This is a genomic window from Pseudomonas sp. QTF5, from assembly GCF_000512695.2.
GTDB lineage: Bacteria > Pseudomonadota > Gammaproteobacteria > Pseudomonadales > Pseudomonadaceae > Aquipseudomonas.
This window is the reverse complement of sequence record NZ_AZRW02000044.1, coordinates 1-54,655: the sequence shown is the minus strand read 5'-3', so window position 1 is coordinate 54,655 and position 54,655 is coordinate 1. Positions and strand designations below refer to the sequence as shown.

51 protein-coding genes and 2 pseudogenes are annotated in these 54,655 nt (G+C 59.6%); 30 read left to right on the top strand and 23 right to left on the bottom strand.

Annotated elements, in window-relative coordinates; all coding sequences use genetic code 11:
• Nucleotides 1-186: 186 nt before the first annotated feature.
• Complete coding sequence (locus IC37_RS25090; protein WP_030131504.1) at nt 187-627, top strand: carboxymuconolactone decarboxylase family protein; 441 nt, start codon at nt 187-189, stop codon at nt 625-627.
• Between the two features lie 892 nt (nt 628-1,519).
• Here IC37_RS25090 and IC37_RS25075 read toward each other — a convergent pair.
• Together IC37_RS25075 and IC37_RS25070 are read right to left on the bottom strand one after the other, a co-directional pair.
• Complete coding sequence (locus IC37_RS25075; protein ID WP_030131507.1) at nt 1,520-3,112, bottom strand: DHA2 family efflux MFS transporter permease subunit; 1,593 nt, start codon at nt 3,110-3,112, stop codon at nt 1,520-1,522.
• Nucleotides 3,109-4,230: an HlyD family secretion protein gene (locus IC37_RS25070; protein ID WP_030131508.1), complete on the bottom strand. Its 1,122-nt coding sequence runs from the start codon at nt 4,228-4,230 to the stop codon at nt 3,109-3,111. Before IC37_RS25070 ends, IC37_RS25075 begins: the two co-directional genes overlap by 4 nt.
• 350 nt (nt 4,231-4,580) lie before the next feature.
• Between IC37_RS25070 and IC37_RS25060 the strand changes: the two genes are divergently transcribed.
• From IC37_RS25060 to IC37_RS25050, 3 genes are all read left to right on the top strand, one after another.
• Nucleotides 4,581-5,081, top strand: a complete 501-nt coding sequence (locus tag IC37_RS25060) for a sigma-70 family RNA polymerase sigma factor (RefSeq protein WP_030131509.1) — start codon at nt 4,581-4,583, stop codon at nt 5,079-5,081.
• A 56-nt stretch (nt 5,082-5,137) separates the two neighbouring features.
• Nucleotides 5,138-6,112: a FecR family protein gene (locus tag IC37_RS25055; RefSeq protein ID WP_030131510.1), complete on the top strand. Its 975-nt coding sequence runs from the start codon at nt 5,138-5,140 to the stop codon at nt 6,110-6,112.
• A gap of 97 nt (nt 6,113-6,209) precedes the next feature.
• On the top strand, nt 6,210-8,633 hold the full coding sequence (locus IC37_RS25050; protein WP_030131511.1) for a TonB-dependent receptor: 2,424 nt from the start codon (nt 6,210-6,212) through the stop codon (nt 8,631-8,633).
• Nucleotides 8,634-8,882: 249 nt separating this feature from the next.
• On the opposite strand, the gene IC37_RS25045 is transcribed toward IC37_RS25050, so the two are convergent.
• The gene (locus IC37_RS25045; RefSeq protein WP_030131512.1) at nt 8,883-10,034 is read right to left on the bottom strand and encodes an MFS transporter; all 1,152 of its coding nucleotides are present in this window, start codon (nt 10,032-10,034) and stop codon (nt 8,883-8,885) included.
• Nucleotides 10,035-10,203: 169 nt separating this feature from the next.
• On the opposite strand from IC37_RS25045, the gene IC37_RS25040 reads away from it, so the two are divergent.
• Nucleotides 10,204-11,196 carry a DeoR family transcriptional regulator gene (locus tag IC37_RS25040; protein WP_030131513.1) on the top strand — a complete coding sequence of 331 codons (993 nt, stop codon included), beginning with the start codon at nt 10,204-10,206 and terminating at the stop codon, nt 11,194-11,196.
• Between the two features lie 131 nt (nt 11,197-11,327).
• Here IC37_RS25040 and codA read toward each other — a convergent pair whose 3' ends face one another.
• The 5 genes and pseudogenes from codA to IC37_RS31055 form a co-directional block, all read right to left on the bottom strand.
• The gene (gene codA / locus IC37_RS25035) at nt 11,328-12,575 is read right to left on the bottom strand and encodes a cytosine deaminase (protein ID WP_030131514.1); all 1,248 of its coding nucleotides are present in this window, start codon (nt 12,573-12,575) and stop codon (nt 11,328-11,330) included.
• Between the two features lie 13 nt (nt 12,576-12,588).
• Nucleotides 12,589-13,860 (bottom strand): cytosine permease, encoded by a 1,272-nt coding sequence (codB, locus tag IC37_RS25030; RefSeq protein WP_030131515.1) that lies wholly within the window; start codon nt 13,858-13,860, stop codon nt 12,589-12,591.
• Between the two features lie 264 nt (nt 13,861-14,124).
• Nucleotides 14,125-14,955 (bottom strand): alpha/beta fold hydrolase, encoded by an 831-nt coding sequence (locus IC37_RS25025; protein WP_030131516.1) that lies wholly within the window; start codon nt 14,953-14,955, stop codon nt 14,125-14,127.
• Nucleotides 14,956-15,172: 217 nt separating this feature from the next.
• The gene (queD, locus tag IC37_RS25020; RefSeq protein ID WP_017736453.1) at nt 15,173-15,529 is read right to left on the bottom strand and encodes a 6-carboxytetrahydropterin synthase QueD; all 357 of its coding nucleotides are present in this window, start codon (nt 15,527-15,529) and stop codon (nt 15,173-15,175) included.
• A gap of 85 nt (nt 15,530-15,614) precedes the next feature.
• Nucleotides 15,615-15,701, bottom strand: a pseudogene (locus IC37_RS31055) (hypothetical protein); the annotation flags it as partial.
• A 161-nt stretch (nt 15,702-15,862) separates the two neighbouring features.
• On the opposite strand from IC37_RS31055, the gene IC37_RS25015 reads away from it, so the two are divergent.
• From IC37_RS25015 to IC37_RS24980, 8 genes and pseudogenes are all read left to right on the top strand, one after another.
• Nucleotides 15,863-16,171 (top strand): PepSY domain-containing protein, encoded by a 309-nt coding sequence (locus IC37_RS25015; protein WP_030131518.1) that lies wholly within the window; start codon nt 15,863-15,865, stop codon nt 16,169-16,171.
• A complete protein-coding gene (locus IC37_RS25010) occupies nt 16,171-16,491 on the top strand; it encodes a PepSY domain-containing protein (RefSeq protein WP_030131519.1) in 321 nt (106 codons plus the stop codon). The genes IC37_RS25015 and IC37_RS25010 overlap by 1 nt, the downstream gene beginning before the upstream one ends.
• A gap of 3 nt (nt 16,492-16,494) precedes the next feature.
• On the top strand, nt 16,495-17,163 hold the full coding sequence (locus IC37_RS25005) for a response regulator transcription factor (RefSeq protein WP_030131520.1): 669 nt from the start codon (nt 16,495-16,497) through the stop codon (nt 17,161-17,163).
• The gene (locus IC37_RS25000) at nt 17,160-18,473 is read left to right on the top strand and encodes a sensor histidine kinase (protein ID WP_030131521.1); all 1,314 of its coding nucleotides are present in this window, start codon (nt 17,160-17,162) and stop codon (nt 18,471-18,473) included. The genes IC37_RS25005 and IC37_RS25000 overlap by 4 nt, the downstream gene beginning before the upstream one ends.
• Before the next feature lie 394 nt (nt 18,474-18,867).
• Nucleotides 18,868-20,184: a Na+/H+ antiporter family protein gene (locus IC37_RS24990; RefSeq protein ID WP_030131522.1), complete on the top strand. Its 1,317-nt coding sequence runs from the start codon at nt 18,868-18,870 to the stop codon at nt 20,182-20,184.
• A 179-nt stretch (nt 20,185-20,363) separates the two neighbouring features.
• Nucleotides 20,364-21,188 (top strand): annotated as a pseudogene (locus IC37_RS31050) (cache domain-containing protein); the annotation flags it as partial.
• Nucleotides 21,189-21,224: 36 nt separating this feature from the next.
• Nucleotides 21,225-22,046 (top strand): methyl-accepting chemotaxis protein, encoded by an 822-nt coding sequence (locus IC37_RS31045; RefSeq protein ID WP_371916350.1) that lies wholly within the window; start codon nt 21,225-21,227, stop codon nt 22,044-22,046.
• 94 nt (nt 22,047-22,140) lie between these two features.
• Nucleotides 22,141-22,299: a metallothionein gene (locus IC37_RS24980; protein WP_030131524.1), complete on the top strand. Its 159-nt coding sequence runs from the start codon at nt 22,141-22,143 to the stop codon at nt 22,297-22,299.
• Nucleotides 22,300-22,369: 70 nt separating this feature from the next.
• On the opposite strand, the gene IC37_RS24975 is transcribed toward IC37_RS24980, so the two are convergent.
• From IC37_RS24975 to IC37_RS24965, 3 genes are all read right to left on the bottom strand, one after another.
• A complete protein-coding gene (locus IC37_RS24975) occupies nt 22,370-22,597 on the bottom strand; it encodes a DUF6555 family protein (protein ID WP_030131525.1) in 228 nt (75 codons plus the stop codon).
• A gap of 323 nt (nt 22,598-22,920) precedes the next feature.
• On the bottom strand, nt 22,921-23,955 hold the full coding sequence (locus IC37_RS24970; RefSeq protein WP_030131526.1) for a purine nucleoside permease: 1,035 nt from the start codon (nt 23,953-23,955) through the stop codon (nt 22,921-22,923).
• 24 nt (nt 23,956-23,979) lie between these two features.
• Nucleotides 23,980-24,936, bottom strand: a complete 957-nt coding sequence (locus IC37_RS24965; RefSeq protein WP_030131527.1) for a nucleoside-specific channel-forming protein Tsx — start codon at nt 24,934-24,936, stop codon at nt 23,980-23,982.
• 519 nt (nt 24,937-25,455) lie between these two features.
• Between IC37_RS24965 and selD the strand changes: the two genes are divergently transcribed.
• Together selD and mnmH are read left to right on the top strand one after the other, a co-directional pair.
• Nucleotides 25,456-26,490, top strand: coding sequence for a selenide, water dikinase SelD (gene selD / locus IC37_RS24955; protein WP_030131529.1), 1,035 nt, complete (start codon nt 25,456-25,458; stop codon nt 26,488-26,490).
• On the top strand, nt 26,490-27,593 hold the full coding sequence (mnmH, locus tag IC37_RS24950) for a tRNA 2-selenouridine(34) synthase MnmH (RefSeq protein WP_030131530.1): 1,104 nt from the start codon (nt 26,490-26,492) through the stop codon (nt 27,591-27,593). The genes selD and mnmH overlap by 1 nt, the downstream gene beginning before the upstream one ends.
• A 159-nt stretch (nt 27,594-27,752) precedes the next feature.
• Here the strand turns inward: mnmH and IC37_RS24945 are convergent, their stop codons facing one another.
• Nucleotides 27,753-28,427 carry a hypothetical protein gene (locus IC37_RS24945; RefSeq protein ID WP_030131531.1) on the bottom strand — a complete coding sequence of 225 codons (675 nt, stop codon included), beginning with the start codon at nt 28,425-28,427 and terminating at the stop codon, nt 27,753-27,755.
• Nucleotides 28,428-28,721: 294 nt separating this feature from the next.
• Here IC37_RS24945 and IC37_RS24940 point away from each other — a divergent pair, with 294 nt between their 5' ends.
• The 3 genes from IC37_RS24940 (at nt 28,722) to hemB (ending at nt 31,514) form a co-directional block, all read left to right on the top strand.
• On the top strand, nt 28,722-29,429 hold the full coding sequence (locus tag IC37_RS24940) for a glutathione S-transferase family protein (protein WP_030131532.1): 708 nt from the start codon (nt 28,722-28,724) through the stop codon (nt 29,427-29,429).
• 23 nt (nt 29,430-29,452) lie between these two features.
• Nucleotides 29,453-30,295 carry a PhzF family phenazine biosynthesis protein gene (locus IC37_RS24935; RefSeq protein ID WP_030131533.1) on the top strand — a complete coding sequence of 281 codons (843 nt, stop codon included), beginning with the start codon at nt 29,453-29,455 and terminating at the stop codon, nt 30,293-30,295.
• Nucleotides 30,296-30,539: 244 nt separating this feature from the next.
• Complete coding sequence (gene hemB / locus IC37_RS24930; RefSeq protein ID WP_030131534.1) at nt 30,540-31,514, top strand: porphobilinogen synthase; 975 nt, start codon at nt 30,540-30,542, stop codon at nt 31,512-31,514.
• A 131-nt stretch (nt 31,515-31,645) separates the two neighbouring features.
• Here hemB and IC37_RS24925 read toward each other — a convergent pair whose 3' ends face one another.
• Nucleotides 31,646-33,175, bottom strand: coding sequence for an FAD-dependent monooxygenase (locus IC37_RS24925; protein ID WP_030131535.1), 1,530 nt, complete (start codon nt 33,173-33,175; stop codon nt 31,646-31,648).
• Nucleotides 33,176-33,361: 186 nt separating this feature from the next.
• Here IC37_RS24925 and IC37_RS24920 point away from each other — a divergent pair, with 186 nt between their 5' ends.
• Together IC37_RS24920 and IC37_RS24915 are read left to right on the top strand one after the other, a co-directional pair.
• Nucleotides 33,362-34,456: a DUF1615 domain-containing protein gene (locus IC37_RS24920; protein ID WP_030131536.1), complete on the top strand. Its 1,095-nt coding sequence runs from the start codon at nt 33,362-33,364 to the stop codon at nt 34,454-34,456.
• Nucleotides 34,457-34,675: 219 nt separating this feature from the next.
• Nucleotides 34,676-35,299: a glutathione S-transferase gene (locus IC37_RS24915; protein ID WP_030131537.1), complete on the top strand. Its 624-nt coding sequence runs from the start codon at nt 34,676-34,678 to the stop codon at nt 35,297-35,299.
• 132 nt (nt 35,300-35,431) lie between these two features.
• Here IC37_RS24915 and IC37_RS24910 read toward each other — a convergent pair whose 3' ends face one another.
• Nucleotides 35,432-35,872 carry a CBS domain-containing protein gene (locus IC37_RS24910; RefSeq protein ID WP_030131538.1) on the bottom strand — a complete coding sequence of 147 codons (441 nt, stop codon included), beginning with the start codon at nt 35,870-35,872 and terminating at the stop codon, nt 35,432-35,434.
• 356 nt (nt 35,873-36,228) lie between these two features.
• Between IC37_RS24910 and IC37_RS24905 the strand changes: the two genes are divergently transcribed.
• Entirely contained in the window at nt 36,229-38,589 is a 2,361-nt protein-coding gene (locus tag IC37_RS24905) for a DNA polymerase II (protein ID WP_177409428.1), read from the top strand.
• On the opposite strand, the gene IC37_RS24900 is transcribed toward IC37_RS24905, so the two are convergent.
• The 3 genes from IC37_RS24900 to IC37_RS24890 form a co-directional block, all read right to left on the bottom strand.
• Complete coding sequence (locus tag IC37_RS24900) at nt 38,554-39,024, bottom strand: DUF1810 domain-containing protein (RefSeq protein ID WP_030131540.1); 471 nt, start codon at nt 39,022-39,024, stop codon at nt 38,554-38,556. The two genes, IC37_RS24905 and IC37_RS24900, sit on opposite strands and share 36 nt — an antisense overlap.
• Nucleotides 39,025-39,054: 30 nt before the next feature.
• Nucleotides 39,055-39,876, bottom strand: coding sequence for an aldo/keto reductase (locus IC37_RS24895; protein WP_030131541.1), 822 nt, complete (start codon nt 39,874-39,876; stop codon nt 39,055-39,057).
• Between the two features lie 110 nt (nt 39,877-39,986).
• Complete coding sequence (locus IC37_RS24890; protein ID WP_030131542.1) at nt 39,987-41,135, bottom strand: aldose epimerase family protein; 1,149 nt, start codon at nt 41,133-41,135, stop codon at nt 39,987-39,989.
• Nucleotides 41,136-41,382: 247 nt separating this feature from the next.
• Between IC37_RS24890 and IC37_RS24885 the strand changes: the two genes are divergently transcribed.
• From IC37_RS24885 to IC37_RS24875, 3 genes are all read left to right on the top strand, one after another.
• Nucleotides 41,383-42,132 carry a hypothetical protein gene (locus IC37_RS24885; protein WP_030131543.1) on the top strand — a complete coding sequence of 250 codons (750 nt, stop codon included), beginning with the start codon at nt 41,383-41,385 and terminating at the stop codon, nt 42,130-42,132.
• Between the two features lie 277 nt (nt 42,133-42,409).
• Nucleotides 42,410-43,195 (top strand): sulfite exporter TauE/SafE family protein, encoded by a 786-nt coding sequence (locus IC37_RS24880; RefSeq protein WP_030131544.1) that lies wholly within the window; start codon nt 42,410-42,412, stop codon nt 43,193-43,195.
• Nucleotides 43,196-43,288: 93 nt separating this feature from the next.
• Nucleotides 43,289-44,647 carry an erythromycin esterase family protein gene (locus tag IC37_RS24875; RefSeq protein WP_030131545.1) on the top strand — a complete coding sequence of 453 codons (1,359 nt, stop codon included), beginning with the start codon at nt 43,289-43,291 and terminating at the stop codon, nt 44,645-44,647.
• Nucleotides 44,648-44,665: 18 nt separating this feature from the next.
• Here the strand turns inward: IC37_RS24875 and IC37_RS24870 are convergent, their stop codons facing one another.
• Nucleotides 44,666-45,034 (bottom strand): VOC family protein, encoded by a 369-nt coding sequence (locus tag IC37_RS24870; protein ID WP_030131546.1) that lies wholly within the window; start codon nt 45,032-45,034, stop codon nt 44,666-44,668.
• A gap of 179 nt (nt 45,035-45,213) precedes the next feature.
• Between IC37_RS24870 and IC37_RS24865 the strand changes: the two genes are divergently transcribed.
• The gene (locus IC37_RS24865; RefSeq protein WP_030131547.1) at nt 45,214-45,747 is read left to right on the top strand and encodes a DUF4174 domain-containing protein; all 534 of its coding nucleotides are present in this window, start codon (nt 45,214-45,216) and stop codon (nt 45,745-45,747) included.
• Between the two features lie 315 nt (nt 45,748-46,062).
• On the opposite strand, the gene ampC is transcribed toward IC37_RS24865, so the two are convergent.
• The gene (gene ampC / locus IC37_RS24855) at nt 46,063-47,217 is read right to left on the bottom strand and encodes a class C beta-lactamase (RefSeq protein ID WP_305884335.1); all 1,155 of its coding nucleotides are present in this window, start codon (nt 47,215-47,217) and stop codon (nt 46,063-46,065) included.
• 160 nt (nt 47,218-47,377) lie between these two features.
• On the opposite strand from ampC, the gene IC37_RS24850 reads away from it, so the two are divergent.
• Entirely contained in the window at nt 47,378-48,250 is an 873-nt protein-coding gene (locus IC37_RS24850; protein ID WP_030131549.1) for a LysR family transcriptional regulator, read from the top strand.
• Between the two features lie 404 nt (nt 48,251-48,654).
• The gene (locus IC37_RS24845) at nt 48,655-48,810 is read left to right on the top strand and encodes a hypothetical protein (RefSeq protein WP_256580789.1); all 156 of its coding nucleotides are present in this window, start codon (nt 48,655-48,657) and stop codon (nt 48,808-48,810) included.
• Nucleotides 48,811-48,990: 180 nt separating this feature from the next.
• Here the strand turns inward: IC37_RS24845 and yegQ are convergent, their stop codons facing one another.
• On the bottom strand, nt 48,991-50,316 hold the full coding sequence (gene yegQ / locus IC37_RS24840; RefSeq protein WP_030131551.1) for a tRNA 5-hydroxyuridine modification protein YegQ: 1,326 nt from the start codon (nt 50,314-50,316) through the stop codon (nt 48,991-48,993).
• A gap of 159 nt (nt 50,317-50,475) precedes the next feature.
• Between yegQ and IC37_RS24835 the strand changes: the two genes are divergently transcribed.
• Nucleotides 50,476-51,537 carry an AI-2E family transporter gene (locus IC37_RS24835; protein WP_030131552.1) on the top strand — a complete coding sequence of 354 codons (1,062 nt, stop codon included), beginning with the start codon at nt 50,476-50,478 and terminating at the stop codon, nt 51,535-51,537.
• Here IC37_RS24835 and IC37_RS24830 read toward each other — a convergent pair.
• From IC37_RS24830 to IC37_RS24820, 3 genes are all read right to left on the bottom strand, one after another.
• Complete coding sequence (locus IC37_RS24830) at nt 51,534-51,716, bottom strand: hypothetical protein (protein ID WP_030131553.1); 183 nt, start codon at nt 51,714-51,716, stop codon at nt 51,534-51,536. The two genes, IC37_RS24835 and IC37_RS24830, sit on opposite strands and share 4 nt — an antisense overlap.
• 100 nt (nt 51,717-51,816) lie before the next feature.
• Complete coding sequence (locus IC37_RS24825; protein WP_030131554.1) at nt 51,817-52,011, bottom strand: hypothetical protein; 195 nt, start codon at nt 52,009-52,011, stop codon at nt 51,817-51,819.
• Between the two features lie 193 nt (nt 52,012-52,204).
• Nucleotides 52,205-52,570 carry a hypothetical protein gene (locus tag IC37_RS24820; protein ID WP_030131555.1) on the bottom strand — a complete coding sequence of 122 codons (366 nt, stop codon included), beginning with the start codon at nt 52,568-52,570 and terminating at the stop codon, nt 52,205-52,207.
• Between the two features lie 240 nt (nt 52,571-52,810).
• Between IC37_RS24820 and IC37_RS24815 the strand changes: the two genes are divergently transcribed.
• Together IC37_RS24815 and IC37_RS24810 are read left to right on the top strand one after the other, a co-directional pair.
• Complete coding sequence (locus IC37_RS24815) at nt 52,811-53,629, top strand: shikimate 5-dehydrogenase (RefSeq protein ID WP_030131556.1); 819 nt, start codon at nt 52,811-52,813, stop codon at nt 53,627-53,629.
• 316 nt (nt 53,630-53,945) lie between these two features.
• Nucleotides 53,946-54,464, top strand: a complete 519-nt coding sequence (locus IC37_RS24810) for a cupin domain-containing protein (RefSeq protein WP_030131557.1) — start codon at nt 53,946-53,948, stop codon at nt 54,462-54,464.
• Nucleotides 54,465-54,655 lie beyond the last annotated feature (191 nt).

Below are 54,655 nucleotides of genomic sequence, written 5' to 3'. Positions count from 1 at the left end.
AAAAACAGTATTGCAGAAAAGGGGGTAACCATAGATGTGGGAGCGGGCTTGCTCGCGAAAGCGCCGGCACAGTCACTGAAAATCTTCTGGTCCATTGGCATCCTCAACTTCCCAATAATTGGCTATTTGTTCAACCTCAGGTCGGCATTAACGTAGCGCCAACCCCACCTGTGATTGGAGCTCACCATGCAACCTCGTATCGATTTCTACACCGCCTCCCCAGACGGCCTGAAAGCCATGATCGCCCTGGAAACCGCCGTCTCGAAACTGCCCCTGGAAAAGTCACTGATCGAACTGGTCAAGCTGCGCGCTTCGCAGATCAACGGCTGTGCCTTCTGCATCGACATGCACACTGCCGATGCCATCAAGGACGGGGAAACGCCACGTCGACTGTTCGCCGTGACGGCCTGGCGCGAGGCACCGTTCTTCACCGATCGTGAGCGCGCCGCGCTGGCCTGGACCGAATCCTTGACCCAACTGAGCCTGACCCACGCGCCGGATGAAGACTATGCGCTGCTCAGCGCCGAGTTCAGCCCTAAGGAAATGGTCGACCTGACCGTGGCGATTTCCACCATCAACAGCTGGAATCGCCTGGCGGTAGGCTTCCGTAAAATGCCTCAAGCCTGATCAGTGAGCGTCTGCTGATCATCGGGTACGCTTGAAGTAGGATGAGTGCGTAGGAATGTTTAACCTGGGTTGCGTAGGATTGATCTGGTTTTAATTATTTACTCAAAAGCGCATGCGTTAATTTCAGTTGCAGCGCTCTATATTGAAACTAGATCTGTAAGTGTTGGGAAATATCATTTCATAAAGGATGATTCTAATGCGTGCGTTAACTCAAATGGAAATCGAAGCAATCAGCGGTGCTGTCGGTCCGCCCGGTGCAGTGGCAGGAGCAGTCGTTGGTGTCGCTGGATATATTGGAATGCAAGCAGGAGGTGGGCAGCCAGCCACTTGGACTGGAGCTGCGAGCGCAGGCGTCGCGGGCGGAGTACTCGGATTCTTTACCCCGGCAACGACTGCTCAAGCAGCAGGCACGGCAATGGCGTCTTTCTACGGAGGGCTTGGCGGCGGTTATTTGATGCGATCTAACGGTCCAGATGGTGGTGCGGCGTAACCCCTGACCCAGTCGTTTTGATTTGGAGTCCGCGAACTCCGCCGGGCTTGGGGCGGTGGAGTTCAAGCCAACTCAAGTTGAACTTATATCGCTCTTTTAAGAAGAGGTCCTATGTCGGATTTTCTATTTACTTTTTTATTGGCGATCTCAGTATGGGGGCTGACTCAACTGATCTTTTATTTTGCGGACAAGCTGTTTGATTCCAAATTGTCCAGGCCGGCGAAGGCAGTGCTGTTCATACCTATCGTCGCAATCAATATATTTATCAGTAGTTCGTTTGTGGCGGCTGTACGTGATTTCTTTGCTTAAATCTGTGGCGTTCTGCGCATAGAAGGCTAGTGTGTTGCCGAATTCCACTTTGACTGGCCGATTGTTATTGAGTGACTTACTACCTGACTCCGCTCAATGGGTATTCGCTGACGGCGCGGCCGGTGGTTGCACCTTGCGCATCAAGGGCACCATCGCCGTGGCGAGGATGAAGCAGACCATGATCATCAGGAACGCGTCGCCGTAGGTTTGCGTCTGCGCTTCGCGGTAGGTCAGCAGCCACAGTTGACGCAGGCTGGCGGTGACGCCGATGTCACCGCTCTGGCCGAGGGCGGCGAAGTTATCGCCGACCTGGGATAGCCACTGATTGAGTGCTTCGTTGGTGCTGTTGAGGTTCTCCGCCAACCTGGTGAAGTGCAGGTTGGTGCGGTCATTGAGGATGGTCGCGCAGGCGGCGATGCCCATCGCGCCGCCGAGGTTGCGCATCAGGTTGAACAACCCCGAGGCATGTTTGAGCCGTGCCGGTGCCAACCCGCCGAGAGTCAGGGTTACCGCGGGCGGCACTGCCAGTTGTTGAGCGATTCCGCGCAAGGCTTGTGGCAGCATCAATTCCTTAGCCCCCCAGTCATGGGTAATCGGGCTGAAATCCCACATCGACAGGGCGAACAGCCCAAGACCGGTCATCATGATCCAGCGCAGGTCGATGCGGTTGGCCAGAAAGGCGTACAGCGGAATCGCCAGAATCTGGAACACCCCGGTGGAAAAAACCGCCAGGCCAATGTCCAGCGCGCCGTAACCGCGCACCCGGCCGAGAAACAGCGGCGTCAGGTAAATCGTCGCGAACAGGCCGATCCCCGTGACGAATGAAAAGAAACAGCCGAGGGCGAAGTTGCGGTCTTTCAAGGCACGCAGATCGACGATCGGATTGGCCACGTGCAGGGTGCGACCAATGAACGCCAATCCAGCCAGGCCACTGATCCAGGCGGTGGTCAGAATCGTGCTGTCGCTGAACCAATTCCAGCGCGGGCCTTCTTCGAGGGTGTATTCCAGGCAACCGAGAAATACTGCCATGAACAGCATGCTCAAGTAGTCGGCGCCCTTGAGCAGCGACAATTCCGGCTGGTCGATTTTCACCAGCATCGGCACCGCCACCGCGACGAAAATACCCGGCACCAGGTTGATGTAGAACAGCCAGTGCCAGGACGAAATGTCGGTGATCCAGCCACCGATCACCGGCCCCAGCGTCGGTGCCAGCGAGGCCACGGCGCCGATGGTCGCGGCGGCGATTACCCGTTGTTTACCAGTGAAGAAAAAGAATGCGGTGGTGAATACGAGCGGGATCATCGAGCCGCCAAGAAACCCTTGCAGGGCGCGGAAGGCGATCATGCTCTGGATGTTCCAGGCCGCGCCGCAGAGCAGGCTGGCCAAGGTAAAACCCACCGCCGAAGCGCAGAACAACCAACGGGTCGAGAACACCCGGGACAGCCAGCCCGACAGCGGAATCACGATGATTTCGGCGATCAGGTAACTGGTCTGTACCCACGCAGTTTCGTCGGTGCCGGCGGAGAGCCCGCCGCCAATGTCACGCAGCGACGCCGAGACGATCTGGATATCCAGCAGCGCAATGAACATGCCGATGCACATGGTGGCGAAGGCGAACACTTTGGTCGCCGTCGCCATATTGGCGGCGTCGAACGGCAGCGCGGGGGCGGCGAGGGCGCGACTCATGGTGTGCTGGCCACGGTCGGGGTTTCAGGTTCGGCGCGGGTGTCCACTTCGGCAGTCACCGACAGGCCGGGACGCAGATGACCGAGCACGCCATCGGCCGGATCGAGCAGGATCCGCACCGGTACTCGCTGGACGATTTTGGTGAAGTTGCCGGTGGCGTTTTCCGGTGGCAGCACGCTGAACTGCGAACCGCTGGCCGGCGCGAGGCTGTCCAGATGACCGTGGAACTCACGCCCCTTGAGCACGTCCGCATGAACGATCACGCGCTGGCCTGGCGTCATCCGCGACAGCTGATCTTCTTTGAAATTGGCATCCACCCACAGCCCGCTGGCCGGCACCACCGACAACAGTTGCGAACCGGCTTGGGCATAAGCGCCGACCCGTGCCCGACGATTACCGATCACGCCGTCAACGGGGGCTTTCAACTCGGTGTAACCGACGTTCAACTGCGCCAGATCGCGCTCGGCCCGCGCCTGGATCAACGCGGCGCGCGCTTGCTGTTTCTGGGTTTCGATCACGTTCAACTGACGTTGCGCGGCCAGCAGTTCGGCCTGAGCCCGGGCACTTTGCGCCTGGGCAGTCTTGAAGGTGGCGTCGACCCGTTGTGCGCTTTCCACCGAGACGGCATTGCTGTTCACCAAGCGTTTGTAGCGGGCATTGTCGTCCCGCGAGCGCGCGGTTTCGGCGCCCGCGGCATCGATGCCGGCGCGGGCCTGGCCGATCACCGCGTGTTGCAGTTGTTCGGTGGCGTCGAGGTTGGCGAGCAACGCTTCTTCGGCAGCCACCGCACCTTCGGCCTTGGCCAGATTGGCGCGGTAGTCTCGGGCGTCGAGCCGAATCAGCACATCCCCGGCCTTGACCTTCTGGTTGTCGGTGACCAGCACCTCTTCGATATTCCCCGCAACTTTCGGCCCGATCACCGTGACGTCGCCACCGATGTAGGCATCGTCGGTTTCTTCAATGAAACGGCCGGCAGTCCACCAATGGGCTGCGTACAGCCCGATGAAGACCAGGGCCGCGATGGCCGCCGTCAGCAAGAGCAGCCTTTTAAGCAGGGGAGGCCTGGGTGTGTTCACCGCGACAGCAAGGTCGGGTTCAAGGCTGGGCATGCTGGTCATGGAGAAATACCTGTGGGAAACGATGCTTTATTATAGGTGTAATATGACGTAGGTAATATTTGGTGGCAATGGGTTTCTGCTACCGGTCGTCTGGTGCCGGACGTTTCGACCGCCGGGGAGCCTTGCACATACCCTGTGGGAGCGGGCTTGCTCGCGAAAGCGGTGTATCAGCGGACATTGATGTCGACTGACACACCGCTTTCGCGAGCAAGCCCGCTCCCACATTTTCGATCATCGCTATACACAGATTTTGTGGGGGGACAGGTCCTCTCGTCGACGCTCCGAGGAATGATTTGCCGGGCTTAATAGGAAGCATTACTATTCGCGCCTCCTCCCCACAGCACACCGCAATGACCCCCAAGCTGCCCCGCAGACCCGGCTTTTTCGAGCATTACGAAGAGTTGATCGGCACCTGGACCCGTCGTCTGAGAAATCGTCAGCAGGCCGAGGACCTGGCCCACGACACCTTCGTGCGGGTGCTCGAGTCCGATTCGGCGGGGGTGCAACAACCTCGGGCGTATTTGCACCAGACCGCGCGCAACATTGCGGTGGACGGTTATCGGCGTGAGGATCGGCGGGGCGCCATGGAGTCCGAGGCGATCGATCACAGTGTGTCGTCGTCCGGCGACCCGGAGCATTTCATGCATGCGATCCAGTTGGCGGATTCCATCGAACGGGCGCTCACCGAGCTGCCGGTCAACTGTCGCAAGGTATTTGTCTGGCAGAAGATCGAAGGCCTGACCCAGGCCGAAATCGCCGAACGCCTGGGGCTGTCCAAGAACATGGTGGAAAAGTATATGATCCGCACCCTGCGGCATTTGCGTGATCGCCTGGACGGGTTACAACCATGATTCGCCGCGGCCCCGAAAAGATCGCCGGTCTCATCCCCAGCCAAACAGGACTTTCCATGATGGATACTCGTGATTGTGCGTGCGGGCAAACGACAGTTCGCGACGACGCGGCGCGGTGGTTTGTGCGTTTGCAGGAACCTGTCGTCAACGCCGAAGAACAGCGAGGCTTTGAGATCTGGCTGGACGAACACCCTCAGCATCGCGACGAATATCAAATGCTGCAGAGCCTGTGGGCGGCGGCCGATCTGCTACCTGCCAAGCGTTTGCACGCCTTGTGCGAAACTCCGCCGGCACGCCGCACACGTCATCCGCTGGTGCGTTACGCGGTGGCCGCCAGTGTGTTGTCGGTGGCGCTCGGCCTGGGGTTGTTCAGTGGCTTGAATCATCCGGCGACCTACACGGCTGAATATTCCACGGCCCTTGGCGAACGTCGTCATGTGGCGTTGCCGGACGGTTCGGTGATCGATATGAATAGCCGCAGCCGGGTGCAGGTGCGCTATGAAAAAGATCGTCGCGGCATCGAGTTGACGCAAGGCGAGGCGATGTTCAGCGTGGAGCATGACAGCAGCCGACCGTTTGTGGTCGAGGCGGGCAGCGGCAAGGTCACGGTTACCGGCACCCGTTTCGACGTGCGTCGCGACAGCACTGAAACCCGGGTCGTCGTAGAGCAGGGCACGGTCAAGGTTCAAGGTAACGGCGCCGATTTCGTCAGCCTCACCGCCGGCCTCGGCACTCGCGTCGATGCCTTGGGGAAGGTGGCCGCCGCCTATACGGTCAACCCTGCAGAACTGACCGCGTGGCGCAGCGGCAAACTGGTGTTCAACAACGCCAGCCTCAGCGAAGTGGCCGAAGAAGTGTCGCGCTATCGGGAAAAACCGCTGACGGTCGGCAGCGCCAAAGTGGGCAGTCTGCGCCTGACCAGCGTGTTCAAATCCGACAACACCGACGCACTGCTCAAGGCCTTGCCGAGCATTCTGCCGGTGGCCATTCGGACCCTCGATGACGGCAGTCAGGAAATAATTGCCCGATAGATTCAGGTTTTTTTCGAGTTCTTCGTCTTCTTGTCCAACTGCAACTGGTTTGCATTAACAGCCGCACACTCTTGCGATCCACAGGACAATGTTCGACGTGAAGAAAACCACCGCTAAAAATAACAAAACATCCTGGCTGCCCCTCGCTCTTGCCCTGGCGGTCAGCTCGGCGCTGCCCCAGGCGTTCGCTGCCGATGCCATTCATATTCAGGCGCAACCGCTGGGTCAGGCCTTGAGTCAGCTGGGTCAGCAAACCTCGTTGCAGGTTTTTTTCAGCCCGGAACTGGTGGCCGGCAAACAGGCCCCGGCGGTGGACGGTAATCTCTCCCCGGAACAGGCTTTGCGCCAATTGCTGCAAGGCAGCGGTCTGGAATATCAGATCGACGAAGGCTCGGTGACCCTGATGCCAGCCCCGACTTCCGCCGCCAACGGTCCGCTGGAGTTGGGCGTGACCGACATCAAAGTGGTTGGCGACTGGCTCGGTGATGCCGATGCTGCCGTGGTGCAAAACCATCCTGGCGCGCGCACGGTGATCCGTCGTGAAGCCATGGTGGAGCAGGGCGCCATGAACGTTGGTGACGTGCTGCGTCGTGTACCCGGCGTGCAAGTGCAGGACGCCAACGGCACCGGCGGCAGCGATATTTCCCTGAACGTCGGCGTGCGCGGCCTGACCTCGCGCCTGTCGCCACGCTCCACCGTGCTGATCGACGGTGTGCCGGCCGCCTTCGCCCCTTATGGGCAACCGCAGCTGTCCATGGCACCGATTTCCTCCGGCAACCTCGACAGCATCGACGTGGTGCGTGGCGCCGGTTCCGTGCGTTATGGGCCGCAGAACGTCGGTGGTGTGATCAACTTCGTCACCCGCGCGATTCCGGAGAAAGCCACCGGTGAAATCGGCACCACCCTGGAAACCACCCAGCGCGGTGGCTGGAAACACATCGACACCGCGTTTCTCGGTGGCACCGCCGATAACGGCATGGGCGTGGCGCTGTTGTATTCCGGCGTGAACGGCAACGGTTATCGCAAAAGCAACAACAGCAATGACATCGACGACGTGATCCTCAAGACCCATTGGGCGCCCACCGATCAGGATGATTTCAGCCTCAATTTCCATTACTACGACGCCAGCGCCGACATGCCCGGCGGCCTGACACAGAAGCAGTACGACGCCGATCCGTTCCAGTCCGACCGCGACCATGACAATTTCAGCGGCCGCCGCAAGGACGTGTCCTTCAAATGGATTCGGCAGATCGACGACCGCACCCAGGCCGAAGTGCTGACCTACTATTCCGACAGTTTCCGTGGCAGCACCATCGCCGCTCGCGACCAGAGAACCCTCAGTTCCTATCCGCGTACTTACTACACCTTCGGCATCGAACCACGTGTGTCCCATGTGTTCGATCTGGGCCCGACCACTCAGGAAGCCAGCGTCGGTTATCGCTACCTGAAAGAAGGCATGCATGAAGAGGCGAGCCGTCTGGCGCTGGTGAATAATCAGCCGGTGGTCACCAAAACCTCCGATGGTCATGTGTTCCAGGATCGCACCGGGGGCACCGAAGCCCACGCCATTTACATCGATGACAAGATCGACGTCGGCAACTGGACCGTGACACCCGGCATCCGTTTTGAAAGCATCAGCACCGAGTGGCACGACAGACCGGTTCTCGACACCGCCGGCAAACCTGTGCAGGAAAAACGCCGCAGCATCGACAGCAACGAACCGCTGCCGGCCCTGAGCGTGATGTATCACATGTCCGAGGCCTGGAAGCTGTTCGCCAACTACGAAACCTCGTTCGGCAGTCTGCAATATTTCCAGCTCGGTCAGGGTGGTTCGGGTGACAACACCGCCAATGGCCTGAACCCGGAAAAGGCCAAGACCTACGAAATTGGTACGCGCTATAACGATGACGTGTGGGGCGGGGAAGTGACGCTGTTCTACATCGACTTCGATAAAGAATTGCAATACATCAGTAACGATGTGGGCTGGACCAACCTCGGCGCCACCACGCACCAGGGCCTTGAAGCTTCGGTGCATTACGACATGGCGGCGCTGGACCCACGGCTCGACGGCCTGACCGCCAACGCCGGTTTCACCTACACCCGCGCCGTTTATGAAGGCGAGATTCCAGGCTTCAAGGGCCGTGACTTACCGTTCTACTCGCGTCAGGTGGCGACTGCCGGCCTGCGTTACGACATCAACCGCTGGACCTACAACCTCGATGCCTTTGCCCAGTCCAAACAGCGCTCGCCGGGCACTGCGGTGAACGCCGATGGCAGTTTCAGCGGCAACTACATCACTGAAGGCAGCGCGGACGGCCAGTACGGCGACATCCCGGGTTACGTCACCTGGAACGTGCGTGGCGGTTATGATTTCGGCTCGCAACTGTCGAACCTGAAAGTCGGCGCAGGGGTGAAGAACATTTTCGACAAACAGTACTTCACCCGCTCCAGCGACAACAACTCGGGGATGTACGTCGGCGCACCGCGTACGTTCTTTGTGCAGGCCAGTGTCGGGTTCTGATCGACCGAGGTGGATTCATTCGCGGGCAAGCCTCGCTCCCACATTGGATCTGCGTCGTACACAAATGCTGTGTTCGCTGCAGATCCTTGTGGGAGCGGGCTTGCTCGCGAAGACTGACCTCCAGTCGATAATGCCGTCGCCTGACACCACGCTTTCGCGAGCAAGCCCGCTCCCACATTGGATCTGCGCCGTACACAAATGCTGTGTTCGCTGAAGTTCCTTGTGGGAGCGAGCCTGCTCGCGATGCTTTTAAACTTTCAACACCTTCCCGCCAATCGCCACAGCCACTAGCAACACCGCCATCAACCCAAAGGCAAAACTCAAACTGCTGCCATGGGCGATAAAGCCGATCACCGCAGGCCCGGCGAGAATCCCTGCATAACCCAGGGTGGTAATGGCCGGTACGGCAATGCTCTCCGGCATGACGGTCTGTTTGCCCACGGCGGTATAGAGCACCGGCACGATGTTCGAACAGCCAGCGCCCAGCAGCGCATACCCCACCAGTGCCGCTTCCCAGCTCGGTGCAAACGTCGCCAGCGCCAGGCCCGCCGCGGCCGTCAGGCCACCAAACACAATCACTCGTGTCGCACCGAGGCGCCGGACAATCGCATCGCCGGTCAAACGCCCGACGGTCATGGTCAACGCAAACGCCGCATAACCCAGCCCCGCATACGCCGTGTCGATCCCGCGCTCCTGGGCCAGGAACACCGCGCTCCAGTCGAGCGCCGCGCCTTCGGCCAAAAACACGATGAAACACATCCCGCCGATAAACAGCACGATGCCATGCGGTACGGCAAACGCCGGGCCGGAGCTTTCGCTGCCGTAGGGCAACAGATGCGGCGCGGCCTTGAGCAACGCCACCACCAGTAGCACGATCACCACCAGCATCGCCCCCAGCGGCGACATCCCGAAGCCGAGCAGCGCGCTGACACCCGCCGCGCCTACGATCCCGCCAAGGCTGAACAACCCATGAAACCCCGACATCATGGTCTTGCCACTGGCCCGCTCGACGATCACCGCTTGCAGGTTCACCGTCGAATCCACCGTGCCCAGGCCCGCGCCGAACATGAACAACGCGGCGATCAACGCCGGAATCGAAGACACCGTCGCCAACAGCGGCAGCGCCGCACAGATCAACAAGGTCCCGCCGCTCAACACCCGACGGCAGCCGAAGCGCGTAGCCAGAATCCCGGCCATGGGCATCGCCAGAATCGAACCCACCCCCAGACACAGCAGCAACAGCCCGAGGGTTCCTTCATCCAGCCCGGCCCGCGCCTTGGCGTAAGGCACCAGCGGCGCCCAGGCCGCGATGCCGAAGCCGGCGATGAAAAAGGCGATGCGGGTGGACATCTGCTCCAGACGTCCGGGGACGAAGGAGGCTTGGGTGTTGAGGTTGGTCATATCGATCCTTGGCAAAAAACGTCGCGTCCCCAAGGGACAGTGAACAACCGCAAAGGGTTCGATCACCTCGTCCGGGCGGGTCGCAGTCAGGCAGGGTGACATCCTTGCACAGCCAGCCGCTGTTTCGCGATATCGTCGACGCATCAATTGTTCACAGAGAGGGGGCGCCATGACGCGGATGTACGATGCTCGAGGCAATATCTACGCGGTCGTGACGCCGGACAACGTGCGCGGTAGCGGTATCGAATTGCCTGAACTGGCCGGCCATGCCGCGCAAACCCGTGAGGCCTGGGCGTCGTCGGCCATAGAGACGTTCTGCGGCTGGGCTCCCGGTTCACAACCGCCCGGCAGCAAGGCGCATTGCTGTGATGGTCTGCTGGTGGGGCCGTTTCAATCGTCGCCGCCTTTTGACCTGCTGATCGTCAACACCGACGGCACCCTGGCCGAGCGCAGTGGCAATGGCCTGACGATTTTTTCCCAAGCCCTTAGCGAACAAGGGCTGATGCCGAAGGAAGAGGCCTGTCCGCTGCGGGTTCATCACGACAAGAGCGATGCGGTTTCGCCGGTGGAGACTTCAGTGAAACCCGCTGAAATCGATGGCGTGCAAGGGTTCTGGCTGGACCTTGGACAGCCATCGTTCGGGCCTGAAGCGGTGGGCGCGCAAGGCGTTGAACCCGTGACGTTGAAGGGGCGCGAAGTCAGTCAAGTACGTCCATTGTCGGTGCTCGATCCTGCCTGGAGTCGCAGCCAGTTCGTGCGAATCGGTAATCCCCACTGCGTGACGTTGGTGACCGACGCCGATGCGTTGCCGAGTAACGCGCAGATGCGCGAACCGGGGTTGGCCGACGGATTGACCCGCATCGCTTACGCCATGCCCACCGGGGCAGGGCAGCCGTGTGTGGCAGGGGTGAACCTGCAATGGGCGATGCTTGAATCCGAGGGGCGAATCGTTGCGCGGGTGTTCGAACGCGGCGAAGGGCCGACCGCCTCGTCGGGCACCAGCGCCAGTGCGGTGGCTTGCGCGGCGTGGCGGGTGGGGTGGGTGGCAGCCGGGGAGGTGACGGTGGCCATGCCTGGCGGCACGGCGCCGATTTTGCTGGAAGAATTGGATGGTGAGTTGAGTCGGGTGAGGTTGTTTGGTACGGCGCGGTTGATGGGGTGATTTCCAGATTGCATTCGCGAGCAAGCCCGCTCCCACATTGGATCTTCAGTGGACACACTATTTGTGAGCGACTGCAATCCAATGTGGGAGCGGGCTTGCTCGCGAAGGCGTCAGTCCAAACAACCTGAACCTCAGCTCAGATCGCTGCAAAACTCCACCACCGGCATCTGCCGCTTCATCAACACCTTGCCATCGCGAACCGAATACAGCGGCAACCCCTGGCTGCGAATCACCTCGTAATCGCTGTCCGCCGACAGAATCAGCAGATTCGCCGGTCGCCCCTGTTCCAGCCCATAGCGATCACCCAGGTTCATGGCCTTGGCGCTGTTGTCGGTGACCAAATCCAGCGCACTTTGCAGATTGCGATAACCAAGCATATGGCAGATGTGCAAACCGGCCTCGAGCACCCGCAGGATATTGCCGTTGCCCAACGGATACCACGGATCGACGATCGAATCCTGGCCGAAGCACACATTCATCCCCGCTTCGAGCAACTCATTCACCCGGGTCACGCCACGGCGTTTCGGGAAGTTATCGAAGCGTCCTTGCAGGTGAATGCTTTCGGTCGGGCAGGAGACAAAACTGATCCCCGAATGCCCAAGCAGCCGAAAGAGTTTGGCGCAGTAGGCGTTGTCGTAGGAGCCCATGGCCGTGGTGTGGCTGGCGGTGACGCGTGAACCCATGTCGCGGCTGCGGGCCTCTTCGGCGAGCACTTCAAGGAAGCGTGAATGCGGGTCGTCGGTTTCGTCGCAATGCACGTCCACCAGACAACCGGTGCGCTCGGCCAGGTCCATAAGGAACTTCACCGAGCTCACGCCCTGATCGCGGGTATATTCGAAATGCGGAATGCCCCCGACCACATCGGCGCCCAGGCGGATCGCTTCTTCCATCAGCTCTCGGCCGTTGCGGTACGACTCGATGCCTTCCTGAGGGAACGCGACGATTTGCAGGTCGATCAGATGACGGCTTTCCTCGCGGACTTCAAGCATCGCCTTGAGCGCGGTCAGTTCCGGGTCAGTGACATCGACATGGGTCCGCACATGCTGGATGCCGTGGGCGGCGAGGGTCTGGATGGTCTTCTTGGCGCGGGTCTTGGTGTCTTCCTGGGTGATGGTCGCCTTGCGCTCGCCCCAGCACTCAATGCCTTCGAACAGCGTGCCGCTCATGTTCCAGCGTGGCTCGCCAGCGGTCAGGGTGGCATCGAGGTGAATGTGCGGCTCGACGAAGGGCGGCACCACCAGATTGCCGCCGGCGTCCAGGTCATCAGGCCCCAGTGACGGGGCTTCGGTTTGCCGGGCGATGGTGTGTATCAGGCCGTTTTCCAGGTGCAACTCATGCAGGCCTTCTTGGTTGCGCAGGCGGGCGTTGATGATATGCATCAGGCGAATCCTTTTAGAGATCTTGTAGTGGTGCGTCGGCGGTACGGGCACCCAGTACCCCGGTCAATAACACATACGTTAGCGCGGCTGCGGCAATCCCTACCAGCGGTGCGACCCACGGCGAACTGAATGCCGCGACCGTGCCGACCGCGTAAGCGCTCAGACCCGGCCAGTTGAACGCGGGCAACTGTGTGTCGGCCAGGCGCGGGTAGCGGCCACGATAGCGGAAGAAAAAGTCGGCCATGATCACTCCGCCAATCGGCGGAATCACCGTGCCCAGCAGAATCAGGTAAGGCACCAGCATGTCGTACATGCCCAGCAGCGCCAGCAACGTGCCGATCACCGCGCCAGCCAGGGTCACGGTTTTGCGCCGACCGGTGCGCAGCAGGTTGCAGCCAGCGACGGCGAAGTTGTAGATGGTGTTGTCCTGGGTGCTCCAGATGTTGAGCAGCAACATCGCCATCGCGGCCATGGCGAAGCCTTGCAACAGCAGCACTTCGACCACGTCCGGTTGCTGATAGACGATGGCGCCGTAGGCACCGATCAACACCATCAGACCGTTGCCGACGAAGAAGCCGATCAGGCTCGCCAGCACCGCCACCCGCGCCGAACGGGAAAAGCGTGTCCAGTTGGTTGCTTGCGTCGCACCGCTGACGAACGTGCCGAACACCAGCGTAATAGCGGTCGACCAATCCAGCGTTCCTGTCGGCACCACCGCAAGCAAGCCCTCGAGACCGCCGACCTTTACTGTCGCGACCCACATCGACAGCATCAGCAGCAACATCATGGCTGGCACGGCGATGTACGACAGAATCTCCAGCCCGCGATAGCCGATGTATGCCGTGGCGCAGAAGCCCAGGCCGAACAACACCATCAGGCCCAGAATGATGCCCTCGCTTAGTTCGAAATACTTGCCCAGCACCACAGCTGCAGTCGCGGTGCCCCAGGCATACCAGCCAATCTGGGTGAAACCGAGGATCAGGTCGCTGAGTTTGCTGCCCACTTCACCAAAGCAGAAACGTCCCATCAGCACCGAGTTGAGGCCGCTTTTGAAAGCGATGTAGCCCAGCCCTGCGGCATAGATCCCCAGCAGCAGATTGCCGACGATAATCACCGCCATCATCTCGCCGAAACTGAACGCCACTCCGAGCTTGCCGCCGGCAAACATGGTCGCGGTGAAGAAGGTAAAACCCAGTAGCACCATGGCGGTGGAGGCAAGTCCCTTGCGGGCATGCATCGGGACTTCGCTGAGGGGGTAATCGTTGCCCGAATCGTTCTGCGTCATGTGGCGTTCCTTGCTGGATGGAGACGCGGAGGGTGTTGCAGCGCTCGTGCCAATGGCGCGAGGGTGTTGTTATTTATAGACGAGCAGGCGGATTTGGCCCGGAGAGGGCTCGAAAGCGGTGCACCTGACGGAACACAAGACTCATGTGGGAGCGGGCTTGCTCGCGAAGGCTGTATGTCAGTCGACATCAATGTTGCATGACACACCGCTTTCGCGAGCAAGTCGGATCGCCGCACCGCCGCTCCCACATTAAATGCGGTTTTTTCAGGGGGATTCGTGTTGCGGTAAAAACCGCAATATCGCCGCCACAATCGCCTCCGGCGCATCCTCCTGAACCAGATGCCCGGCTTTGGGGATGGCGTGAAACTGCGACCCGGCAATCATCTGATGCAACATGCGTCCGCGCTCGACGGGAATCCACTGATCGTCCTCCCCCCAAAGAATCTGTACCGGGCAGCGAACCGTCGGGTACAACCCTTCGATCTCGCGGGTAAAACGTTCATCCATCTGCGCGATCTGCCGATAGAACGCCGCTTGCCCCGGATCTCCCAGCCAAGGCTGCACATAGGGCGCCAGTTCATGATCGGGAATCTCACGCTTGATCGCGCCGCGAATATAGGCCGGCACAATCGCCTGTTGAATGTAATCGGGCAGTCCACTGAACGCCGCTTCATGCTGACGCACATGCTGCACGAATGGCGACCCCCAGGGCGACAGCGCCACTGGATCGATCAGCGTCAGGCTGCGGTAATCCTTGCCGTTGAGCAGATGGGCGCGCAATGCGGTGGCGCCGCCGAAATCGTGGGCCACCACGTCTGGCCGTTCCAGACCCCAGTGCTCCAGTAATTGCGCCAACAGTTGGTTTTGTACGCCCAGCGACACATCGCCGTCCGGCTGTGTGGATTGCCCGTAACCCAGCAGATCGAAGTAGTGCACCCGGTGCGTGGTGATGAAGTGCGGCGCAATCCTGTGCCACACATAAGAAGAGAAGGGCGTGCCATGCACGAACACTAGCGGCGGGCCATCGCCACGTACGGCGTAGCGCACGGAGTGCCCGTTGAAGCGATAGGTCTGAGCCAGCGGCCAGTCAGCCATGGGAGCGTCCTCTTGGCGTGTGCGAGCCAAGAAGCATAGGCATAAAAAAACAGCCATTGAAGGCTGTTTCTCTATTCACTGACGAAACGCAGTTCCACCTGTGGGAGCGGGCTTGCTCGCGAAGGCGGCGTGTCAGGCGACATCGATGTTGACTGTGCCGCCGCCTTCGCGAGCAAGCCCGCTCCCACAGGGGATTTTCGTTGTGCTTTAGTTCGGCTTACTCACCGCGATAGATGCAACCGCTGGTGCAGGTTTCATGAATGCGAATCGCGCTGAGTTCCGGCAGCAGGGGTTTCAATTCAGTCCAGATCCACTTGGCCAGCACTTCGCTGGTCGGGTTTTCCAGACCGGGAATGTCGTTCAGGTAGTTGTGGTCGAGGCGCTCGTAGAGTGGCTTGAAGATCGCCTTGATTTCCGAGAAGTCGCGGATCCAGCCCGTATGCGGATCGAGGTCGCCGCTCAAGTGAATCGCCACTTTGAACGAGTGACCGTGCAGGCGACCGCACTTATGGCCGTCCGGCACGTGGGGCAGGCGGTGGGCGGATTCGAAGGTAAATTCTTTGAAGATTTCCACAGTGATGTTCAGCTCTGTCAGGTGGCGATCGCCGCGGCGATGGGGGCAGGTGGCGAGTTTACCAGAGCGCTGGGCAAAACACTGACTAAAGGGTCAGCAAGCGCTCGCCAAGGCGACCGTTGGCGGCCAGTTCAAGGAACTCATCGCCCAGGCGACGGCTTTCCTCCATCGTCGCGGGCCAAAATGGTGAATGTGGCACCGTCATCGCGAGCAGGTTTTGTGTCAGTCTGCGATATCGTGGTGCCATCCCCAATGATGGCAATTCAGTTTCAGTTAAGTTCGAACCACTAAGGTGACTCCGTAGCAACACATAAAAAAATACGGAGACACCCCATGAAAATCCTGACTGCCCTGTTCACCGCCGCCCTCATCGCCATGGCCGCCAGCATCGCCCACGCACGCGACCTCGGCCCCGACGAAGCCCTTGGATTGCGCGACGCTGGTACCATTGTGTCCTTCGAGCAGCTCAACGCCACGGCATTGGCCAAACACCCCGGCGCCAAAATCAGCGAAACAGAGCTCGAAGAAGAGTACGGCAAGTACATCTACCAGGTGGAACTGCGCGACCCGCAGAGCCTTGAGTGGGACCTGGAATTGGACGCCGTCAGCGGGCAGGTTCTCAAGGATCATCAGGATACGTAATGAAGGTGTTTGGTTTAAATCGACGCACCAGCAGTCGAATGGCGCTGGCGCTCCTGGCTTTTTGCTCGGTGGTCATGGCTCGCGACCTGGATCAGGACGAGGCCCTGCGCCTGCGCCAACAAGGTGTGATCCTGCCGCTGGAGCAGCTCTTGCAGCAAGCGCTGGACCTCTATCCCGGGGCCAAGCTGCTGGAAGCCGAGCTTGAGGAAAAGCACGACGTCTACATTTACGAGGTCGAGTTGCTGACCACCGAAGGTGTGGTGCGTGAGCTGGACCTCGACGCCACCACCGGCCATTTACTGAAAGACAAGGAAGATTGACCGATGCGTTTGCTCCTGGTGGAAGACCACGTGCCGCTGGCCGACGAATTGATGGCCGGCCTCAACCGGCAAGGTTACGCCGTGGACTGGCTGGCCGACGGCCGCGATGCGGTGTACCAGGGCAGCAGCGAGCCCTATGACCTGATCATTCTCGACCTCGGCCTGCCGGGTTTGCCGGGGCTCGAGGTGTTGGCGCAATGGCGGGCCGGCGGCTTGGCCACTCCAGTGCTGATCCTCACGGCGCGCGGTTCCTGGGCGGAGCGGATCGAAGGCCTCAAGGCCGGCGCCGACGATTACCTGACCAAGCCGTTTCACCCCGAAGAGCTGCACCTGCGAGTCCAGGCATTGTTGCGCCGCTCCCACGGTCACGCCAATCAGCCGACGCTCAAGGCCGCAGGCTTGCATCTGGATGAAGGTCGCCAGTGCGTGACCCGCGACGGCGCCGACATCCAGCTCACCGCCGCCGAGTTTCGCCTGCTGCGCTATTTCATGCTGCATCCCGAACAGATCCTTTCCAAAAGTCACCTCGCCGAACACCTCTACGACGGTGAAACCGAGCGCGACTCCAACGTGCTGGAAGTTCACGTCAACCACCTGCGCCGCAAACTCGGCCGCAGCGTGATCGAAACCCGTCGCGGCCAGGGTTACCTGTTCGGCGGGCAAGCCCAGTGAGGTCGATCCAGCGTCGCTTGAGCCTGGGTCTGATCAGCGTGATGGTGATTGTCGGCCTGGTGCTGGCGCAAACCAGCCTGTGGCTGTTCGAAATGGGTTTGCAGCGCTACCTCGAAGCCGGGCTGCGCAATGACAGCGAAAACCTGCTGGTGGCGCTGGTGCGTGGTCCGCAGGGATTACAACTGGATGAGCGGCACTTGTCGCCGGTCTATCAGCGACCATTTTCCGGGCATTACTTCCGCATCGATTTTGCTGACAGCCATTGGCGTTCCCGCTCGTTATGGGATCAGGAACTGCCACCGCTCGAACACCCAGGCCTGCACAGCAACCTGCAACTGGGGCCGGAAGGGCAGCAGCTACTGGTGTTGCGTTCGGACTATCGTCGGTTGGGCCAGGCGATTTCCATCAGCGTCGCCCAGGACTACACCCCGGTGCGCGAGAGCTTTCGGCGCATGCAACAGGTTGGCCTCGGGTTGGGGCTGGCGGGGCTGTTGTTGATTTTGCTGTTGCAACGGATCACCGTGCGCCGTGCCTTGCGCCCGCTGGAAAAGGCCCGCGAACAAATCGCCCAGTTGCAGCAGGGTCAGCGCTCGCAACTCGACGAAGAAGTGCCGCTGGAGCTGGAACCGTTGGTGGCGCAGATCAACCATTTGCTGGCCCACACCGAAGACAGCCTCAAGCGTTCGCGCAATGCCTTGGGCAATCTCGGCCATGCCATGAAAACTCCGTTAGCGGTGTTGTTGAGCCTGGCTTCAAGCGAAAGACTCGATGCTCACCCGCAGCTGCGCAAAGTCATGCAGGCGCAACTGGAGCAGGTTCAGCAACGGCTGAATCGCGAACTCAACCGCGCCCGATTGTCCGGCGATGCACTGCCGGGGGCGCTGTTTGATTGCGATGCGGAACTGCCGGGGTTGCTGACCACATTGAACATGATTCACGGCGAACACCTCGACCTGAGCTACCGCGCACCGTCCGGTCTGCAACTGCCGTGGGATCGCGAAGATCTGCTGGAATTGCTCGGCAACCTGCTGGACAACGCCTGCAAATGGGCAGATGCCGAGGTTCGATTAAGCGTGGTCGAAACGGCAGGCAGGTTTGAATTGAGCGTGGAAGACGATGGCCCGGGGATTCCCGAAGACCAGCGCGCTCAAGTGTTCAGTCGTGGCACACGGCTCGATGAACAGACTGATGGGCATGGTTTGGGATTGGGCATCGTGCGCGACATCGTCGACACGTGGGGTGGGGTGTTGAAGTTGCAGGAAAGCGAGTGGGGCGGGTTGAAGGTAATGATCGAATTGCCCACGCGCTGACACCAATCCAAAGAACGCTGCTTAACCTGTGGGAGCGGGCTTGCTCGCGAAAGCGGTGGCACAGTCAATATCAATGTCGTCTGACACAACGCCTTCGCGAGCAAGCCCGCTCCCACACTGGAACTGTGTTGCCTGCAAGTTTTGCGGACAACCACTAACCCTGTGGGAGCGGGCTTTCTTTATGTCGTAAGCCGAAGCTTTGTGACGAGGGATAAACCATGTCCCCGGTCCAAACGGGGTGTTCGCTTTGACAAGGCAGCAGCGGTCCGGCACAGTGCGCGCCCTCTAATAAAACCCTGTTCTCCATCCGCTGGCGACGCTCCTACAGACCGCCGGCCGGACTCATTCCGTTTGGCGGTGATTGCCTCACCGCGCTGCTTTTGAGGTAACAACAATGAATGCAGTAATTGCCGCGGTCGGCATCATGCTGATACTCAGCCTGTCCCGCGTGCATGTGGTAATCGCGCTGATTGTCGGCGCGCTGGTGGGCGGTCTGACCGGTGGCCTGGGCATCGACGCGACGCTGAAAGCTTTCAACAGCGGCCTCGGCGGCGGCGCGACGGTTGCGTTGTCCTACGCCTTGCTCGGCGCATTCGCCGTGGCCATTGCCAAGTCCGGCCTGGCCCATGCACTGGCCGACAAAGCCCTGGCCATGGTCGATCGCCAGCACGCCAACGGTGGCGGAAACGTCAAATGGCTGCTGATCGGTTTGCTGTGGGTGGTGGCCATTGCCTCGCAGAACATTTTGCCGATTCACATCGCCTTTATCCCGTTGCTGGTGCCGCCACTGTTATATGTGCTGACCAAACTGCAACTGGACCGTCGACTGATCGCCTGCGTCATTACGTTCGGCTTGATCACGCCGTACATGTTCCTGCCCGTGGGCTTCGGCAACATCTTCCTCAATGAAATCCTGCTGGCCAACGTCGCCCGTAGTGGCGTGGACATCAGCGGCATCAATGTCACCCATGCCATGGGTATTCCGGCGCTGGGCATGGTGTTTGGCCTGGCGGCAGCGTTTATCAGCTACCGCAAGAAGCGCGTTTACGACCTCGAGAAAATCGAGAAAGTCGAACAGGTCGCGGTGCAGTACAACCCAATGAGCCTGATGATTGCCGGTCTGGCCATTGCCGCCGCGTTCATTGTTCAGTTGCTGCTGGACTCGATGATTATCGGAGCGCTGGTGGGCTTCCTGATCTTCTCGGTGTCGGGCATCGTCAAATGGCGCGACACCGATGACCTGTTCACCGAAGGCATGAAGATGATGGCGATGATCGGCTTCATCATGATCGCCGCGTCCGGGTTTGCCGAAGTGATGAAAGCCACCGGTCATGTGCAGACGCTGGTGGAGTCCTCGGCCTCTTGGATCAACCACAGCAAAGGCATCGGTGCGCTGTTGATGCTGCTGGTCGGATTGTTGGTGACCATGGGCATCGGCTCGTCGTTTTCCACGGTGCCGATTCTGGCGGCGATTTTCGTGCCGTTGTGCGTGCAACTGGGCTTCAGCCCGATCGCCATCGTGTGCATCGTCGGTACCGCCGGCGCGTTGGGCGATGCCGGCTCACCCGCCTCGGACTCGACCCTGGGCCCGACCTCCGGTCTGAACATCGACGGCCAGCATCACCACATCTGGGACACCGTGGTCCCGACCTTCCTGCACTACAACCTGCCGCTGCTGGCGTTCGGCTGGGTAGCGGCGATGGTGTTGTAACCACATTTACCTTGTGGGAGCGTGGCTTGCCCGCGATGAACGATTACGCGGTGTGCCTGATAAACCGCGGCGTCTGAATCGCGGGCAAGCCACGCTCCCACAATGACCGCGTTCAACTTTTGAATTGGCCTGCCGTTAAAGCCTTTAACCACGCCAACAAAATCAAAAGAGTGAACGTCATGCGCATGAGCCTGAAGGCTAAAGTCCTGTCCCTTGCCGTCCTCCCGGTGCTGCTCTTTGCGCTGGTCATCAGCCTGACCACGTTGTTCATTCTGCAGGAGCAGGCCCGCAAGGAAGTCGACGAAACCCGTCAGCGCCTGCTCAGCGATGCCAAGGCGACCCTGCAAAGTTACGTCGCCGTGGCCATGACCACGATCAAACCGCTCTACGACGCGGCCGCCCCCGGCGATGACGCGGCGCGGGCGCAGGTGATCAAGTTGCTGTCGAGCATCACCTATGGCAAGGACGGCTACTTCTTCGGCTACGACTCCAACACCGTGCGCCTGTTCAAGGCCAACAGCCCCGAAGGCGTGGGCCAGAGCTTCAAGGACAACCGCGACCCGAACGGCGTTTACGTCAACCGCGACCTGGTGAAAGTCGCCAAGGACGGGACTCACTACCTGCAATACAGCTCGACGTTGCCCGGCAACGCTCAAGTGCTGGTGCCCAAGCTCGGCTACACCGAATACCTGCCGAAGTGGGACATGGCGGTCGGCACCTCGGTCAACCTTGACGGCATCGAAGCCCAAGTGGCGGTGGTCGAGGCCAAGGTCCAGGAACGCATGCAAGGCGTGGTGCTGAGCATCGTCGGGATTGCCGTGGTGGTGCTGTTGGTGATCGCTGCCGCCGGGATGCTGCTGGCCAACACCATCCTGCGTCCGCTGCACCTGATGAAAGCCAATCTTGACGATATCGCGGCGGGCGAGGGCGACCTGACTCGGCGCCTGACCATCACCAGCCAGGATGAACTCGGCGAATTGGCCGGCTCGTTCAACCGTTTCGTCGACAAAATCCACGGCTTGGTGCGCCAGATCACTGAAATGACCTCGCAACTGACCGGGCTGGTGAATCAGGTCTCCGATCAGGCCCAGCGCTCGGATCAGGCCATGGAACGCCAACGTCACGAGACTGATCAGGTGGCCACGGCGATCAATGAGATGTCGGCGGCGGCTCAGGAAGTCGCCAAGAGTGCGCAAAACGCGGCGGTCGCCGCCCAGCAGACCGACGAAGAAGGCCAGGCCGCCAAGCGTGTGGTGGCCGGTAGCATCGTGAAGATTCATGCGCTGGTGAACGACATTCGTAGCAGCGGCGTGTCCCTCGACAGCCTGCAAAAAGACGTGTCATCGATTGTCAGCGTGCTCGGGGTGATCCGTTCGATTGCCGAGCAGACCAACCTTCTGGCGCTCAACGCCGCCATTGAAGCAGCCCGCGCCGGTGAGGCCGGGCGTGGTTTTGCGGTGGTCGCCGACGAAGTGCGTGCATTGGCCAGTCGCACGCAAATCAGTACCCAGGAAATCCAGAGCATGATCGACCGCTTGCAGGCCGGCACCCAATCGGCAGTCGAAGCCATGCGCCGCTCCAGCGAGGCCGGCGACGGTACGTCGGCCCAGGCCAACGAGGCGGGGGCATCTCTGGACGCCATGGCCCAGTTGATCGGTACCATCAACTCGATGAACGCCCAGATTGCCAGCGCCGCCGAAGAGCAAACCGCCGTGGCCGAAGAAATCAACCGCAGCGTGCATCAGATTGCCGTGGCTGTGGACAACGTCGCCGACGAAACCCAGCTCGGCGCCCAGACCTCTCGCAGCCTGGCCGACCTCGGTCAACGCCTGGGGCAACTGGTCGGGCAGTTCCGCATTTGATGTCGTAAGCGGGCAGGACTGACTCCAACTCCTACACTGGTATTACGGTGCGCACCCATCGCACCCGGACGACCCTAACCACGGAGTCAGACTTATGAATGACGGTACCTGCGACTGCCCGAAATGCAACTGTAAGCTGGGTGAACACCCTATCGTGCGTCACGGCAAGCACTATTGCTGTGAAGCCTGCGCCAAGCACCACGAAAACGGCGAACCCTGCGTCACCAAAGGCTGCAAGTGTGCTCAACACTGACTGTTCAGCCAAAAAAGTGGAGCCATCCAGGCTCCACTTTGGTTTGAATCTTTCCCCTCCTTTTTGACGCTCAACTGGCCGGTCGCCAGGTCACATTCTCGATGCCGAATTTTTCCGCCAACGGTTTGCTGGTCTTTTGCACCCGTTCACGGCCAAAGCGCGGGATCCGGCCGATTCCTGCGTCGCAACTTGCCCAGTGCCAAGCCTCTGCATTGTCCATTTTTTCCAGGCGGATAATGAAAGACTTGGGCTGGCCATGAAGGGTGTATTCAATAACGAAAAGTTTTGCATTGTTCATAAAGCCTGTATTCCTCCCTGTAGTTATAGAGGGATCGCGAGGCGCGGGGAAAATTCAGTCGGTTTGTCGGACGGTGACAGTGACTGGCGACAGCCGGACGCCTCATGATCATGGAGCCTTCCTGACCCCCCAATGATCCTAGTCTATGGCTGCGCCGTCTGATTTGAGCATGCCTGGGATTGTTGCCGTAATCCGATTAAAGTGGGAGCGGGCTTGCTCGCGAAGGCGGCTTCACATTCAACATCAACGTCGACTGTCAGTCCGCCTTCGCGAGCAAGTCGGATCGCCGCACCGCCGCTCCCACATGGAGATGTGTTGGCAGATCAGACCTCAGGCACACCTTTCTCCCACGCCGACCAATTCTGCAAAATCTCCTGCACCAACGGATTCCCCGTGCGGTACAGATTCTCCAGTGCCGGCACAAACCCACCCTGATCGGCGTACTTGAGCAGGTTATCCACCTCACTCTGGCCCGGTGCCGGCCGGTCGAAGTCGGAACCGGCGCGCACCACTGCCAGGCGCCGGACATCCACCAACCCCTCGCGGCTGGCGCGCAATAGTGCTTCATAGGTGGAATTGTCTTCCTGCTGAGTCGTGCAATAGACCCCTTCGTTATTGGTCAGCAGCTTGGTCCAGACTTCCGCCCGTTCACTCAACCGCGTCCCGGAAAACCAGGTATTGCCCGCCAGTGTGTCGCACTGGGTCACCACCGGTGGCTGATTGGCTGGCGCAGACGGATACTTCAAGCGCCATGCCGCCGATTCCTTGCTCTCGCTCAGCTGGACCTTGTGGCTCAGGGCGAATGCCTTGGCCTGCAACTTCGGATTGAGCTCGAAGACTTCGGTCTTGTAGTCCAGCGGTGGCTTTTCGTTCGGGCCTTGGGTGTTGATGCCCAGATAACCGGTCGGCCAGTCTTTCGGCGCGTCCCGGGAGTCCAGCTCCCACTGGGTGCCGAACTCCACCAGATAGTGTGCCCACGCAGTGGTGCCGATGGTGCCGTGGTGTGGGCTGATGCCGGCAATTCCGGCGATCAGGAAGTAACTTTTGCGCAGGTCGAATTTCGGCGACAGCGCCAGGGCCAGGGTAGAAGCCGCGGCATTGGTCTGGCCCATGCCGGTGACCATCAGGCACACCTGTCGGGTGTTGCAGCGAATATTCGGGTACTCGGCGGACAAACCCGGTACGCGGACTTCCTGCTTGAGTTCCAGACGATCGATCCAGTTCTGCGCCTCGGGGGCGAACATGGTGATCAGCATTACTTTCGGCTGGATCGGTGCGTCGCCAGCCCACGCGGCGGAAGAAAGCAGGGTGCTGCAGGCCAGGCCCACGCACAGGGAAAGACGGGTTATTGCTTTCATAAAACCTCCTGATTCAAATGAGCCTTAAAACTGATAACCGACACCGGCGTAGTAGCCCCAGCCGTCGGAACGGGCGCGGAAGTCACCGTCGCCGAAATTCAACTCGCTGCCGTCGTCCCAGTTGCCGCCGTTGTGGAAGTAACGGCCGACCAGGGTGAAACGCAAGTGGGTGAAGGCGTAGAGCAACACGTTGGTGGCCACGGTGGCATTGGCGGTGCGGGCCGGGTTGTCCTTGTGCAGGTCGGAGCCGAAGTCGAAGTTGGTGAAACCGATGTAGGTCAACGACGCGCCGTTGCTGAAACTGCTGATGGGCACGATGTATTTGAGCTGGGCGCGGTAGCCGTCCCACGAATACTCGTTGCTGGCGCCGTAGTTTTCCCATTGGTAGCGGCCGTAGAAGTTGGCCGACAGGTTGACCCGCGAATGGGTGTCGATGTCGGTGCCTAGGCCGCTGTACAGCGTGTTGGCGCGGTTGGCGCTGTTGCTGCCGTGGTCGTAGATCCAGTCGAACGCCACGTACCATTCCTTGAACGGTCCGATGGCCAGGCTGCGGCCGGCCAGGTAGTCGATGGAAATCCGCGGTTCATGCTCCATGAACACCGGCGAGCCGTGGTCCCAGACGCCTTTGTCATGGCTGTTGCCGATGTCGAAGATCTTCGGAATGTCGATGTAGCCGTACAACTCGAACGGCCCCTTGCGGCCGAAGTATTCATATTCAAGGTAGATGTCGTCGGCCGGTTGCGGGCCGAAGCTGATGTCTTTGCTGCCGATCACGGTCAGGTCCTGGTTGAACCAGTCCGACAGGTAGGCGCCTTTTTTCGGCGGGCTGGCTTCAGGGCTGAGGGCTTCGCCCTGGGCGGATTCTTCGGCGGTGGCCGGTTGGGCCAGAACATGGCTGCTGAGTAGTCCTGTAACGCTGGCCAGCAGCAAGGAAACAGCAAAGGTGCGCGAGCAAGTCACGCGGCTGGAGATGCAATGCATTAAAAGTCCCTTTTCGTACGGATCGAAAACCCGGTGGTGCGGGTTTGCGCGGTTAGGTGGCGAACAGGCCGGTACCGGCGACTCGCAAACGTTTGCACAAGACATACCAGTTTTGTTCAATGCTCTGAAAAATAGAGGGAATTGGCATTTTTGCTGTCCTTTTGGTCAAGGATTCCGGGGGGATGATCAAAAGGAGTGAAATTCAGGGCGAAGGGGATCTGGCGGGGGATATGCACCAAAGTGGTGTCGACTGTCAGATCAGTAACCCGATCTATGGCAGGACAGGCAATAGAGCTTTTGTGGCGAGGGAGCTTGCTCCCGCTGGGCTGCGCAGCGGCCCTAAAACCTTTCATGCGGTGACTCAAAATCCCCGTCCGCCAAGTTTTGCGGCTGCTTCGCACCCGAGCGGGAGCAAGCTCCCTCGCCACATGGATCGCTTATTCCTGCGGGTTGTGAAGACGCTGTAGGAATGGTGTTGCTGTAGAATCCTCGGCATTGACTTCACAAGGTGCACCCCCGATGAGCGAGCCGATTCGTCTGACCCAATACAGCCACGGCGCAGGTTGTGGCTGCAAGATTTCGCCCCAGGTGCTGGAGGTGATTCTGGCCGGCAGCGGCGCGCAAAACCTGGACCCGAAACTCTGGGTCGGCAACGCCTCGCGCGATGACGCGGCGGTGTATGCCATCGACGAAGAACGCGGCGTGGTTTCGACTACCGACTTTTTCATGCCGATCGTCGACGATCCGTTCGATTTCGGCCGCATCGCCGCCACCAACGCCATCAGTGACATTTACGCCATGGGCGGCGATCCGTTGATGGCGATTGCGATCCTCGGCTGGCCGGTCAATGTGCTGGCACCGGAGATTGCCCGGGAAGTGATTCGCGGCGGGCGTTCGGTTTGCGATGAAGCGGGAATCCCGTTGGCCGGCGGCCATTCCATCGACGCGCCAGAGCCGATCTTCGGCCTGGCCGTGACCGGGCTGGTGGAAAAGCGCCACATGAAGCGCAATGACACCGCCACCGCCGGTTGCTTGCTGTACCTCACCAAACCCTTGGGCATCGGCATCCTCACCACGGCCGAGAAGAAGGGCAAGTTGCGCAATGCCGACATCGGCCTGGCCCGTGACTGGATGTGCACCCTGAACAAACCTGGCAGCCGTTTCGGCAAACTCGACGGCGTGACCGCAATGACCGACGTCACCGGTTTTGGCCTGATCGGGCATTTGGTGGAGATGGCCGACGGCAGCAACGTGACCGCCCGCATCGAATATGACCGTGTGCCGCGCCTGCCGGGTGTCGAGTATTACCTCGATCAGGGCTGCGTGCCCGGCGGCACGCTGCGCAATTTCGACAGTTACGCCAGCAAGGTCGGCCGGCTCCAGGAGTTGCACAAACGCGTGCTCTGCGACCCGCAAACCAGCGGCGGCCTGCTGATTGCGGTCACGCCTGAGGGCAATGAACAGTTTTTGGTGGTGGCGGCCGAACTCGGTCTGGCCCTTGAGCCGATCGGCGAACTGGTTGAGCGACAGACCAACGCGGTAGAGGTGTTTTGATGTCCATCGACTTCACCGATTACCGCGAGATCTTTCTCAACGACCGGCCGATGATGGATACCCGCGCACCGGTCGAATTCCTCAAGGGCTCATTCCCTGGCGTGGTCAATCTGCCGCTGATGGATGACCTCGAGCGGCAACGGATAGGCACCTGCTACAAGCAGCAAGGTCAGCAAGCGGCCATCACGCTGGGGCATCAATTGGTGGCCGGCGAGATCAAGGCCGAGCGCATCCAGGCCTGGGCCGATTTTGCCCGGGCTCATCCAGATGGTTATTTGTATTGTTTTCGTGGCGGGCTGCGTTCGCAGATCGTTCAGCAATGGCTGAAGGACGAAGCGGGTATCGACTATCCGCGGGTCGGTGGCGGCTACAAGGCCCTGCGCACCTTTTTGCTCGATACGCTCGACCAGTCCATTACCCAGTGTGATTTCATCTTGCTGGGCGGCATGACCGGCACCGGCAAGACCGAGGTACTCACGCAGTTGAGCAACGGGCTGGACCTTGAAGGCCACGCCCATCATCGCGGCTCCAGCTTCGGCAAACGCGCCACCGGGCAACCCTCCAACATCGACTTTGAAAACCGCCTGGCGGTGGACGTGTTGAAAAAGCGCGCCCGTGGTATCGAACAGTTCGTGCTGGAAGACGAGAGCCGCATGGTTGGCAGTTGCGCCTTACCGTTGCCGCTCTATCAGGGCATGCAGCAGTTTCCGATGGTCTGGCTGGAAGACAGCCTGGAAGGGCGGGTCGAGCGAATTCTGCGCGATTACGTAGTGGACTTGTGCGCCGAGTTCATTGAAGTGCATGGCGATAAAGGCTTTGCGCTGTTTTCCGAGCGGATGCTGGCGAGCCTGAACAATGTCCAGAAACGTCTGGGTGGCGAACGCCATCGGCGGATGTTGACCTTGATGGACGACGCACTGGCAGAACAGGCGAACAGCGGTGCGGTGGATTTGCACCGGGGCTGGATCGAAGGGTTGCTGCGTGAGTATTACGATCCGATGTATGCATTTCAGAGGGAGAAGAAGGGTACGCGGATCGAGTTTGTGGGCGAGCAGGGTGCAGTACTTGAGTATCTGCGGGAGCGTGGCAAACAGCTACTTTGATGTTGTTTTTGCCGGCCCAATCGCGGGCAAGCCCGCTCCCACAAGGGGCAGCGTCGATCACAAATCTGTGTTCAACCACAAACCACTGTGGGAGCGGGCTTGCCCGCGATGGGGCCGTGACAGGCACTATAAAACTCGAAGCGCCACCACGATCACAGCTTACGTCGGACAAGTCTCCTGACCGTTATCCAGCCCTTGCTTGTAGCTGTGGCTCTGCAGGGTGGCCTTGCCGTTGTGCCAGGTCAGCGTGAGCACGTACAGCGAGTCGTAGTCGCTGGATGCCCAGTCATCGGTGATGTTCTGTTTCTTGCCGACGGCTTCCCCGGCGACTTTGTTGATCAGTTCGGGCAGGTAGCCGTGGGACCAGGCCGTATAAATGACCGAGTTGTGATACTTGTCCTGGAGCAGTTCATCCGCCAGGTCGCTGGTGTCGTTGGCCGAGAAGTTGATGTTCACCGGCAAGCCGAGTTTGATTGCGCTGGGGCTGATGGTCATCAGGGGGCGGATGTAACTGTAGGAATTATCAAATTCGCCTTCCTCGACATTGCGCGTCGGATTGGCGGCAAACACGTAGTTGGCCTTGCCGAATTTTTCCGGCAACAAGGTGGCCAGGTCGATGGCGCGGTTCAGCCCCTGACAATTGAGCTGACCCAGGCCGCCGGCGGGTTTTTCTGCGTGGCGTAAAAACACCAGCGTCTGGGTGCCGTCCGCCGGTTGGGCGCGGCTTTCGCTGGACTCCAACGACAAAAACACGGCGCAGGCCGCCAACAAGGCAGGCAGGAAGACGTAGGCGCGATGTTTGAAGCGTTGGGCGAATTTCAGTGGATTCATCATCGAATAGGTCATCTTCAGCGTATTCGGTTAAGGCTGACAAACCTTGACCCCGTGAGCTTATGGCTGCGGGTATTTTCCATGTCGTTGACCCGGTCCGTTTCCTATAGAGCAATGCTCAGAGTCCTCTGAAGCCCTTTGGTTCGATCCGAGCGCGGTGCCTGGCACTTTAGCGGCAACCTTGGACGGATTGCGAGAAAGGTTATCGACAGGATGTTGCGGATTTATGGACGCAGTACACATATGCGCCCCGTCCCCATTATGATCTTCACTTCGATTTTCTCGTGGATGCCCCTAATGACCGATTTGTCTGCATTCCCCATCACTCAAAAATGGCCGGCCCAATACCCGGAGTGGATCCAGCTCTATTCCTTGCCAACACCCAATGGCGTCAAGGTTTCGATCATGCTCGAAGAGATCGGGCTGCCCTACGAGCCGCATCGTGTGGGCTTCGACACCAACGATCAGTTGTCCCCCGAATTTCTGTCGCTGAACCCCAACAACAAGATCCCGGCGATTCTCGACCCCCATGGTCCGGGAGACCAGCCGTTGGCACTGTTTGAGTCAGGGGCGATTCTGATTTACCTTGCCGACAAGAGCGGGCAGCTGTTGGCGCAGGAATCGGCGGCGCGTTACGAGACCATTCAATGGCTGATGTTTCAGATGGGCGGTATCGGGCCGATGTTCGGCCAGCTCGGTTTCTTCAACAAATTCGCTGGCAAGGACTACGAAGACAAGCGTCCCCGTGATCGCTACGTCGACGAAAGCAAGCGCTTGCTCAAGGTCCTTGATGGGCGTCTGCAAGGGCGCGACTGGATCATGGGCGAGCGCTACACCATCGCCGACATCGCGACCTTTCCGTGGGTACGCAACCTGATCGGCTTCTATGAGGCCGGTGACCTGGTGGGTATCCGGAATTTCCCCAACGTCACCCGTGTGCTGGAACGTTTTCTGGCAAGGCCGGCGGTGATTCGCGGGCTGGAAATTCCCAAACAACCCCTTTGAATCCCTCATCACCAAGGCCGGCAATGAGCTCATTCGATTTCAAGCAAGTAGATGTCTTCAGCCGCGTCGCGCTCAAGGGCAACCCGTTGGCGGTGGTGTTAGGCGCTGACAGGCTCAGCGATGAGCGCATGGCGGCGTTCGCGTCCTGGACCAACCTCAGCGAAACCACCTTCGTGCTCGAACCCCGGGACCCTCGGGCCGACTATCGAGTACGCATCTTCACCACTCTTCAGGAGTTGCCGTTCGCCGGTCACCCGACGCTTGGTACCTGTCATGCCTGGCTCGAGGCCGGCGGGGTGCCCAAGGGCGAGGAGATTATTCAGGAGTGCGGCGTCGGCCTGGTGCGGGTGCGTCGGCAGGGCGCTGAGCTGGCGTTTCTCGCGCCACCGCTGCTCAGGTCCGGCCCGGTGGACGCCGAACTGGTCGAGCGCGTACGGCGGGGCCTCGGATTGGCGCCAGTTGCGATTGTGCGGGCGCAATGGGTCGACAACGGTGCCGGCTGGCTGGCGGTGATGGTCGAGGATCGTCAGCAGGTACTGGACTTGCAGCCGGATCATTCGCAGCTGCTTGGCCTCGCCGTCGGTGTCATCGCGCCGTGGTGCGTCGAGCGCGATGGCGTCGATGCGCAGTTCGAAGTGCGTGCGTTCATCTCTGGCGACGGCATGCCAGAAGACCCGGCCACCGGCAGCCTGAACGCCGGGATTGCCCAATGGTTGCTCAGCGAAGGGCTGGCGCCGGTGTCTTATGTCGTCAGCCAAGGCTTGACCATGGGCCGCGGCGGTCGGATTCAGGTCGAGCAGGTGGGGGATGAGATCTGGGTTGGCGGTGCGGTGGTGACGTGTATTACAGGAGTACTCGCGATTTAACCTGTGTGCGGGCTTGCTCGCGAAAGCGGTGGGTCAGTCGACATCAATGTTGAATGATAGGCCGCCTTCGCGAGCAAGTCGGATCGCCGCACCGCCGCTCCCACAGGGTTCTGTGCTGGATGCGGGGATTGTTGCCGAACCGGTAACGCTTTGTTCCGCGTCTGAGGTTTGTGCCCCGCGCCTTGCAGGGCATAAGCTTCGCCCCTACGACTTTCGTCTTGTCCGCCGTTTTTCAGGAAGACCCATGCCCAGTCAGTTCCCCGAAGCACGTCCACGCCGTCTGCGCCGCAATGCGAGCCTGCGCAGCCTGTTCCAGGAAACCGAGTTCAGCTTGAACGACCTGGTACTGCCGATTTTCGTCGAGGAAGAAATCGACGATTTCGTGCCGATCAAGAGCATGCCCGGGGTGATGCGCATTCCCGAGTCGAAGCTGGCCGGCGAGATCGAGCGTTACGCTCGGGCCGGGATCAGATCGGTGATGACGTTTGGCGTGTCCCATCATCTGGACAGCAGCGGCAGCGATACCTGGAGCGACAACGGCCTGGTGTCACGCATGTCGCGCATCGCCAAAGACGCCGTGCCGGAAATGATCGTGATGTCCGACACCTGTTTCTGCGAGTACACCGACCACGGCCATTGCGGCGTGCTGCACCACCACGAAGTCGACAACGACCAGACCCTGATCAACCTCGGCAAACAAGCCGTGGCGGCCGCTCGGGCCGGCGCTGATGTGATCGCACCGTCGGCGGCCATGGACGGGCAGGTCCAGGCCATTCGCCGGGCGCTCGATGAGGCTGGTTTCAGCCAGACCGCGATCATGGCCTATTCGACAAAATTCGCTTCGGCGCTTTATGGTCCGTTTCGCGAGGCCGGCGGCAGTGCGCTGAAGGGCGACCGCAAAAGCTATCAGATGAACCCGATGAACCGCCGCGAAGCCGTGCGTGAATCGCTGATGGACGAGCAGGAAGGCGCCGACGCGCTGATGGTCAAACCGGCCGGTGCGTACCTGGACATCATCCGCGACATCCGCGAAGCCTCGCGTCTGCCACTGTCGGCGTATCAAGTGAGTGGCGAGTACGCGATGATCAAATTCGCCGCCCAGGCCGGGGCAATCGATGAAGACCGAGTGGTGCGCGAGAGCTTGGGGGCGATCAAACGGGCCGGGGCGGATTTGATCTTCACCTACTTCGCGATGGACCTGGCCCTGGCCGGGATCTAAAGACCACCACATAATCACTGTGGGAGCGGGCTTGCTCGCGAAGGCGGCGCGACAGTCGATATTTATGGTGACTGACACGCCGCCTTCGCGAGCAAGCCCGCTCCCACATTTGATCTTCGCCGTTCTTGGGTTCAGCCGAAGAACGGCCGAATCTCACGGTCCCGGAAATACCGCTCGATCACCTTCGGATCGGCGCTGTAGTCGGCAATCGCCACGTACGTATCCGGCCGCAGCAGGTAAAACCCGTTGCGGGTGAGCCCCGCCATTTCAAACGCCGGCCGCCAGTCGAACACCTGCAACGGCAGGTGATGCTCGGTGCACCAGGCGATCATCTCGTCGCTGGTGTCGCCATACACATGCACCTGCCAGGTCAGGTTTTTCAGTGACTCGAAATTGTCCCCTTTACCGTCGTGGGCCCAGGGCAGGCGATCACCGCCGTGAACGTCGCCGGCGACCCCCTCGCTCAATGGCATGCCGCGATAGTTGAGGGTGGTCTGCGACACCGTGCGAAACATGAATTCCCGAACCGCCTCCAGCGATGTCATTTTCGGGATCAGAAATGGCGCCACACGCATGCGCAGCAAGTCGGCCACTCGCCCTTCGGCGGTGACGAAATTGAAGACCCGGTCGGTTGTCGCCACCAATCGCCGGGCAAACGCGATGCGTTCGGTTTCATAACTGTCGAGCAGTTTGGTCGTGGCTCCACCGCTTAAGACCGCCGCGAGTTTCCAGGCCAGATTGATCGCATCGCCAATCCCGGTGTTCATGCCCTGGCCACCCGCCGGGCTGTGGACATGGGCGGCGTCACCCAACAGAAATGCGCGGCCGGTGCGAAAGTGATCCGCAACCCGGTGATGTACGCGGTAAGTCGAGAACCAGTTCACCTGATCGATCTGCACCTTTAAATGCTCGATGGCCCGGCTGCTGACGTCTTCAAATTGGAGGGTTTCGGCACGGTCGGCGCGTTCGTCGCGAACCGTGCCGATCAGTCGGGCACGACCTTCGCCGGCCAAGGGGAATACGGCGAGGAAGTCGGCTTCATCAAGGTCCACATGCAGTTCACCGTTGAACGTGGGGCCGCGAGCTTGCACATCCGCCACGTAGAAAATCTGCTGGTAGGTGCCGCCTGGAAAACCGGTGTCCAGGGTTTTGCGCACGATCGACCGGGCGCCGTCGCAGCCTGCGAGGTAACAGGCCTGGCAGGTTTCCTGTTGGCCATCGGGCAAGCGCAGCCGGGCGGTGATGCCGTCGCCGGTTTCCTCGAAGCTTTGCAGTTCGGTGTCGCGCTCCACCGTAATACCGAAGGCTTCCAGGCGTTCGATCAGCAGGCGTTCGTGCTCGTCTTGCGGATACATTTCCAGAAACGCGTAGGGCGTCAGACCCTCGCCGATGGTGCTCAGCGGCAGGTGCGCGACCGGTTCGCCCTTGACCCAGAAGTTCGCTGCGGCCACTCGATGGCCGTTCTGCACAACGGTGTCGCTGAGGTCTAGCTGGCGATACAGTTCAAGCGTTCGCGCCTGTACTGCCAGTGCACGTGAAGTGGTGCCGGGTGCCGACGTCTTGTCGATAATCCGCACCCCAATGCCCAGTTTGCTCAGCCACAGCGCCAGTACCAGCCCGGTTGGACCGGCGCCGATGATCAGCACGTCGCTACGGTTCATGAGCCTGCCCTCCTCGGTATGTGGATCAAGTATGGTTCAGCCCGGATGCACCGGCCGCCCGGCTGCTCAACGGAAAACCACTCCCTTAGCAGGGCAGGGGAACAGTCCGCGGCTGTCACAGTCATAGCCTGCGCCATGCCATTGATCGTATGGTTAATCCGGCTCAACGGACTTTGATGGAGCACCATGCAAGCCAATCGATTGATCATGAGCGTCGCGGCACTGTTGGTGCTGGCCGGTTGCGGTACTCAACGCACTCAGGAACCGCCGGTCCGCAAGCCTGCCGAGGTCAAGGCAGAGATCATGCGTCTGCTGCCGGCCAAAACAGTCGACCGCCAGGGCTGGGCCACGGACATCTACGCGGCATTTGCCGCGCAAAATATTCCACCGACCACGCAAAACCTGTGCTCGGTACTCGCGGTCACTGAGCAGGAATCGACGTTTCAGGCTGATCCGCCGGTGCCAGGCCTGGGCAAGATTGCCCGGGACGAGATCGACCGCCGCGCCGCCAAGGCCCACATTCCCGGCCTGCTGGTGAGCGGTGCCTTGCAGGTAAGTTCACCCAATGGCAAAAGTTACAGCGACCGGCTGAATGCCGCGCGCAGCGAAAAAGAACTCAGCGCGATTTTCGATGATTTCATCGGCATGGTGCCCATGGGGCGGACGCTGTTCGATGGTTTCAACCCGGTGCACACCGGCGGGCCGATGCAGGTCAGCATCGATTTTGCCGAGCAGCAGGCGCGGGATTATCCCTACCCGGTAGACCACTCGATTCGCCGCGAAGTGTTCACGCGTCGCGGTGGCCTGTATTTCGGCATTGCCCACTTGCTCGGTTATCCGGTGAGCTACAAGCAGCCGCTGTATCGCTTCGCCGATTTCAATGCCGGTTGGTACGCCAGCCGCAATGCGGCGTTTCAGAACGCGGTAAGCCGTGCGACCGGCATCTCGCTGGCACTGGATGGCGATCTGGTGCGCTATGGCTCGATCATGCCGGGCACCACGGAATTGGCGGTGCGCACCCTCGGCAAGCAATTGGACATGCGCAACCTGACCATTCGGGATCAATTGGAGGAGGGTAACAGTCTCGAATTCGAGGACACCAAGCTGTATCGGCGCGTGTTCGCCTTGGCCGAGCAGGCTGAAGGCCGACCATTACCCCGTGCGGTGTTGCCGGGAATCCTGCTGCAAAGCCCGAAAATCACCCGCAAACTCACCACGGCGTGGTTCGCCAAGCGGGTCGATGAGCGTTATCAGCGCTGTATGAAGCGCGCGGGGAGGTAAACATTAGACTAATGCCAGTCAGTGTGCGGAACCTGTGGGAGCGGGCTTGCTCGCGAAGGCGGCGGCACAATCAGCATTGATGTCGCCTGACACACCGCCTTCGCGAGCAAGCCCGCTCCCACATGGATTGCGCCTGACTGATTGATATTTGTTGATGAGGCACTCGGGCGCAATCTTCAGCAGCTGCTACAAAGAGAGAGTCGCAGAGGAGATTTAGTCATGTACCAGCTTTACGGACATCAGAACTCGGGTGCGGCTGCCATCGAAGCCGCGCTGGAGTTGTGCGAGGTTCCTTATCGCTTCATCGATGTTTCATCGTCCCCGGAGGCGGTTCAGGCATTGGAGAAGCTCAACCCGCTCAAGCAAATCCCCACCCTGCAATTGCCCGATGGCGGTGTTCTGACCGAGAGTGCGGCCATCCTGATCCATCTGGCTCTCACGTTCCCGAAGTCGAACCTGCTGCCGGAGAACCCGCTCAAGCGTGATCAGGTGATTCGTGGCCTGGTGTACATCGTCAGCAATTGCTATACAGCCATCGGCATCATCGATTACCCCGAGCGCTGGCTGGCCGAGGCGGACGAATCATCGAAGGAAAACCTTATGGCCGGTGCCCGCCAGCGCCTGCACTGGAGTTGGGAGGTGTTTGCCGATCAGTTCGCCGGCCAGTTGTACCTGGGAGACGGAACACCGGGCGCGCTGGATATTCTGGCGGCGGTGGTGACACGGTGGGCGGGTACCCGGGAGCACTTGCGCACCGCGCGGCCGGGGTTCTCTGCCTGGCTCGAACGCTTCGACCGGCACCCGGCATTGGCACCGGTTTTCGCGCGGCATTGGCCGTCTTAAGAACACCGCCAATCAAAATGTGGGAGCGGGCTTGCTCGCGAAAGCGGTGTATCAGTCACCCTAAGTATCGACTGACATACCGCTTTCGCGAGCAAGCCCGCTCCCACAAGGGGATTTGCGGTGGGTTTGGAATCACTCGCCGCGAATGTACTGCTCCAACTGACGAATCAGTTCAGCCTGTTCGGCGATGGCTTCCTTGACCAGGTCGCCGATGGACAGCAAGCCTATCAACTCGCCGTTTTCCACCACCGGCAAGTGCCGCAGGCGTTTTTCGGACATGATGCCCATGCAGGTTTCGACGGTTTGGTGGGTGTCCACGGTAATCACCGGCGCCACCATGATGTCGCTGACCGGTGTGCCGACGGAGGAGCGCCCCTTGAGCACCAGTTTGCGCGCATAGTCCCGCTCGCTGATGATGCCGACGACCGCGCCATCTTTCAGGACCGGTAACGCGCCGACGTTTTTTGCGGCCATCACCATCAGCGCTTCCAGCACCATTTGATGAGGCTCAATGGTGTGGACTTCCTGATTCTGTTGGGCCTTTAACTTGAGCAGTTGGGCGACGGTTTTCATGGCGGATTCTCGGGTGTTGTCGTGTTCTTGAAGAATCGTAGAGACACGCTCGCAGAGCAAGGCAGAAAGCGGCAGATACCGCGCAAAAAGCGTCATTCAGCGATTTTTCTTTGTAAAAGCCCGCCCCTGATGCCGGTAAGTTAAGAAATTTGAGCGACGAAAATCCTGTGGGAGCGTGGCTTGCCCGCGAAGAATGCACCGCGGTTTTTCAGGTAATACGCGTCATCGTTCTTCGCGGGCAAGCCACGCTCCCACAGGTTCTGCGTCTTAACTTACCGGCATTAGGACAACCCCCTCACCACACCGTCGATCACGCGTAGAATTACCCCTTGAATCAGATCGTTGAGGTTGCAGTGGTGGATTTACAGCAGGGCTTCGTCCTGACCCGGCATTGGCGCGATACCCCGGCCGGCACGGAAGTCGAGTTCTGGCTAGCGACCGATGCCGGTCCCCGACGCATTCGCCTGGCGCACCAACCGTCGGTAGCGTTCATTCCGGCAGCCCAACGCGAGCAAGCTGAAGCGCTGCTGCGTGGCGAGAAAAACGTCGAGCTGAAGCCCTTGGCACTTCTGGACTTCGAACACCGCCCGGCGCTCGGCCTGTATTGCCAGCAGCACGGTCAGTTGATGCGCCTGGAAACCGCGCTGCGCAGATCAGGCGTCGATGTATTCGAAGCCGACATCCGCCCGCCGGAACGCTACATGATGGAGCGTTTCATCACCGCGCCCGTTTTGTTCGGCGGCACGCCCAGCGCCGAAGGCCTGCTGCTCGACGCGCAGATGAAACCCGACCCCGGCTACCGACCGAAGCTTAGGCTGGTCTCGCTGGACATCGAAACCACCGCTCAGGGCGAGCTGTATTCCATCGCCCTGGAAGGCTGCGGCGAGCGGCAGGTGTACATGCTCGGGCCACCCAATGGCGATGACAGTGGGGTAGATTTCCAGCTCGAATACTGCGATTCGCGAACACTGCTGCTGAAAAAACTCAATGAATGGTTCGCCCGGCATGACCCCGACGCCATCATCGGCTGGAACGTCGTGCAGTTCGATCTGCGCGTACTGCACGAACATGCTCGCCGCTTGGCGGTACCACTGAAGCTGGGGCGTGGCGGCGAAGAAATGCAATGGCGCGAGCACGGCAGCCGCAATCATTATTTCGCCTCGGCCGCCGGCCGGTTGATCATCGACGGCATCGAGTCGCTGCGTTCGGCGACCTGGAGCTTCCCCTCATTCAGCCTGGAAAACGTCGCGCAAACCCTGTTGGGCGAGGGCAAGTCGATCGACAACCCGTACCAGCGCATGGACGAAATCAATCGTATGTTCGCCGAGGACAAACCGGCCCTGGCAAAGTACAACCTCAAGGACTGCGAACTGGTGACGCGGATCTTCGCCAAGACCGAGTTGCTGACCTTTCTGCTGGAACGCGCCAGCGTCACCGGTTTGCCGGCGGACCGCAGCGGTGGCTCGGTGGCGGCGTTCACCCACCTGTATATGCCGCTGATGCACCGTCGGGGCTTCGTCGCGCCGAACCTCGGCGGCAAACCACCAGAGGCCAGCCCCGGCGGTTTTGTCATGGACTCGCAACCCGGGTTGTACGAATCGGTGCTGGTGCTCGACTACAAAAGCCTCTATCCGTCGATCATCCGCACCTTTCTGATCGACCCGGTGGGCTTGATCGAAGGGCTCAAACATCCCGACGACAACGAGTCGGTGCCGGGCTTTCGCGGTGCACGTTTCTCAAGAACCCGGCATTGCCTGCCGGCCATCGTCGCCCGGGTTGCCGAAGGTCGTGAAACCGCCAAGCGCGAACACAACGCCCCACTGTCCCAGGCGCTGAAGATCATCATGAATGCCTTCTATGGCGTGCTGGGCTCCAGCGGTTGCCGCTTCTTCGATACACGGCTGGCCTCGTCCATCACCTTGCGTGGGCACGAGATCATGTTGCGCACCCGCCAGTTGATCGAAGCGCAGGGGCACGCGGTGATCTATGGCGATACCGATTCGACCTTCGTTTGGCTGCGCCGTGCCCACGGGCAGGCAGAAGCCGCGCAGATCGGTCACGCGCTGGTGGATCACGTCAACCAGTGGTGGCGTGAGCATGTGAAACAGCAATACGGGCTGGAAAGTGCCCTGGAGTTGCAGTTCGAAACCCACTACAAGCGCTTTCTGATGCCGACGATTCGCGGCGCCGAGGAGGGCAGCAAGAAGCGCTATGCCGGGTTGGTCACCCGCGCGGACGGCACCGATGAAATGGTCTACAAGGGTCTGGAAACCGTGCGCACCGACTGGTCGCCGTTGGCCCGGCAATTCCAGCAGGAGTTGTACCTGCGCATCTTCAATCGCAAACCCTATCAGGACTATGTGCGTGACTATGTGCGCAAGACGTTGGCCGGTGAGTTCGAGGAGCGCCTGATCTACCGTAAACGCCTGCGTCGTACTCTCGACGATTATCAACGCAACGTGCCGCCCCATGTGCGCGCAGCGCGGATCGCTGACGACTACAACGACCGGCAAGGGCGTCCGCGTCAATATCAGAACGGCGGCTGGATCAGTTATGTCATCACCGTCGCCGGCCCCGAGCCACTGGAAATCCGCAGCGCGGCAATCGATTACGACCATTACGTCACCCGGCAGTTGCAACCGGTGGCGGATGCGATTCTGCCGTTCGTGGATGATGATTTCTCAACGCTGATTGGGGGGCAACTGGGCCTGTTTTGAGTCCAGCAGCGACAGTGTCCAGTCATCCGGTATGCCATGAAAATACTGATCCAGCGCCTGATGGAACAGGCTGCCTTTTGGCGAAACCTGGGCGAATAGCGTCATCGATGAGTGGAACTTGAGGTTGTCGGGATGACCGAAAATCTTGGTGATCGACTGATGAGGAACATCCAGGACCAATTGCGTGCAGGCACGCAAGCGTGGACCCAGTAACGGATGCTTCAGGTACGCGGTGGCTTCTTCACTGGAGCGAATGGCAAAGTAGCGGGACATCTCGCTGTCACCCAGCCCGGAAAACTGCGGAAAGATAAACCACATCCAGTGCCGGCGCTTCTGGCCGGCGCGCAGCTCCTCCTGCACCCACTCGAACACAGGGTCCTGCGCCTGGACGAAGCGTGGCAAATTGAACGAGCCGAGCTGATCGGTACTTCTCATGCCGATGCCCTCTGACAGAACCGCGATGGCTCAGACCATGGCCAACCGCTGCTTGCGTTGTGGCGCGCGAAAAGCTTGGTCCAGCGCCTCCAGATCCCCGACTTCAAGCCGCAACTGCGCCGCTTGCGCATTGAGCTGCACATGCTCGGGACGGACCGCTTTGGGGATGGCGATCACGCCGTTCTGACGCAGAATCCATGCCAGCGCTACCTGCGCCGGTGTCGCCTCGTGACGGGCGGCAATCTGCTTGAGCGTCGAATTGACCAGCATGTGCCCGCCCTGGCCGATCGGACAATAGGCCATCACCGGCATCCTTTGGTGCTGGCTCCAGGGGAGCAGATCGAATTCGATGCCGCGTTCTTCCAGGTTATACAGCACCTGATTGGTGGCGCAGGGCGGTGAGGAGAGTTCTTCCAGATCGTCCAGATCGAAGTTGGACACGCCCCAACGGTCGATCTTGCCGCTTTCTCGCAGGCGTTCGAAGGCTTCGACGGTTTCCTCAAGGGGATACTCGCCGCGCCAGTGCAACAGATAGAGATCGATGAAATCGGTATTCAACCGCCGCAGGCTGCGTTCGCAGGCTTGGGGGATGCCCAGGCAGCTGGCGTTGAAGGGGTAGACCTTGCTGACCAGAAAAACCTGGTCACGCCTACCTGCGATGGCTTCACCCACCACCTCTTCAGCGCCTCCTTCGGCGTACATTTCAGCGGTGTCGATCAGGGTCATGCCCAACTCGATGCCCAAACGCAGCGCTGCAACTTCCTTTGTGTGTCGGGAGCGTTCCTCTCCCATGCGCCAGGTTCCTTGGCCGATGACCGGCACATGGCTGCCGGCCAGCTCAAGAGTACGCATGAATCCTCCGTTCTGACGTCCGATCGATACTACAGTTGGCAGCAAAATAGCTCGGTGGTTCCGTCGGACTCCAGAAAGGAGGTAACAGCAAACGCGTCAAAATCGCAGTGTTATTGGACGGAAAATTTGAATACGGTGCTCTGGGTATAGGCCTTGCCCGGATCCAGCCGCGTAGACGGGAAGTTCGGCTGATTCGGCGAATCCGGATAATGCTGAGTCTCCAGAGTAAACGCCCCCCAATGTGGATAAATCTTGCCAGCCTTGCCCTTGACCGTGCCATCAAGGAAGTTGCTGGTATAGAACTGCACGCCAGGCTCAGTGGTGTAGAGCTGCAAGCGGCGGCCGGATTGCGGATCGCTGACATCGGCGGCGAGTTTGCCCAGATCACCCTTGGCGTCCAACACCCAGTTGAAGTCGAAACCGCCTTGTTTCGCTTCGGCGAATTTCAACTGCGGATGATCGGCCTTGATGTGTTGACCGATGGCGGTCGGTTGGGTGAAGTCCATGGGCGTGCCGGCGACCGGGGCCAGCTCACCGGTGGGGATCAGTTTGCCGGTGACTGGCGTGTAGCGGGCTGCATGCAAGGTGGCGAGTTGCTTCAGCACGTCGCCGTTACCGGCGCCGGCCAGGTTGAAATAGCTGTGGTTGGTCAGGTTCAGCACTGTGGGTTTGTCAGTGCTGGCCTTGTACTCGATGCGCAGCTCATTGTTCTCGGTGAGGCTGTAGGTGACCTCGGTTCTCAGGTTGCCGGGAAAGCCCATTTCACCGTCCGCCGACAGGTACGTCAGGGTCACGCCCACCGAATCCTTGCCCTTGTTCGGTTCAGCTTTCCACACCCGTTTGTCGAAACCTTGAGCCCCGCCGTGTAGCGAATTGCTGCCGTCGTTGAGTGGCACCTGATAGCGCTTGCCGTCCAGCTCGAAGGCGCCGTTGGCCAGGCGATTGCCGAAGCGGCCGATGGTCGCGCCGAAGTACGCGGTGCCGCTTTGATAACCCTGCACATCATCGAAGCCCAGCACCACATCGTCGAGCTTGCCGTTTTTGTCCGGCACTATCAGCGACTGCAGAATCCCGCCGTAGGTAATGACCGTGGCTTGCAGACCATGGCTGTTGCGCAAAATGTATTGCTCGACGGGCGTGCCGTCATTGGTTTTGCCGAAGGCTTTATGTTCGCTGGACAAGCCGGCGGCGTGAGCGGGGAGGGTGGCGATCATCAGGGACAGTCCGAGGCCGGAGAGCAGGTGTCGGGATTGAAGCATGGTTGACCTTCCTTTTTGTTGTTTTGAGAAGTAGTCATACTAATAATCGATTTTTAACGCAGGCAAGGAAGGATTTATAGCTTATCTATGCAGTGTTGCAATTAAAAAGTATGACTAATACAAGTCTGTTTCACGATGGTCAGCGCTTACGGACCACCGGCACTGCACTTTTCCGGCTTTCGCGGTTCTATCCTTGGCCAGCCCGCGGCGATCCCCACCGCCGGCCCATGCCCAAGTTCAAGAACCCATGGCTCGAGTTTTACCCCGCTTTAACCTGCACATTCGCCGTCATTGCTTGCTGCTGATTGGCCTGTCGATGCTCTTCGTCAGTGGCTGCAGCCATCAACCGGGCAACGATATCGTCAGCCAGTTTCGCAACGGCAAACCCCAGGAATTCCTCCAGACCAGCGTCGACCGCATGGCGACTCTGGCGATGCGCGACAACCTCCAAAGCCTCTACCTGCTGATGAACAAGCTCTACCTGCGCAATCCGGAGGAGCTGAAAAAATCCGGTTTCCTCGATGTCGGCACCGCGGAAAAACAAGTGCGCATGGCCATCGAGCAGCAACAGCCACTGCCCACCCTCGGCGGCAAAAAAGACCTCGCCGCGCTGAGCTACGCCATGAGCCCGGAATTTCTCGGCGACCGGGTCGGTGCCTTCATCTATGCCATCGGCAGCATGCTGGTCACCGCCCACGGCAATCGGCTGGAGTTCTACATGACGGATGCGATCAACCCGACCTTCGTCAGCAATGCCGCGCGCAACATCGAGAAAGCCACCTGGATCTTGAGTCAGCGGCAAAACAAGCAAGGCGAACCGTTGCTGTTTTCCAACGAAATCTCGGAGGAGGGCAGCAACCTGAGCTTTGCCGTGGAGTTTGGGAAAATCGTCGCGCGGCTGGACTTGCTGACCCAGATGCTCGACGAACGCTATCGACGGATCGGCCTCAACTACGCCCAGAGTTTGTTGTTTCTGAATTTCTTGCCGGTGCAGTAATTCGAGTAGTGAACCCAATCCCTTGTGCAGATGAGATTTTGTGGGAGCTGGCTTGCCTGCGATGGCATCAACTCGGTTCGACGTTAAACCGAGCCGTCTGCATCGCAGGCAAGCCAGCTCCCACAAAAGCCCGACTCCACAGAGGATTTGAAAGAAGGAAGATCGTGTTCCGCCTCAATGAGTGGGCATAACGATAGACCGCATCGATATAACTGGTTATAAGAAAAATCGCTATGCTGCGAGCCGGTTATTTTCCTGCGATTTTCTGGGCGTATTAATGGAATTCGGTAATTTCGGGTTGGTCGTTGCAGGTCTGGTGGTCGGCTTTATTGTCGGCATGACCGGCGTCGGGGGCGGTTCGTTGATGACCCCCATTCTGTTGTGGTTCGGCGTCAATCCGGCCACGGCGGTGGGCACGGACTTGCTGTACGCGGCCATTACCAAATCCAGCGGTGTGTTGGTTCATCGAAAGAACAAGAACATCGACTGGGCGATTACCGGTTGGCTGACCCTCGGCAGTGTGCCGGCAGTGGCGCTGACGCTGTGGTTTTTGAGCAGTTTGCAGACCTCGCCCGACGCGATGAACGCCATCATCAAACAAGCCTTGGGCTTTGTATTGTTCGCCACGGCGCTGGCGATTTTTTTCAAGAAGCGCTTGCTCGATTTCGCCCATAAACGTGCGGGCGGCCACTACAACCCCAGCGGTCCCCGGTTGAACGCACTGACCGTCATCACCGGATTGGTCCTGGGCACCATGGTGGCCCTGACCTCCATCGGCGCTGGCGCTCTGGGCACAGTAGCGCTGTTCATTCTGTACCCGATGCTGCCTACCCGCCGCCTGGTCGGCACCGAAATCGCTCACGCGGTGCCCCTGACCCTGGTCGCCGGCCTGGGCCATGCGAGCATGGGCAACATGGATTGGCACATTTTGGGCTACTTGCTGGTCGGTTCGCTGCCGGGGATTTACCTGGGCAGCCATTTGACCGGGCGTATCTCCGACGAACTGCTGCGTCCGTGCCTGGCCACGATGCTGGTGTTGATCGGCTACAAGCTGGCGTTCTGATCCGGCAACGTATAGATCACTGAATTCAGCGGAGTCATGCCCTCGCTGACGTAGTCAAAACTATGACCACGTTCAAATGAGGTCATGACGTCCATGAGCAGCCCCGTAAACGATCTTCTACGACGGTTCCGCCGCCCCCGTGGCGAGCCACCCGGCAACGCGGCCGAAGTGTTGCGCCGTCATGCCGAACCGTTGCCTGCACTCGACTCACCTGAATTCGGCGAGCTGTTCGACCGCTTTGGCGATGCCAGCGTGGTGCTGATCGGCGAAGCCAGCCACGGCACCCAGGATTTCTACCAGACCCGAGCGGCGATCACCCGCCGCCTGATCGAGCAGCACGGCTTCAGCATCGTCGCGGTCGAAGCCGACTGGCCCGATGCCGGCCAGATCGACCGATGTGTCCGCGACCTGGGCCGCTCCGCCTGGAAAAAACAGGCCTTCGCCCGATTCCCCACCTGGATGTGGCGCAACACGGCGGTGCAGACCTTTACCCGCTGGCTGCACCATCATAATCGCGGGCTGACGCCGGATCAGCGGGTGGAATTTCGCGGGCTGGATGTTTACAGCATGCGTCACTCCATCGACGAAGTGCTGAGCTATCTCGATAAGACCGACCCACAGCTGGCGAAAGAGGCCCGGCATCGCTACAGCTGCCTGACGCCGTGGCATGACGACCCGGCGCTGTACGGTCATTTCGCCGAGCGGGGCAATTTGGCCACGTGCGAGGATGCCGTGGTCGAGCAATTGAGTGTGCTGCTGGGCGAACGGCTCGACCCGATGGTCGCCGACGACGAGGCGTTTTTCAGCGCCACCCAGAACGCCCGTGTTGTGCGGGCCGCCGAGCAGTATTACCGCGCGATGTACCGCAGCTCGACCGCCTCGTGGAACCTGCGTGACCTGCACATGTTCGACACCTTGCAAACCCTGATGGAGCACCGCGGGGCAGGCGCCAAAGCGGTGGTGTGGGCGCATAACTCACACATCGGCAACGCCGCCGCTACGCAAATGGGTTGGGAGGGACAGTTCAACATTGGCCAGTTGTGCCGCACCGCCTACGGCTCACAAGCGGTGCTGATCGGCATGGGCACCGACCACGGCACCGTCGCCGCCGCCGACGACTGGGATGAGCCGATGCAGGTCAAACAAGTGAACCCGGCATTGGCCGACAGCTGGGAACAACTGTTTCTCAAGGCCGGCATTCCCGCAGCGCTGCTCGACTGGCGGACGTCACCGAGCGAGGAATTGCTCGACGTACTGGCCGAGCCATTGCTTGAACGCGCCATCGGCGTCATCTATCGACCCAGGACCGAGCGCCAGAGTCATTACTTTCAGGCGGTTCTGGCGGAGCAGTTCGACGCTTTCGTCTGGATCGAAAAAACCCACGCGGTCTCGCCATTGCCGGCGCCTGAGTTCATGGAACACGAGGAAGACACCTTTCCGTTCGGTGTATGACACGTAAATGACGTGTATCTATTCCCGAGTAAAAATCTCCAGCAGATGCCCGTCCGGGTCATCGAAATACACCCGCCGGCCATCGCCGTAATCATTGATCTCGTTCGGCCGTTGCTTGCCAGGATCTGCCCACCAAGGCTGCTTGAGCGTTTGCAGGCGAGCGAAGGCTGCATCGAAGTCCTCGTCGCCAATCAAGAACGCATAATGTTGTGACGCGATGGGCGGGTCGTTGTTGTAGAAATCCAGCGACACACCATTATCGAATTTGACCACCAGCATCGGTCCGAACGGCTCGGCATCGGGCAGGCCGAGGAGGTCGGTCAGGTAGCGGGCCGACACCTGTTTGTCACGGCACCAGACGATGGTGTGGTTCAGCTGAGCGCTCATGGAAAATCCTCACGGCGAATCAGGTCGTGCGAGTCGTGCCATGAGATTAGCTCAGGCTGTTGCGCAATGACCGCCCTGACCTAAGCTTGGGGCAAGGCGAAACACAATTGCAGTGCGTCACCCGGAACGTTCGCCGCGATGCGCAATCATTAGAGCGTGGATATCAAAAGGAGATGCGCATGCTCATCAGGTCTTTGACCCTGGCTACTCTGCTGGCTTTCATCGGCCCCTTGTTCGCCGCCGATGACGATTCCCCTCTGGTTAAAGACGTGGGCAGGGCCCGTCCCCTGATTGTCATCGCGCCCAGTTCGGTCGACCCCACCTGGGTCAGCCTGAAAAAATCGCTGGATGAACCCGCCAGCCGCAAGGGCTTCACCGAGCGAAACATGGTGCTGTACACCGTGATCAATACGATGGGACAACGCGACGGCAAAGACCTCGACCCGCAAACGACAATGGCGTTGATTCGCTCGCTGAAACTGGGCGCCGGGGCGAAGAGCAAAATCATCCTGGTCGGCAAGGACGGCGAAAAGAAGCTTGAAAAGGATGTGGTCGAGCTGAAAGAGATTTTCAGCACCATCGACGCGCTGCCAGCCGCTGAAAAGGAAGCGACAGTACCGTTGCCAGCGCCGGTGGCTGAAGTTGCACCGGCCAAAGGCACAAAAGGCAAACCGGCGAAACCCGCCAAACCTCCTGAGCAGCCGGATGATTGAATTTCCTCCATTTGGGTGAAAATTCCTGTGGCGAGGGGGCTTGCCCCCGTTGGCCTGCGAAGCAGCCCCAACCCCCGCTAAACGAAATGGGCGACCTCAAGAGGCCGCCCATTTTTTGCCACCAGAAATCTGGAATCTAACCACCCACTGTGGCGAGGGAGCTTGCTCCCGCTCGGCTGCGAAGCAGTCGTAAACCCGGCATCTGAGGTCAATTTGATGCAACGCGGTGGCTGGTTTGGGGTTGCTTCGCAGCCCAGCGGGAGCAAGCTCCCTCGCCACAGGTGCGCGGTTGCCCGTCTTAACGGGTTGCCGGAATCATTCAGTCAGAGCACCCAATATGTTGTGAGCAATTTTGACTCGCTCTGCGTTCGGGTAGTTTTTGTTGGCCAGGATCACGATGCCGATGTTCTTCGCCGGGATAAAGGCGACGTAGGCGCCAAAGCCGCTGGTTGAGCCGGTTTTGTTGATCAGCACCGTGTCGTGTGGCGGTTGCGGCGGGTTCAGCGGTTGGACTTCATGGGCCTCCATCGCCATCTGTGACGAATTACCCGCCAGCAATGTGTCGAGCGTTACCGGATAGTTGTAGAACTCCCAACCCAATCCTTGAGTCATCTCGCCGACGGTGTAGTAACCGGTATGTGTGGTGGCGATGGCTTGCTGCAGGGGCTTTTCCAGCGAAGTCGGATTCATGTTCGCTTCAACATATCGAAGCAGTTCCGAGGCACTGGTTTTCACGCCATACGCTTCGGAATCCAATGCACCCGGCCCGACCCGCACAGGCTTGTCGTCCTTGTTGTAACCCTGGGCGTAAAGCGCCATCTGGTCCTGCGGCACCTTGAGGTAGCTGTGCTTGAGGCCGAGTTTCGGCAGCAAGGTTTTTTCCATCAGCGCATCGAACGGCGCCCCCATGCTGTGGGCTGCCAGATAGCCGAATAGCCCCAGGCTGGGGTTTGAATATTGGCGATGAGTGCCGGCGGCGTAGGTCGGTTTCCATTGCTTGAAATAACCGAGCATCTTGTCCTGATGGTCAGCATCACCGGGGAACTGCAGCGGCAGGCCGCCGGCGGTGTAGGTGCCCAGTTGCAGCACACTAATGTTGTCGAACGCGCTGCCACGTAATGTCGGTAGAACCTGACTGGCGTTGTCCGACAGGGCCAGTTTGCCTGTTGCCTGCGCGTAGGCGGCGAGGGTGGCGGTGAAGGTTTTGCTCACCGAACCGATCTCGAACAGGGTGTCTTCGGTAACAGCTTTGCCGTTTTCTTTCGAGGCCACGCCGTAGTTAAAGTAATGCGGTTTGCCATTGACGGTAATCGCGACCGCGACACCGGAGATCTGCTGTTGCTGCATCACCGGTTCAACGGCGGCCTTGACGATGGCTTCGATGCGGTCGTCAGCAAAGCTGTGACTGACGCCGAGCAGAAGTGCGAAAGCGCTGTAAGACACAAGTTTTCTCTGATTTTTTTTAGGCATGATTGAGTCACTTTCCATGAGTATCTGTTGTGTTAACCGCTACACTCCGAGCGGTTTTTCAAGCCGGTCCGTTGCTGGGCGAGCCAAATTTATGCAGTTTGTCGAGCGCCGACAAACGACGATATCTTGCACGAGCCATTAGAAAAATTTGGGAGTGGGCATGATCCGACCGCAATTACCCCTGAATGCGCTACGCGCTTTCGAGGCCTCGGCACGCCATCTGAGTTTCACTCGGGCGGCGGTGGAGTTGTGTGTCACGCAGGCAGCGGTGAGTCATCAGGTCAAAAGCCTTGAAGCCCAGCTTAGCGTGACCTTGTTCAAGCGCCTGCCCCGAGGCCTGATGCTGACCAGCGAAGGTGAAACCCTGCTGCCGGTGTTGCGCGAATCCTTCGACCGGATTGCCGAGACCCTGGAGCGGTTCGAGGGCGGGCATTTTCGCGAGGTATTGACGGTAGGGGCGGTGGGGACGTTTGCGGTCGGCTGGCTGTTGCCGCGGCTGGCGGATTTTCAGACGAAACATCCGTTCATCGATTTGCGCCTGTCGACCAATAACAACCGGGTGGACGTGGCTGCCGAAGGCCTGGATTACGCGATTCGATTTGGTGCGGGGGCGTGGCATGGGATCGAAGCGGTGCGGTTGATCGAGGCGCCGCTGTCGGTGCTCTGCGTTCCCGAGATTGCGCGGCAATTGCACACACCGGCCGATCTGTTGCAGCAAACGCTGTTGCGCTCCTATCGCACGGATGAGTGGCCGGAGTGGTTTCAGGCGACCGGGCTCTCAACCCATGCGGCACCGCCGAGAAGCATCGTCTTCGATTCCTCGCTGGCGATGATGGAAGCCGCGTTGCAAGGGGCGGGCGTAGCATTGGCACCGCCCTTGATGTTCTCCCGGCAACTGGCTGCGGGCGCAATCGAGCAACCGTTCGCCATCGGGATCACCACGGGCAGCTACTGGCTGACCCGCTTGCAGTCGCGCCCTGTAACGTCAGCGATGGCCGCGTTCAAGGACTGGTTGCTGCAAGCTTCGCTTTAATACAAAACCCTGTGGGGGGCTTGTATCAATTGTAGGAGCGGGCTTGCTCGCGAAAGCGGTGTGTCAGGCGACATCAATATTGACTGTACCGCCGTCTTCGCGGGCAAGTCGGATCGCCGCACCGCTCGCTCCTACAGGGGATTGCGGTGTTTTCAGGATCGCTACCGCACCAGACACGGCCGTGTGGTTGCACCTGACCTACATCGCGACCGCTTTTCGGCTAATCGGTAGCCGCCATTGGTCTCCTCGATAGCACCCCGTTTGCAGGCTCGTTTCCAACCTGTACGGCCCAGATTTTCTGGACCTCATCAGTGAGGTGCGTCATGGCTAACGATCCGATCCTTCAAGGTGGAACTTCCGATAACGACCCTGTCAGACCCATTCCCGATATGGACGATCCATCGATGGATCATGACGCACCACCCGGCATGGACCCTTCGCGAGACCCGGCCGATACGGACGTTGATCGTCCTGAAGACTGGAGAGACCCGGCCCTGGAGGATGACGATGACATTCCAGCGCCGAATGAAGAAACGCCATTGTCCGACGACAGGCGATAAACGGAACCCGGCCGATGCGTCTAATGCTGGTCAGTTAAGCGCAATCCATGTGGGAGCGGCGGTGCGACGATTCGACTTGCTCGCGAAGACGGCGGCACAATCAACATTGATGTCGCCTGATACATCGCCTTCGCGAGCAAGCCCGCTCCCACCGGTTTTATGCCTTGCCTTTGATGATTTTCAACTCGCGCCCACATCCCGCATCAACAACCCAAAGCGCAAATCCACCGCGTCCGGTATCGGCAAATACACCGTGTGCCCATCCCCCGGCGCCACTTCAATCGCTTCGCCTTTGACGTTCTGCAGCTGATGCAAATCGAAGTGGAAATTACCCTCGGGCGTCATCAGTTCCATGTGATCGCCCAGACCAAAGCGATTCTTCACCCGCACCTCGGCCAGCCGATCCCGGCGTTCGCCGGTCAACTCGCCCACGAACTGTTGGCGTTCTGAAACCGAGCTGCCGTTCTGGTAGTTCTGGTATTCGTCATGCACATGCCGCCGCAGAAAACCTTCGGTGTAGCCACGCTGAGCCAGGGATTCCAGATCGGTCATCAAGCTGCGATCAAACGCCCGGCCAGCCACCGCATCATCGATCGCGCGGCGATACACCTGGGTGGTGCGCGCGCAATAGAAATGCGATTTGGTCCGGCCTTCGATTTTCAGTGAATGCACGCCCATCTGCGTCAGGCGCTCGACGTGCTGAACGGCGCGCAGGTCCTTGGCGTTCATGATGTAGGTGCCGTGTTCATCCTCGAATGCCGGCATCAGTTCGTCAGGGCGATTGGCTTCTTGCAGCAGGAACACTTGATCGGTCGGCGCGCCGATGCCCAGGGTCGGTTCGGGCCGGAACTGCTGAACGATTTCGCCGAGCTGATTTTCGCTGGCCGGTGTCGCCGAGTATTTCCAGCGACAGGCGTTGGTGCAGCTGCCCTGATTGGCGTCGCGCTTGTTCATGTAACCCGACAACAAGCAGCGCCCGGAATAGGCCATGCACAACGCGCCATGGACGAACACTTCAAGCTCCATCGCCGGGACGTGCTGGCGGATGTCCGCAATCTCTTCCAGCGACAGTTCACGGGACAGGATGATCCGGCTCAAGCCCTGTTGCTGCCAGAACTCGACGCTGGCCCAGTTCACCGTATTGGCCTGCACCGACAGGTGGATCGGCATCTGCGGGAAGTGCCGACGTACCAGCATGATCAGGCCGGGATCGGACATGATCAGTGCGTCCGGCGCCATGGCGATCACCGGTTCCAGGTCCTTCAAGAATGTTTTGAGCTTGGCGTTGTGCGGGGCGATGTTCACCACCACATAGAAGCGCTTGCCCTGAGTCTGGGCCTCGGCGATGCCGAGCGCGAGGTTGGCATGGTCGAATTCGTTGTTACGCACTCGCAGGCTGTAGCGCGGCTGGCCGGCGTATACCGCGTCGGCGCCGTAGGCGAAGGCATAACGCATGTTTTTCAGGGTGCCGGCAGGGGCGAGCAGTTCCGGGGGTATAAGCGTCATGGCGCAGGTCATGGCAGTGTCGATCGCAAAAGCCGGCAAGGGTAATCCACTTACCCGCGGGGTTCGTTGATCTGGATCTATGCTTGATGAACAAACAGATGGCACTCGCGCGAATCGTGGCGGACTAAGCATCAAGGCCTGCGCTGACATGGATCGGACATGAACGAAACGAAACTGCAAAACAGATCGCTGATGGTCTTGCTGACGCTTGTCAGCATCGCCTTCATCTGGATTCTGCTGCCGTTTTATGGCGCGGTGTTCTGGGCGGTTATCCTCGGCATTCTGTTTGCGCCCTTGCAGCATCAGTTGCAGCTGAGGTTCGGCTGGCCACGCAACCTGACGGCCCTGTGCACCTTGATTCTCTGTGTGCTGATCGCGATTTTGCCGGTGATCACCATCAGTACCTTGCTGGTTCAGGAGGGCGCGGCGCTATACAACAGGATCGAAAGCGGTGAACTGGACATCGCCGGGTATGTGGCGCAGTTCAAGCAAAGCCTGCCGCCGTACGTTCAGAACTTGCTCGATCGTTTCGGCATGGGCGAGCTGAGCGGGCTTCGGGAGAAAATCATCAAGAGCACGATGCAAGGCAGCCAGATGGTCGCAACCAAGGCATTCAGTTTTGGTCAGGGTACTTTCGAATTCGTAGTGGGCTTTTTCGTCATGCTGTACCTACTGTTTTTCTTCCTGCGGGACGGGTCCGAACTGGCGCGCAAAGTGCGCGCGGCGATACCGCTGGAAGATAACCAGAAGCGTCGCTTGCAACTCAAGTTCAATCGCGTGGTGCGGGCCACGGTGAAGGGCAATGTGGTGGTGGCGATCACGCAAGGGGTATTGGGTGGTTTTATTTTCTGGTTTCTGGACATCCCGAGCGTGCTGCTCTGGGCGGTGTTGATGGCGTTTCTGTCGCTGTTGCCGTTGGTGGGAGCGGGGATTGTCTGGATGCCGGTGGCGGTGTATTTCCTGTTCAGCGGCGCGATCTGGCAGGGCACGGTGCTCACTTTGTTCGGGGTGTTCGTGATCGGCCTGGTGGACAACGTCCTGCGACCGATCCTGGTGGGCAAGGACACCAAAATGCCCGACTACTTGATCCTTATCTCGACTCTGGGCGGCCTGGCGCTTTTCGGTATTAACGGTTTTGTCATCGGGCCGTTGATCGCCGCGTTGTTCGTGTCGAGCTGGGCCATTTACATCGATTCCAATCCACGGGTTCAGCTGCCTTAAGCACTGAGCTGGCCTGAACCGATACGTTGCGACAAGGCCTGGGCGGCGGGAAGCGAAGTGAGCGGGCCGCTGATCGGTTCGCCGTCCTGCACCAGATACCAACAGGCGAGCAACCCCCGCGCTCTGAGCGTTGCGGGAACGGCGCTGCCGATAACAGACATGATCTGGACTTGAGTCATAAGTACCTCCATTAATCTATGGAGCTACCTTACGGATCGGACGCTTGAACGGACAATCAACGCTTTCGATAGTCGTCATTGACGCCAATGAGTCCTGCGGTCAATCCACCACTTGATCGAGCATATGCACCACTTCCTGTTCATTGAGCAGGCCTTTGCGCACCAGGTTTTCTGCCAGCAGCGAAAGAAATTTTGCGCTGCGATGACCTTCCAGGTGTTTGAGTTCGGTCAGTGCGTTGTACACCTTGCCGGAAGTGCACAAGCCGACAATGCGATGCGGGTTTTGTGTGGGCATGAAGGTCGTCCTTGTTTTTATCAACCTGTTGTTTACGGACAGATCCAAGCTTGCGGACCGGACATGACATAAATATGACCAACTTTACCTGCCGGTACTGTCCCGACAGCGACCTTGACGAGATTTATTCAGACTTCGTCCAGCCGGTGGTCAAAAAAAAAGGCCCCGCTGTTAAAGCGGGGCCTGATGAGAGTTACCAGCGGTCGCCACGATAATAACCATGGGGAGGGCCGTAATAGCCGCGCGGTGGACCATACCCGCGTGGCGGACCGTAATAGATCGGTGCCGGGCGGTAGTACATCGGTTGTTGTACGTACACGGGCGCCGGTTGGTAATAAACAGGAGGTGGCTGCACGTACACCGGTTGTGGCTGAACGTATACCGGTTGCTCTACGTACACTGGCCGGTCACGGCCGATAATTGCTGAGCCGATGATTGCCGAGCCGACGATCGCACCAAACACAGCCGGACCTTCCCAGCCACGACCACCTGCTTCTGCCTGCCCTGCGATAGCGAGAGCACCGATCAGCAAGGCTACTGTGGGGATTTTACGGATCATGATAGTTCCTCGGTTCTTCGACCCGGCGCTCGCGTCTGCAATAGACACAAGTTGTCGCGGGGATACTTCTAAGACAGCTTTTTTTTGAAAATCAGCACAGCCGTTGGGTAAATTTTGTGTAAGGTCTGTACCGGCTTCTTTACGGCTGTGTGCCCGGTGCAGACAGGCCTTTATGATCGATCAGAATCCGGTGGAATGGCTAATCCCGTCCATCTGAAAGTGCAATTGAAGGAGATTCCAATGCAGATGAACCCCAACAGAGACACTCAACTGTGCATGTCGCTCTCGGGGCGCCCCGGCAATTTCGGCCTGCGATTTCACAACCATCTGTACGAACAACTGGGTCTGAATTTCTACTACAAAGCCTTCAGCAGCCAGGACTTGCCGGGCGCCGTGGGTGGCATACGCGCCTTGGGCATTCGGGGTTGCGGCGTGTCGATGCCATTCAAGGAAGCCTGTATCGCGTTGGTTGATGAGCTGGATGCATCGGCTGAAGCCATTCAATCGATCAATACTATCGTCAACACCAATGGTCATCTCAAAGCCTATAACACCGACTACATCGCCATCGCCCAGTTGCTCGACACCCATCAGGTTCCCAAGGATTCGACCTTTGCGCTGCGCGGCAGCGGCGGCATGGCCAAGGCTGTGGCCAGTGCCTTGCGCGATGGTGGCTACAAAAACGGCCTGATCATGGCCCGGAACGAGCGTGCCGGGCGTGCCTTGGCTGAATCGTTGGGTTATTCATGGCAGGCAAAACTGGGGAGCCAGCGCCCGCAGATGCTGATCAACGTCACGCCCATCGGCATGACCGGCGGGCCGGAGGCCGATCAATTGGCGTTCGAGCCTGAAGCTATCGCTGCGGCCGAAACTGTCTTCGATGTAGTAGCGATCCCCTCGGAAACACCGTTGATCGTGCGCGGTCGTGCTGAAGGCAAACGAGTGATTACCGGGCTGGAAGTGATTGCCATCCAGGCGCTGGAACAGTTCGTGCTGTACACCGGCGTACGGCCGACCGATGAGCAGTTCCAGAAGGCCGTGGCGTTTGCCCGGGGCTGATCATTCCCAAATATTCGTTGGATGTCCCGGCCCTTTCGCGAGCAAGCCCGCTCCCACACTTGACCGCATTAGTCTGAATCAACTTGGTCACCTGTGGGAGCGGGCTTGCTCGCGAAGGCGCAGGCACATCCTGCATCAATGCGACTGGCGGATCGCCGCCCGAGGATCAACGCTGAACCTGTGGGAGCGAGCCTGCTCGCGATTGCCGCGACCCGGTCTCCTGCCAATCCCCATTCACTTGCCCGCGAATATCCCCGCCTATACTGGCCACCAGCAAGCGCAGACTTGCTCTCCAGCCACCGTGACCGAGGTTTTCATGCATCCCGCCATTCTCAACCTGGATCAGGCCGAACTTTTACCGCTGCCCGAAGATTTTGCTCCCACTGGAGATGCTGCCGGCCGCTACCAACAACGCTTTGCCCGCATCGGCCGGCAATTGGGCGCGCAAAAGCTGGGTTATCGGTTGTACGCCCTGGAGCCCGGCATGCGCGGCAGTCCTTTTCATAGCCATCGGGTCAATGAAGAGATGTTCTACATCGTGGCCGGGGAAGGGGAGGTTCGCCTTGGCGCCGAACGCTTTGCGATCCGCGCCGGTGACGTGATCGCCTGCCCGGCGGGCGGTCCTGAAGCCGCGCACCAGATCATCAACACCAGCAACGGCGAATTGCGCTATCTGGCAGTCAGCAGCCAGCAATCGCCGGATATTTGCGAATACCCGGATTCCGGTAAGTACGTGGTGATGGACGACTTCAAGGTCGATGCCCAAGGCAATGCTTCGGGCTTCGTCGCCGTCGCCAGGCAAGCCGATGGCGTGGATTATTGGGATGGTGAGTAGCCGCATCCGTGGGAGCAACTGTCTTAATTACTCTTGTGATCACTGAAGATCCAATGTGGGAGCGGGCTTGCTCGCGAAAGCGGTCTGTCAGTCATATTGATGCAAGATATGCCTGCGCCTTCGCGAGTAAGCCCGCTCCCACATCTATGGTTACCCCCTTTTCTGCAATACTGTTTTTGATGCGTGTTTGG

Bases quoted from the DNA above. Each gene is read 5' to 3' on its own strand.
- IC37_RS25010 (WP_030131519.1), top strand. From the start codon at position 16,171: ATGAAGGTGTTTGGTTTAAATCGACGCACCAGCAGTCGAATGGCGCTG.
- hemB (WP_030131534.1), top strand. From the start codon at position 30,540: ATGCCCAGTCAGTTCCCCGAAGCACGTCCACGCCGTCTGCGCCGCAAT.
- IC37_RS24880 (WP_030131544.1), top strand. From the start codon at position 42,410: ATGGAATTCGGTAATTTCGGGTTGGTCGTTGCAGGTCTGGTGGTCGGC.
- codA (WP_030131514.1), bottom strand. From the start codon at position 12,575: ATGCATATCATCAACGCCCGCCTGCGCAACCAAGAAGGCCTGCATGAG.
- IC37_RS25040 (WP_030131513.1), top strand. From the start codon at position 10,204: ATGACGCGGATGTACGATGCTCGAGGCAATATCTACGCGGTCGTGACG.
- ampC (WP_305884335.1), bottom strand. From the start codon at position 47,217: ATGCCTAAAAAAAATCAGAGAAAACTTGTGTCTTACAGCGCTTTCGCA.
- IC37_RS25090 (WP_030131504.1), top strand. From the start codon at position 187: ATGCAACCTCGTATCGATTTCTACACCGCCTCCCCAGACGGCCTGAAA.
- IC37_RS24920 (WP_030131536.1), top strand. From the start codon at position 33,362: ATGCAAGCCAATCGATTGATCATGAGCGTCGCGGCACTGTTGGTGCTG.
- IC37_RS24870 (WP_030131546.1), bottom strand. From the start codon at position 45,034: ATGAGCGCTCAGCTGAACCACACCATCGTCTGGTGCCGTGACAAACAG.
- IC37_RS24885 (WP_030131543.1), top strand. From the start codon at position 41,383: ATGGCTCGAGTTTTACCCCGCTTTAACCTGCACATTCGCCGTCATTGC.
- IC37_RS24945 (WP_030131531.1), bottom strand. From the start codon at position 28,427: ATGATGAATCCACTGAAATTCGCCCAACGCTTCAAACATCGCGCCTAC.
- selD (WP_030131529.1), top strand. From the start codon at position 25,456: ATGAGCGAGCCGATTCGTCTGACCCAATACAGCCACGGCGCAGGTTGT.
- IC37_RS24835 (WP_030131552.1), top strand. From the start codon at position 50,476: ATGAACGAAACGAAACTGCAAAACAGATCGCTGATGGTCTTGCTGACG.
- IC37_RS24875 (WP_030131545.1), top strand. From the start codon at position 43,289: ATGAGCAGCCCCGTAAACGATCTTCTACGACGGTTCCGCCGCCCCCGT.
- IC37_RS24895 (WP_030131541.1), bottom strand. From the start codon at position 39,876: ATGCGTACTCTTGAGCTGGCCGGCAGCCATGTGCCGGTCATCGGCCAA.
- IC37_RS24820 (WP_030131555.1), bottom strand. From the start codon at position 52,570: ATGATCCGTAAAATCCCCACAGTAGCCTTGCTGATCGGTGCTCTCGCT.
- IC37_RS25005 (WP_030131520.1), top strand. From the start codon at position 16,495: ATGCGTTTGCTCCTGGTGGAAGACCACGTGCCGCTGGCCGACGAATTG.
- IC37_RS24830 (WP_030131553.1), bottom strand. From the start codon at position 51,716: ATGACTCAAGTCCAGATCATGTCTGTTATCGGCAGCGCCGTTCCCGCA.
- IC37_RS24810 (WP_030131557.1), top strand. From the start codon at position 53,946: ATGCATCCCGCCATTCTCAACCTGGATCAGGCCGAACTTTTACCGCTG.
- IC37_RS25075 (WP_030131507.1), bottom strand. From the start codon at position 3,112: ATGAGTCGCGCCCTCGCCGCCCCCGCGCTGCCGTTCGACGCCGCCAAT.
- IC37_RS24925 (WP_030131535.1), bottom strand. From the start codon at position 33,175: ATGAACCGTAGCGACGTGCTGATCATCGGCGCCGGTCCAACCGGGCTG.
- IC37_RS25015 (WP_030131518.1), top strand. From the start codon at position 15,863: ATGAAAATCCTGACTGCCCTGTTCACCGCCGCCCTCATCGCCATGGCC.
- IC37_RS24825 (WP_030131554.1), bottom strand. From the start codon at position 52,011: ATGCCCACACAAAACCCGCATCGCATTGTCGGCTTGTGCACTTCCGGC.
- IC37_RS25070 (WP_030131508.1), bottom strand. From the start codon at position 4,230: ATGACCAGCATGCCCAGCCTTGAACCCGACCTTGCTGTCGCGGTGAAC.
- IC37_RS25045 (WP_030131512.1), bottom strand. From the start codon at position 10,034: ATGACCAACCTCAACACCCAAGCCTCCTTCGTCCCCGGACGTCTGGAG.
- IC37_RS25055 (WP_030131510.1), top strand. From the start codon at position 5,138: ATGATGGATACTCGTGATTGTGCGTGCGGGCAAACGACAGTTCGCGAC.
- IC37_RS24990 (WP_030131522.1), top strand. From the start codon at position 18,868: ATGAATGCAGTAATTGCCGCGGTCGGCATCATGCTGATACTCAGCCTG.
- IC37_RS24935 (WP_030131533.1), top strand. From the start codon at position 29,453: ATGAGCTCATTCGATTTCAAGCAAGTAGATGTCTTCAGCCGCGTCGCG.
- IC37_RS25025 (WP_030131516.1), bottom strand. From the start codon at position 14,955: ATGGCTGACTGGCCGCTGGCTCAGACCTATCGCTTCAACGGGCACTCC.
- IC37_RS24965 (WP_030131527.1), bottom strand. From the start codon at position 24,936: ATGCATTGCATCTCCAGCCGCGTGACTTGCTCGCGCACCTTTGCTGTT.
- IC37_RS24910 (WP_030131538.1), bottom strand. From the start codon at position 35,872: ATGAAAACCGTCGCCCAACTGCTCAAGTTAAAGGCCCAACAGAATCAG.
- IC37_RS31045 (WP_371916350.1), top strand. From the start codon at position 21,225: ATGACCTCGCAACTGACCGGGCTGGTGAATCAGGTCTCCGATCAGGCC.
- IC37_RS24865 (WP_030131547.1), top strand. From the start codon at position 45,214: ATGCTCATCAGGTCTTTGACCCTGGCTACTCTGCTGGCTTTCATCGGC.
- codB (WP_030131515.1), bottom strand. From the start codon at position 13,860: ATGACGCAGAACGATTCGGGCAACGATTACCCCCTCAGCGAAGTCCCG.
- IC37_RS24975 (WP_030131525.1), bottom strand. From the start codon at position 22,597: ATGAACAATGCAAAACTTTTCGTTATTGAATACACCCTTCATGGCCAG.
- IC37_RS24940 (WP_030131532.1), top strand. From the start codon at position 28,722: ATGACCGATTTGTCTGCATTCCCCATCACTCAAAAATGGCCGGCCCAA.
- IC37_RS25060 (WP_030131509.1), top strand. From the start codon at position 4,581: ATGACCCCCAAGCTGCCCCGCAGACCCGGCTTTTTCGAGCATTACGAA.
- IC37_RS24980 (WP_030131524.1), top strand. From the start codon at position 22,141: ATGAATGACGGTACCTGCGACTGCCCGAAATGCAACTGTAAGCTGGGT.
- IC37_RS24890 (WP_030131542.1), bottom strand. From the start codon at position 41,135: ATGCTTCAATCCCGACACCTGCTCTCCGGCCTCGGACTGTCCCTGATG.
- mnmH (WP_030131530.1), top strand. From the start codon at position 26,490: ATGTCCATCGACTTCACCGATTACCGCGAGATCTTTCTCAACGACCGG.
- IC37_RS24845 (WP_256580789.1), top strand. From the start codon at position 48,655: ATGGATCATGACGCACCACCCGGCATGGACCCTTCGCGAGACCCGGCC.
- IC37_RS24850 (WP_030131549.1), top strand. From the start codon at position 47,378: ATGATCCGACCGCAATTACCCCTGAATGCGCTACGCGCTTTCGAGGCC.
- IC37_RS24915 (WP_030131537.1), top strand. From the start codon at position 34,676: ATGTACCAGCTTTACGGACATCAGAACTCGGGTGCGGCTGCCATCGAA.
- IC37_RS24815 (WP_030131556.1), top strand. From the start codon at position 52,811: ATGCAGATGAACCCCAACAGAGACACTCAACTGTGCATGTCGCTCTCG.
- IC37_RS24900 (WP_030131540.1), bottom strand. From the start codon at position 39,024: ATGAGAAGTACCGATCAGCTCGGCTCGTTCAATTTGCCACGCTTCGTC.
- IC37_RS24970 (WP_030131526.1), bottom strand. From the start codon at position 23,955: ATGAAAGCAATAACCCGTCTTTCCCTGTGCGTGGGCCTGGCCTGCAGC.
- yegQ (WP_030131551.1), bottom strand. From the start codon at position 50,316: ATGACGCTTATACCCCCGGAACTGCTCGCCCCTGCCGGCACCCTGAAA.